The organism is Ornithinimicrobium cavernae (genome assembly GCF_003121625.1).
GTDB classification, from domain to species: Bacteria; Actinomycetota; Actinomycetes; order Actinomycetales; family Dermatophilaceae; genus Ornithinicoccus; species Ornithinicoccus cavernae.
In genome coordinates this window covers 114,194-170,195 of record NZ_QDDJ01000010.1, presented here as the reverse complement: position 1 = coordinate 170,195, position 56,002 = coordinate 114,194, and the positions used below count along the sequence as shown (strand labels likewise).

60 protein-coding genes (2 of these 60 cut by a window edge) are annotated in these 56,002 nt (G+C 71.6%); 41 read left to right on the top strand and 19 right to left on the bottom strand.

Features of this window, described 5'->3' with window-relative positions; translation table 11 throughout:
• The 4 genes from DA085_RS13180 to DA085_RS13165 all read left to right on the top strand — a co-directional run.
• Positions 1-786, top strand: the end of a protein-coding gene (locus DA085_RS13180) for an ATP-dependent Clp protease ATP-binding subunit (RefSeq protein ID WP_109473432.1). It extends 1,761 nt beyond the left edge of the window; only the last 786 of its 2,547 coding nucleotides appear in the window; its start codon lies off the left edge, out of view; it ends in the stop codon at positions 784-786.
• Between the two features lie 128 nt (positions 787-914).
• Complete coding sequence (locus DA085_RS13175; protein ID WP_109473431.1) at positions 915-2,018, top strand: lipid II:glycine glycyltransferase FemX; 1,104 nt, start codon at positions 915-917, stop codon at positions 2,016-2,018.
• Between the two features lie 169 nt (positions 2,019-2,187).
• Entirely contained in the window at positions 2,188-2,802 is a 615-nt protein-coding gene (locus DA085_RS13170) for a winged helix-turn-helix domain-containing protein (RefSeq protein ID WP_161958500.1), read from the top strand.
• 271 nt (positions 2,803-3,073) lie between these two features.
• The gene (locus DA085_RS13165) at positions 3,074-7,396 is read left to right on the top strand and encodes a S8 family serine peptidase (RefSeq protein ID WP_202619227.1); all 4,323 of its coding nucleotides are present in this window, start codon (positions 3,074-3,076) and stop codon (positions 7,394-7,396) included.
• Positions 7,397-7,520: 124 nt separating this feature from the next.
• On the opposite strand, the gene DA085_RS13160 is transcribed toward DA085_RS13165, so the two are convergent.
• Positions 7,521-7,835, bottom strand: coding sequence for a DMT family transporter (locus DA085_RS13160; protein ID WP_109473428.1), 315 nt, complete (start codon positions 7,833-7,835; stop codon positions 7,521-7,523).
• Between the two features lie 320 nt (positions 7,836-8,155).
• On the opposite strand from DA085_RS13160, the gene DA085_RS13155 reads away from it, so the two are divergent.
• Positions 8,156-8,698 carry a winged helix-turn-helix domain-containing protein gene (locus DA085_RS13155; protein WP_109473427.1) on the top strand — a complete coding sequence of 181 codons (543 nt, stop codon included), beginning with the start codon at positions 8,156-8,158 and terminating at the stop codon, positions 8,696-8,698.
• A gap of 11 nt (positions 8,699-8,709) precedes the next feature.
• On the opposite strand, the gene DA085_RS13150 is transcribed toward DA085_RS13155, so the two are convergent.
• The 4 genes from DA085_RS13150 to DA085_RS13135 form a co-directional block, all read right to left on the bottom strand.
• Positions 8,710-9,600, bottom strand: coding sequence for an HhH-GPD family protein (locus tag DA085_RS13150; RefSeq protein WP_202619226.1), 891 nt, complete (start codon positions 9,598-9,600; stop codon positions 8,710-8,712).
• Positions 9,597-10,673, bottom strand: coding sequence for a DNA integrity scanning diadenylate cyclase DisA (disA, locus tag DA085_RS13145; RefSeq protein WP_202619225.1), 1,077 nt, complete (start codon positions 10,671-10,673; stop codon positions 9,597-9,599). The genes DA085_RS13150 and disA overlap by 4 nt, the downstream gene beginning before the upstream one ends.
• A gap of 137 nt (positions 10,674-10,810) precedes the next feature.
• Positions 10,811-12,178 (bottom strand): DNA repair protein RadA, encoded by a 1,368-nt coding sequence (radA, locus tag DA085_RS13140; protein WP_109473425.1) that lies wholly within the window; start codon positions 12,176-12,178, stop codon positions 10,811-10,813.
• A gap of 39 nt (positions 12,179-12,217) precedes the next feature.
• Positions 12,218-13,045 carry a DUF3109 family protein gene (locus DA085_RS13135; RefSeq protein WP_109473462.1) on the bottom strand — a complete coding sequence of 276 codons (828 nt, stop codon included), beginning with the start codon at positions 13,043-13,045 and terminating at the stop codon, positions 12,218-12,220.
• A 59-nt stretch (positions 13,046-13,104) separates the two neighbouring features.
• On the opposite strand from DA085_RS13135, the gene DA085_RS13130 reads away from it, so the two are divergent.
• Both DA085_RS13130 and DA085_RS13125 read left to right on the top strand, forming a co-directional pair.
• Positions 13,105-14,031, top strand: coding sequence for a Ppx/GppA family phosphatase (locus DA085_RS13130; protein WP_109473424.1), 927 nt, complete (start codon positions 13,105-13,107; stop codon positions 14,029-14,031).
• Positions 14,031-14,819, top strand: coding sequence for a sugar phosphate isomerase/epimerase family protein (locus DA085_RS13125; RefSeq protein ID WP_109473461.1), 789 nt, complete (start codon positions 14,031-14,033; stop codon positions 14,817-14,819). Before DA085_RS13130 ends, DA085_RS13125 begins: the two co-directional genes overlap by 1 nt.
• Before the next feature lie 102 nt (positions 14,820-14,921).
• On the opposite strand, the gene DA085_RS13120 is transcribed toward DA085_RS13125, so the two are convergent.
• The gene (locus DA085_RS13120) at positions 14,922-15,311 is read right to left on the bottom strand and encodes a VOC family protein (RefSeq protein ID WP_109473423.1); all 390 of its coding nucleotides are present in this window, start codon (positions 15,309-15,311) and stop codon (positions 14,922-14,924) included.
• A 51-nt stretch (positions 15,312-15,362) separates the two neighbouring features.
• Entirely contained in the window at positions 15,363-16,169 is an 807-nt protein-coding gene (locus DA085_RS13115) for an arsenate reductase/protein-tyrosine-phosphatase family protein (RefSeq protein WP_109473422.1), read from the bottom strand.
• Between the two features lie 116 nt (positions 16,170-16,285).
• On the opposite strand from DA085_RS13115, the gene DA085_RS13110 reads away from it, so the two are divergent.
• The 4 genes from DA085_RS13110 (at position 16,286) to DA085_RS13095 (ending at position 19,040) form a co-directional block, all read left to right on the top strand.
• Complete coding sequence (locus tag DA085_RS13110; protein WP_109473421.1) at positions 16,286-16,591, top strand: hypothetical protein; 306 nt, start codon at positions 16,286-16,288, stop codon at positions 16,589-16,591.
• A 70-nt stretch (positions 16,592-16,661) separates the two neighbouring features.
• Positions 16,662-17,627, top strand: coding sequence for a proline dehydrogenase family protein (locus DA085_RS13105; RefSeq protein WP_109473420.1), 966 nt, complete (start codon positions 16,662-16,664; stop codon positions 17,625-17,627).
• 4 nt (positions 17,628-17,631) lie between these two features.
• Positions 17,632-18,435, top strand: coding sequence for a pyrroline-5-carboxylate reductase (proC, locus tag DA085_RS13100; RefSeq protein WP_109473419.1), 804 nt, complete (start codon positions 17,632-17,634; stop codon positions 18,433-18,435).
• A gap of 71 nt (positions 18,436-18,506) precedes the next feature.
• Positions 18,507-19,040: a GNAT family N-acetyltransferase gene (locus tag DA085_RS13095; RefSeq protein ID WP_109473418.1), complete on the top strand. Its 534-nt coding sequence runs from the start codon at positions 18,507-18,509 to the stop codon at positions 19,038-19,040.
• Between the two features lie 102 nt (positions 19,041-19,142).
• On the opposite strand, the gene DA085_RS13090 is transcribed toward DA085_RS13095, so the two are convergent.
• Positions 19,143-19,820 (bottom strand): potassium channel family protein, encoded by a 678-nt coding sequence (locus tag DA085_RS13090; RefSeq protein WP_202619224.1) that lies wholly within the window; start codon positions 19,818-19,820, stop codon positions 19,143-19,145.
• A 36-nt stretch (positions 19,821-19,856) separates the two neighbouring features.
• On the opposite strand from DA085_RS13090, the gene DA085_RS13085 reads away from it, so the two are divergent.
• The 11 genes from DA085_RS13085 (at position 19,857) to hemB (ending at position 29,846) form a co-directional block, all read left to right on the top strand.
• Positions 19,857-21,044, top strand: a complete 1,188-nt coding sequence (locus DA085_RS13085) for an acetoin utilization protein AcuC (RefSeq protein WP_109473417.1) — start codon at positions 19,857-19,859, stop codon at positions 21,042-21,044.
• 276 nt (positions 21,045-21,320) lie between these two features.
• The gene (locus DA085_RS13080; RefSeq protein ID WP_109473459.1) at positions 21,321-21,521 is read left to right on the top strand and encodes a helix-turn-helix domain-containing protein; all 201 of its coding nucleotides are present in this window, start codon (positions 21,321-21,323) and stop codon (positions 21,519-21,521) included.
• Positions 21,522-21,640: 119 nt separating this feature from the next.
• Positions 21,641-21,739 carry a 30S ribosomal protein bS22 gene (locus tag DA085_RS13075; RefSeq protein WP_003792170.1) on the top strand — a complete coding sequence of 33 codons (99 nt, stop codon included), beginning with the start codon at positions 21,641-21,643 and terminating at the stop codon, positions 21,737-21,739.
• 62 nt (positions 21,740-21,801) lie between these two features.
• The gene (locus DA085_RS13070) at positions 21,802-22,815 is read left to right on the top strand and encodes an NAD-dependent epimerase/dehydratase family protein (RefSeq protein WP_109473416.1); all 1,014 of its coding nucleotides are present in this window, start codon (positions 21,802-21,804) and stop codon (positions 22,813-22,815) included.
• Positions 22,812-23,744, top strand: a complete 933-nt coding sequence (locus DA085_RS13065; RefSeq protein ID WP_237565493.1) for a lysophospholipid acyltransferase family protein — start codon at positions 22,812-22,814, stop codon at positions 23,742-23,744. Before DA085_RS13070 ends, DA085_RS13065 begins: the two co-directional genes overlap by 4 nt.
• A gap of 16 nt (positions 23,745-23,760) precedes the next feature.
• On the top strand, positions 23,761-24,066 hold the full coding sequence (locus DA085_RS13060; protein ID WP_109473415.1) for a glutaredoxin family protein: 306 nt from the start codon (positions 23,761-23,763) through the stop codon (positions 24,064-24,066).
• Between the two features lie 154 nt (positions 24,067-24,220).
• Positions 24,221-24,886: a redox-sensing transcriptional repressor Rex gene (locus DA085_RS13055; RefSeq protein WP_237565492.1), complete on the top strand. Its 666-nt coding sequence runs from the start codon at positions 24,221-24,223 to the stop codon at positions 24,884-24,886.
• Positions 24,883-26,238 carry a glutamyl-tRNA reductase gene (locus DA085_RS13050; protein WP_109473414.1) on the top strand — a complete coding sequence of 452 codons (1,356 nt, stop codon included), beginning with the start codon at positions 24,883-24,885 and terminating at the stop codon, positions 26,236-26,238. Before DA085_RS13055 ends, DA085_RS13050 begins: the two co-directional genes overlap by 4 nt.
• Entirely contained in the window at positions 26,235-27,197 is a 963-nt protein-coding gene (hemC, locus tag DA085_RS13045) for a hydroxymethylbilane synthase (RefSeq protein WP_237565491.1), read from the top strand. The genes DA085_RS13050 and hemC overlap by 4 nt, the downstream gene beginning before the upstream one ends.
• A gap of 4 nt (positions 27,198-27,201) precedes the next feature.
• Positions 27,202-28,839, top strand: a complete 1,638-nt coding sequence (locus DA085_RS13040) for a bifunctional uroporphyrinogen-III C-methyltransferase/uroporphyrinogen-III synthase (protein ID WP_109473413.1) — start codon at positions 27,202-27,204, stop codon at positions 28,837-28,839.
• Positions 28,836-29,846: a porphobilinogen synthase gene (gene hemB / locus DA085_RS13035; protein WP_202619223.1), complete on the top strand. Its 1,011-nt coding sequence runs from the start codon at positions 28,836-28,838 to the stop codon at positions 29,844-29,846. Before DA085_RS13040 ends, hemB begins: the two co-directional genes overlap by 4 nt.
• 96 nt (positions 29,847-29,942) lie before the next feature.
• Here hemB and DA085_RS13030 read toward each other — a convergent pair whose 3' ends face one another.
• A complete protein-coding gene (locus DA085_RS13030; protein WP_109473412.1) occupies positions 29,943-30,494 on the bottom strand; it encodes a YceI family protein in 552 nt (183 codons plus the stop codon).
• A gap of 155 nt (positions 30,495-30,649) precedes the next feature.
• Here DA085_RS13030 and DA085_RS13025 point away from each other — a divergent pair, with 155 nt between their 5' ends.
• The 8 genes from DA085_RS13025 to DA085_RS12990 all read left to right on the top strand — a co-directional run bounded on the left by DA085_RS13025 (position 30,650) and on the right by DA085_RS12990 (position 37,635).
• A complete protein-coding gene (locus DA085_RS13025; RefSeq protein WP_109473411.1) occupies positions 30,650-31,120 on the top strand; it encodes a MarR family winged helix-turn-helix transcriptional regulator in 471 nt (156 codons plus the stop codon).
• Positions 31,117-32,430, top strand: a complete 1,314-nt coding sequence (gene hemL, locus DA085_RS13020) for a glutamate-1-semialdehyde 2,1-aminomutase (RefSeq protein WP_109473410.1) — start codon at positions 31,117-31,119, stop codon at positions 32,428-32,430. Before DA085_RS13025 ends, hemL begins: the two co-directional genes overlap by 4 nt.
• Positions 32,431-32,641: 211 nt before the next feature.
• On the top strand, positions 32,642-33,289 hold the full coding sequence (locus DA085_RS13015; protein WP_109473409.1) for a histidine phosphatase family protein: 648 nt from the start codon (positions 32,642-32,644) through the stop codon (positions 33,287-33,289).
• Positions 33,290-33,366: 77 nt separating this feature from the next.
• Positions 33,367-33,903, top strand: coding sequence for a TlpA family protein disulfide reductase (locus DA085_RS13010; protein ID WP_237565490.1), 537 nt, complete (start codon positions 33,367-33,369; stop codon positions 33,901-33,903).
• A gap of 64 nt (positions 33,904-33,967) precedes the next feature.
• Positions 33,968-34,705, top strand: coding sequence for a cytochrome c biogenesis CcdA family protein (locus DA085_RS13005; RefSeq protein ID WP_109473407.1), 738 nt, complete (start codon positions 33,968-33,970; stop codon positions 34,703-34,705).
• Positions 34,706-34,780: 75 nt separating this feature from the next.
• A complete protein-coding gene (gene resB / locus DA085_RS13000; RefSeq protein ID WP_109473406.1) occupies positions 34,781-36,397 on the top strand; it encodes a cytochrome c biogenesis protein ResB in 1,617 nt (538 codons plus the stop codon).
• Positions 36,394-37,371, top strand: a complete 978-nt coding sequence (gene ccsB / locus DA085_RS12995) for a c-type cytochrome biogenesis protein CcsB (RefSeq protein ID WP_109473405.1) — start codon at positions 36,394-36,396, stop codon at positions 37,369-37,371. Before resB ends, ccsB begins: the two co-directional genes overlap by 4 nt.
• A 3-nt stretch (positions 37,372-37,374) precedes the next feature.
• Entirely contained in the window at positions 37,375-37,635 is a 261-nt protein-coding gene (locus tag DA085_RS12990) for a DUF4229 domain-containing protein (RefSeq protein ID WP_109473404.1), read from the top strand.
• A gap of 59 nt (positions 37,636-37,694) precedes the next feature.
• Here the strand turns inward: DA085_RS12990 and DA085_RS12985 are convergent, their stop codons facing one another.
• From DA085_RS12985 to DA085_RS12960, 6 genes are all read right to left on the bottom strand, one after another.
• A complete protein-coding gene (locus DA085_RS12985; protein ID WP_109473403.1) occupies positions 37,695-38,570 on the bottom strand; it encodes a 1,4-dihydroxy-2-naphthoate polyprenyltransferase in 876 nt (291 codons plus the stop codon).
• Positions 38,571-38,573: 3 nt separating this feature from the next.
• Entirely contained in the window at positions 38,574-38,828 is a 255-nt protein-coding gene (locus DA085_RS12980; protein WP_109473402.1) for a PLDc N-terminal domain-containing protein, read from the bottom strand.
• 21 nt (positions 38,829-38,849) lie between these two features.
• Positions 38,850-40,016, bottom strand: a complete 1,167-nt coding sequence (menE, locus tag DA085_RS12975; protein ID WP_109473401.1) for an o-succinylbenzoate--CoA ligase — start codon at positions 40,014-40,016, stop codon at positions 38,850-38,852.
• Positions 40,017-40,103: 87 nt separating this feature from the next.
• On the bottom strand, positions 40,104-40,745 hold the full coding sequence (locus DA085_RS20985) for a hypothetical protein (RefSeq protein ID WP_154402195.1): 642 nt from the start codon (positions 40,743-40,745) through the stop codon (positions 40,104-40,106).
• A 224-nt stretch (positions 40,746-40,969) separates the two neighbouring features.
• Complete coding sequence (locus tag DA085_RS12965) at positions 40,970-41,899, bottom strand: 1,4-dihydroxy-2-naphthoyl-CoA synthase (protein ID WP_237565489.1); 930 nt, start codon at positions 41,897-41,899, stop codon at positions 40,970-40,972.
• Between the two features lie 34 nt (positions 41,900-41,933).
• Complete coding sequence (locus DA085_RS12960) at positions 41,934-42,347, bottom strand: VOC family protein (RefSeq protein WP_109473399.1); 414 nt, start codon at positions 42,345-42,347, stop codon at positions 41,934-41,936.
• 116 nt (positions 42,348-42,463) lie between these two features.
• Here DA085_RS12960 and DA085_RS12955 point away from each other — a divergent pair, with 116 nt between their 5' ends.
• A complete protein-coding gene (locus DA085_RS12955) occupies positions 42,464-43,408 on the top strand; it encodes an o-succinylbenzoate synthase (RefSeq protein WP_237565498.1) in 945 nt (314 codons plus the stop codon).
• A gap of 147 nt (positions 43,409-43,555) precedes the next feature.
• Positions 43,556-44,842, top strand: coding sequence for an ammonium transporter (locus DA085_RS12950; protein ID WP_109473397.1), 1,287 nt, complete (start codon positions 43,556-43,558; stop codon positions 44,840-44,842).
• A gap of 116 nt (positions 44,843-44,958) precedes the next feature.
• On the opposite strand, the gene DA085_RS12945 is transcribed toward DA085_RS12950, so the two are convergent.
• Positions 44,959-45,474 carry a MarR family winged helix-turn-helix transcriptional regulator gene (locus DA085_RS12945; RefSeq protein WP_237565488.1) on the bottom strand — a complete coding sequence of 172 codons (516 nt, stop codon included), beginning with the start codon at positions 45,472-45,474 and terminating at the stop codon, positions 44,959-44,961.
• Positions 45,475-45,635: 161 nt separating this feature from the next.
• Here DA085_RS12945 and DA085_RS12940 point away from each other — a divergent pair, with 161 nt between their 5' ends.
• From DA085_RS12940 to DA085_RS12925, 4 genes are all read left to right on the top strand, one after another.
• Positions 45,636-47,498, top strand: coding sequence for an ABC transporter ATP-binding protein (locus tag DA085_RS12940; RefSeq protein ID WP_109473396.1), 1,863 nt, complete (start codon positions 45,636-45,638; stop codon positions 47,496-47,498).
• 103 nt (positions 47,499-47,601) lie between these two features.
• A complete protein-coding gene (locus tag DA085_RS12935) occupies positions 47,602-48,033 on the top strand; it encodes an iron chaperone (protein ID WP_202619222.1) in 432 nt (143 codons plus the stop codon).
• Between the two features lie 190 nt (positions 48,034-48,223).
• Positions 48,224-48,625 (top strand): cold-shock protein, encoded by a 402-nt coding sequence (locus DA085_RS12930; RefSeq protein WP_109473394.1) that lies wholly within the window; start codon positions 48,224-48,226, stop codon positions 48,623-48,625.
• Positions 48,625-49,368 (top strand): DUF3027 domain-containing protein, encoded by a 744-nt coding sequence (locus DA085_RS12925; protein WP_109473393.1) that lies wholly within the window; start codon positions 48,625-48,627, stop codon positions 49,366-49,368. Before DA085_RS12930 ends, DA085_RS12925 begins: the two co-directional genes overlap by 1 nt.
• Positions 49,369-49,413: 45 nt before the next feature.
• On the opposite strand, the gene DA085_RS12920 is transcribed toward DA085_RS12925, so the two are convergent.
• Complete coding sequence (locus DA085_RS12920) at positions 49,414-49,671, bottom strand: DUF2530 domain-containing protein (RefSeq protein WP_109473392.1); 258 nt, start codon at positions 49,669-49,671, stop codon at positions 49,414-49,416.
• An 18-nt stretch (positions 49,672-49,689) separates the two neighbouring features.
• Here DA085_RS12920 and DA085_RS12915 point away from each other — a divergent pair, with 18 nt between their 5' ends.
• The 4 genes from DA085_RS12915 (at position 49,690) to DA085_RS12900 (ending at position 54,521) form a co-directional block, all read left to right on the top strand.
• Positions 49,690-51,159 (top strand): NCS2 family permease, encoded by a 1,470-nt coding sequence (locus DA085_RS12915; RefSeq protein ID WP_109473391.1) that lies wholly within the window; start codon positions 49,690-49,692, stop codon positions 51,157-51,159.
• Between the two features lie 188 nt (positions 51,160-51,347).
• Positions 51,348-51,791, top strand: coding sequence for a MarR family winged helix-turn-helix transcriptional regulator (locus tag DA085_RS12910; protein ID WP_337189785.1), 444 nt, complete (start codon positions 51,348-51,350; stop codon positions 51,789-51,791).
• A 5-nt stretch (positions 51,792-51,796) separates the two neighbouring features.
• Positions 51,797-53,071 carry an MFS transporter gene (locus DA085_RS12905; RefSeq protein WP_337189787.1) on the top strand — a complete coding sequence of 425 codons (1,275 nt, stop codon included), beginning with the start codon at positions 51,797-51,799 and terminating at the stop codon, positions 53,069-53,071.
• Positions 53,072-53,150: 79 nt separating this feature from the next.
• Positions 53,151-54,521 (top strand): MFS transporter, encoded by a 1,371-nt coding sequence (locus tag DA085_RS12900; RefSeq protein ID WP_237565487.1) that lies wholly within the window; start codon positions 53,151-53,153, stop codon positions 54,519-54,521.
• Here the strand turns inward: DA085_RS12900 and DA085_RS21640 are convergent.
• Positions 54,490-55,008, bottom strand: a complete 519-nt coding sequence (locus DA085_RS21640) for a hypothetical protein (protein WP_237565486.1) — start codon at positions 55,006-55,008, stop codon at positions 54,490-54,492. The two genes, DA085_RS12900 and DA085_RS21640, sit on opposite strands and share 32 nt — an antisense overlap.
• A gap of 60 nt (positions 55,009-55,068) precedes the next feature.
• On the opposite strand from DA085_RS21640, the gene pdxH reads away from it, so the two are divergent.
• Positions 55,069-55,761, top strand: coding sequence for a pyridoxamine 5'-phosphate oxidase (pdxH, locus tag DA085_RS21635; RefSeq protein WP_237565485.1), 693 nt, complete (start codon positions 55,069-55,071; stop codon positions 55,759-55,761).
• Positions 55,762-55,795: 34 nt separating this feature from the next.
• On the opposite strand, the gene DA085_RS12890 is transcribed toward pdxH, so the two are convergent.
• On the bottom strand, positions 55,796-56,002 hold the 3' end of the coding sequence (locus tag DA085_RS12890) for a DUF305 domain-containing protein (RefSeq protein ID WP_202619221.1). It continues 555 nt past the right edge of the window; only the last 207 of its 762 coding nucleotides appear in the window; the start codon falls outside the window, past its right edge; the stop codon is at positions 55,796-55,798.

Here is a 56,002-nt window from a genome sequence, read left to right as displayed (position 1 = left end):
CACACGGTCTCGCGGATGTTCGGTTCGCCCCCCGGCTACGTCGGTTACGAGGAGGGTGGCCAGCTGACCGAGAAGGTCCGGCGCAAGCCGTTCTCCGTGGTCCTGTTCGACGAGGTCGAGAAGGCGCACCCCGACATCTTCAACAGCCTCTTGCAGATCCTGGAGGACGGTCGCCTGACCGACGCCCAGGGCCGGGTGGTCGACTTCAAGAACACGGTCATCATCATGACGACCAACCTGGGCACCCGGGACATCGCCAAGGGCATCTCGCTCGGCTTCTCCGGTGGCAACGACGGCAGCAGCGACTACGAGCGCATGAAGAACCGGGTCACGGACGAGCTCAAGCAGCACTTCCGCCCCGAGTTCCTCAACCGCGTGGACGACACCATCGTCTTCCCGCAGCTGTCGCAGGAGGAGATCGTCCAGATCGTGGACCTGATGATCGCCAAGCTGGACGAGCGGCTCCACGACAAGGACATGGGCCTCGAGCTCACGCCCACGGCCAAGAAGCTGCTCGCGGTCAAGGGCTACGACCCCGTGCTCGGCGCCCGGCCGCTGCGTCGGGCGATCCAGCGCGAGATCGAGGACGCCCTGTCCGAGAAGATCCTCTACGGCGAGCTGACGCCCGGACAGATCGTCCTGGTCGACGCGACGGCCGAGGACAAGTCCGGCGAGTTCACCTTCTCCGGCGCGGAGAAGTCGCGCACGCCCGACACCGTGCCGGTCGGTGAGGCCTCAGGAGTGGTCCCCGGTGGTGACACCGGCTCGTCCGAGTCCAGCGCCTGACCCGACCAGCTGACAGGCCACCCGCTGTGCTCCGGCACAGCGGGTGGCCTCTCTCGTGCCTCGAACAGCTGCCCCGTGCCGACTACGCCGGGGTCGGACGAGCCGGCACGATGACCTAGGTTTGGGGCGTGCCCCTGCATCTGCATCAGACCGAAGACCCCCACGCGTTCAACGACGCCGTCGCAGCCCTGCCGCTGAGCAGCCCCCTCCAGGGCTGGGCCTACGGCGAGGCCCGGCGCGTCCTCGGGCAGCAGCCGCTGCGCTATCTCATCAGGAACGACCAGGGCAGCACCGTCGGCGCCGTGCAGCTCCTCCGCAAACCCCTGGTGCCCGGCGTCAGCGTCCTCTACGCACCGCGCGGTCCCGCCCTGGAGTCACTCGACCAGCTTCCCGACCTCGCCGGGCCGCTGCGCAGGCTCGCCCGCCGCACCGACGCCTACCTGAAGGTCGAGCCGCCGAGCCCGGTCCCCGTGGGTCGCCCGGACGACCTGATCACGGTGGACTACGAGGCCGACCAGGCCACGATCCCGGGGGCTATCGGCCCGTTCCAGCGCTCGCAGACCGAGCAGCCCGAGCACACCATCCTCGCCGACCTCACGGCCAGCGAGGACGAGATGTTCGCCGGCCTGCACAAGATGGCCCGACGCAACGTGCGCACCGCCGAGCGGATGGGTGTCGAGGCCGGGCGGGACGACGACTTCGAGGCCTTCTGGGAGATCTTCCACGCCACCAACGAGCGCGCGACCCTGGGCTCGTTCCCGCGCGTGTACTACGAGACGCTCCGCGCCGCGGGCAACGAGTTCGGCGGAGAGGCCTACACAGTGCTGTCCCGGCACGAGGGCAAGGCGCTGGCTGGCGGTTTCTTCCTCGGGCTGGGCGACACCACCGCCTACCTGTACGGCGGGAGCATCCGGGACGAGCGTCCCCCGAGCACCGGCGACAAGCGCAAGGACGCCAAGGCACCCGACGCGTTCTACTGGAACGCGATGCTGGACGCCAAGGAGCACGGCTACCAGACGTTCGACTTCTGGGGCATCCCCCGCGTGCTCGATGAGTCCAAGCACTCCTTCGGCGTCTTCAAGATGAAGCTCAAGTTCAGCACCCAGCGGGTGTGGTTCCCCGCCTACGACCTGCGCCTGTCACCCCTGGCGCCGCCGTTGGTCAAGGCGCTGCGGCTGCGTCGCGACCTGCTCAACAAGCGCAGCCGGGGCACCGTGGACGACATCCTCTGACCTCACACTCCCGACCCTGAAGGGTCGGACGTCTGGCCAGGAGTGCTCAACCTTTCGCCACGGTTGGGTCATTTCTGGGTCAAGACCCTTGCCTCCTCGGGCCAGGTCGTGGATAAAGGGGTCACGCACCCGGGCAGGGCGGGTGTGCGGGCACGGGGAGGTGTTGCGCGTGGAGCGGGTCGACCACGTCGCTGCGCCCGGCTCTGCGAGGCAGTCCCTCGTCCTCATCGTCGCCGCCACCGTCGAGGAGCGCATCGCCCTCACGGCCGGGCTGGGGGCCGCCGCGCCGATCCTCGTCGCCAGCGACCTCACCCAGGCGCGTCAGGTGCTGGCGAGGCTCCCCGGGGCCTCCGGTCGGTCACCGGGCCACGGGCCCCGGCGGGAACCGTCCCGCGGGGCCCGGGTCACCGGCCAACCACCCGGGTCTCCCCGCGCCTCCGAGCGCGGCGCCGCCCGTCTTCCGGCCACGCTGCGGCTCCGTGAGGACCGGCTCTCCCTCGCGCTGGCGGACCGGGAGGTGCAGCTCACGAGCCTCGAGTTCGCGCTGCTGGCCCACCTGCTCCCGCGTGTCGGCGAGGTCGTCACGTTCGAGAAACTGTCCCAGGTCGGTTGGCGCACCACCTACCTCGGCAACGGCGCCCACATGCATGCGGCGATCGGCCGGCTGCGCATCAAGCTGGCCGACCTGGGGGCGCCGGTGGCTCTCGAGGCGGTGCGGGGCCTGGGCTTCCGGCTCGTGCAGCGCCCCACGGTGAATGCCCTACGGGAGGCGGTCGGCAACTGACCGAGGGTCTCCAACACCGTCCTCACCAGGGCGGTGATGTCGTGATGGCATCTCGGATCAGGTTGTCCGACAGTTGTTTACGTTGTCCATGTGTTGCCCATGTGAAGTCGTTGTCCCACTCTCAGGCTTTTCCTAGGTTCGGTTGCTAACCGGGGGATCTCCCCGGCATCACCCACCGTATGGAGGAGGAGTCGTGGCCGTACACGGACACCGTGCGCGCCGATGGCTGGCATCAGTAGCCGGCGCATCGCTCATCGCATCGGGGTTAGGTATGACCGGCGCGAGCGCCGAGCCTGCGCTGCCGCAGGCAGAGGTCGGCGCCAACAAGGTCAAGGAGGAGGTGACCGCCCAGCTGGAGGAGAAGGGCGCCACCGACTTCTGGGTGCGTTTCGACGCGCGCCCCGATATGTCGCAGTTCACCACGATCGACGACTGGGACGCGCGCGGGAAGGCGGTCTACTCCGCCCTCACCGACACCGCGGAAGCGAGCCAGAAGGAGATCCGTGCCCAGCTCGACGCCGACGGCGTCGAGTACAAGGCCTACTGGGCCACGAACGCGATCCGTATCCAGGGTGGTGACCAGGACCTGGTGCTGTCGCTCGCCTCGGACACCGGCGTCGAGGGGATCTACCCGACCACGACCTATGACGCGCCCGAGCTCGAGAAAGGGGAGCCCGAGATGGCCCCCTCCGCGGTGGAGTGGGGTGTCGCCGACATCAACGCCGACGACGTCTGGAGCACGTACGGCGTGCACGGCGAGGGCATCGTGGTGGGCAACATCGACACCGGTGTCCAGTACGACCACCCGGCGCTGGTGAACCAGTACCGCGGGAACAACGGCGACGGGACCTTCACCCACGACTACAACTGGTTCGACGCGGCCGGCAGCTCGCCGGACCGGCCGGCCGACAACAACGGCCACGGCACCCACACGATGGGCACCATGGTCGGTGACGACGGTGGCGAGAACAAGGTGGGCGTCGCTCCCGGAGCGACCTGGATCGCAGCCAACGGGTGCTGCCCCACCGACCAGGCCCTCATCGACTCGGCCCAGTGGATGCTGGCACCGACCGATCTCAACGGGGAGAACCCCGACACGTCCAAGCGACCCCACATCATCAACAACTCCTGGGGCACCACGCTGCCGAGCAACGACCCCTTCATGGAGGACCTGATCGAGGACTGGGATGCGATGGGCATCTTCAGCCTGTGGGCGAACGGCAACAGCGGACCCGCCTGCAACACGTCGGGTGCTCCGGGAAGCCGGATCATCACCTACTCGGTCGGCAACTACAACTCGAGCCACACCATCTCGAACACCTCGGGCAAGGGCTATGGCCAGGACGGTGAGATCAAGCCGAACATCGCCGCACCGGGCTCCAACGTCCGCTCCACGGTTCCGGGCAACGGCTACGCCAACTACAGCGGGACGTCGATGGCTGCTCCGCACGCTGCGGGCGCCGTCGCGCTCCTGTGGTCGGCGGCCCCCGGACTGGTCGGTGACATCGCGGGCACGCGCGCGCTGCTCGACGGCACCGCGATCGACACCGAGAACCTCATCTGCGGTGGGACCGCAGCCGACAACAACGTCTTCGGTGAGGGCCGTCTGGATGCCCTGGCCCTGATCGAGGCAGCACCGACCGGTGACACCGGCACCCTGAACGGTGCCGTGACCGACGCCGGGACGGGTGACGCCCTGGCGGGCGCCTCCGTCGAGGTCGTCGGCCCGATCAACCGCTCGCTGGTCACCGGCGACGCGGGTGACTACTCCGTCCTCCTGGTCGCCGGCGACTACACGGTCACGGCCTCCAAGTTCGGCTACGGCACCGAGACCGTCAACGCCACCGTCACCGCTGACGGCACGGTGACCGTCGACTTCGCCCTGGACGCCTCGCCGAGCGCGACCGTCTCCGGCACGGTCACGGACGGCTCCGGACACGGCTGGCCCCTCTACACCAAGGTGACGGCGGCCGGCACCGGCGTGAACGCCTACACCGACCCGGCGACGGGCGAGTACTCGCTCAACCTGCCGACAGGTGCGACGTACACCCTGGAGTTCGTGGCCCAGTACCCGGGCTACACCACCACCACGACCGAGGTCACGGTCGACGGCGCGATGACCCACGACGAGCAGATCCTGGTCGACGTGGAGACCTGCACCGCCCCCGGCTACTCCTACGTCGTGGAGGGGGTCACCGAGTCCTTCGACGGCACGGAGGTCCCCGCGGGTTGGCAGGTCATCGACCACGCCGACACGGGCGACGTGTGGGCGTTCAACAACCCCAAGAACCGCGACAACCTCACCGGTGGTGAGGGCAACTTCGCGATCCTCGACTCCGACTACTACGGCAGCAGCGGGGCGCAGGACACCTCGCTGGTCAGCCCGTCGATCGACATGTCGGCGCTGACCGCACCCGCGGTCGGCTTCAAGCAGGACTGGCGTGGCCTCGGCGACGACCTGGCCGACGTGGACGTGTCCATCGACGGTGGTCAGACCTGGACGACCGTCCTGTCGCAGGACCTGTCGGTCCGCGGCCCGAACGAGCAGTTCCTGCAGCTGCCCATGGCGGCAGGTCAGTCGGACGTGCAGGTCCGGTTCCACGGTCACCTGATGGAGTACGACTGGTGGTGGGAGGTCGACGACGTCTTTGTCGGCAACCGCGACTGTATGCCGACCGTCGCCGGCGGCTACGTCGTCGGCACCGTCTCGGGTGCGGACACCGGTGAGGGCATCGTCGGTGCGACGGTGACCAGCGTCGGGGCCCCGGAGGAGACCGGCACCACGGTCGCCACCCCGGACAACGACAACCTGGACGACGGCTTCTACTGGATCTTCTCGACGCTGACCGGTGCGCACGACTTCGAGGCCACCGCCCGCAACCACGAGAGCCAGACCCAGAGCATCGACGTCGCTGCAGACGGTGCCGTCCGGGCGGACTTCACCCTCGGCTCCGGGTTCGTGGAGATCGACCCCACGGCGATCACCACCTACCTGGAGCTCGGCGACTCCGTCGGGGACACCCTCACTCTCACCAACACCGGCTCCGGCGCTGCCGAGGTGCAGCTGTCCGAGGTCGGTGGTGACTTCGAGATCCTGCGTGCCGACGGCACCAAGGAGCTCATGAGTGAGATGCACGAGACCGAGGGCGCTCCGCTGCAGGAGATCAAGGCCGAGGTCTCGTTCGCTCAGCAGTCGACGTCGAGCATGTCGACCGCTGACGAGTCCGACCGCGGGGCCGCGGAGGCGCCGTGGACGGACCTGCCTCAGCTGGGTTCGACCAACATGGACGGTCGGGCCGTCAGCCTGGACGGCACCTGGTACCTCATCGGTGGTGGCTCCGGCTCGGCGTCGTACGACACCGTGCAGCGCTACGACGCGGAGGCCATGGCGTGGACACCGGTGGCGTCGCTGCCCAGTGCACGCAACGCGGTGACCGCTGGTGTCGTCAACGGTCAGATCGTCGTCTCCGGCGGTTGGGTGTCGAGCGGCACCACCGCTCAGACCCTGGTCTACGACGACGGCGCGGACAGCTGGACTCCGGTGGCGGACAACCCCTCTGCGGTCTCCGCCGCGGGCCAGGCTGTCGCCGACGGCCGGCTGTACTCGGTCGGTGGGTGCACCACCTCCTCCTGCACGCCGATGTCGAACGCCGTTACGGCCTACGACCCGGCGAGCGACACCTGGGAGACCCTCGCCGACTACCCGGTGGCCGTGGCCTTCGCGTCCTGCGCCGGGATCGACGGTGAGGTCTACTGCACCGGTGGCAACAGCGGTGCCGGCGGCGTGGCCGACAGCTACGTCTACAGCCCGGACGCCAACAGCTGGACGGCGATCGCGGACGCTCCGGTGGACACCTGGGCGAGCCAGTACGCCGGGGCCAACGGGATGCTCATCGTCAACGGCGGTGTGCAGGGTGGCACGATCACCAACGCCACCTTCGCCTACGACCCGAGCCAGGACGCCTGGGTCGACCTGCCCAACTCCAACACCGCGGTCTACCGTGGTGCGGCGGCGTGCGGGCTCGGCAAGTTCGGTGGCTCCTCGGGCAACTTCAACGCCACGCGCGACGCCGAGCACCTGCCCGGCTTCGACGAGTGTGGTGCTGGTGGTGCGGACATCACGTGGCTCTCCCTGAGCGCCACGGAGCTCACCATCCCCGCCGGTGAGAGCGTCACGGTTGACGTCACCACCGACGGCAACGTCGCCCAGCCGGGTGTCTACACGGCCGGCATCCGGGTCAGCACCAACACCCCGCAGTCGTTCGACGCCATCCCGGTGACGATGAACGTCTCGCCTCCCCGTGCGTGGGGCAAGGTGATGGGCAACGTCTCCGGTGCGGACTGTGACGGTGCGACGGTCGCGATCGACGGAGCCACCGTCGACATCACGCCGAAGCGCGGTGGCCACGCCGGTTGGGTGCTCGCCACCGACAGCGAGGGTGGCTATGCCACCTGGGTGAACACCCAGAACACCAAGGGTGGCGTGCAGATCATCGCCGCAAAGGACGGGTGGCGCCCGCAGTTCGCCGACACCAACCCCATGCGTGGCGGGGTCCGCACGGTGAACTTCACGCTGCCGAAGGTGGGGTGCTGACCCTCACCTGAGAGACCGTAGGACGGGACGGCCCGTCCGGAGCAACAGCTCCGGGCGGGCTGTGCCGTGTCGGACGACGGTCAGGAGACCGGATTCAGGCCGATCACCCCGTGTCGGACGACGGTCAGGAGACCAGCTTCAGGCCGATCACCCCGGAGACGATGAGCACCAGGCAGAGGATGCGCGCCAGCGAGGCCGGCTCTCCCAGGGCGATCATGCCGTAGACCGCAGTGGTGACGGCACCGACCGCGACCCACACGGCATACCCGGTGCCGACCGGGATCTCGCGCAGCCCGTAGGCCAGGCCGCCCATCGACACCACGAGCGCGCCGCCGAACAGCAGACTCGGTCCGAGACGGGTGAAACCCTCGGTCTTGGCCAGCGCAACGGCCCACACGGCCTCGAGCAACCCGGACACGATGAGGACGAACCAGTACATGAGCACTCCAGTGCAGCCGTCGTCAGGACCGGGTACGTGCTGCGCCTCGTCCGGGGTCAGCCTGGATCCGCCGACCAGTCTTTTTTGTAGCACGGGGGGCCGCTCCCGCAAAGCCGGCGCGGGGGCCGAGGTGGCGGGAACGCCGGGTCCGGCCGAACGATGTCCGGTGCCGCCCGGTCCGCACCGAAAGGTCGACCGGACGGTGCTGATCACACCGCTATTACTTTTGGTTAAAGGCTTGCCCAAGTCTGTTGCCTTACCGTCGGGTACACGGAAAGTTGGGGGGCGGCCGCGAGGGGCGCGGGGCAGGGAGCGGGTGGATGACTCAGGTCGTGGCGTCGGAGCCGGTACGCGAGCCAGACGAGGCGCCACGACCGGCTGCGCTGGTCGTCCTGGTGGCCCCGACCGCCGAGGAGCGAAGCGCCCTGCTGGCCCAGCTGGACCCCGGGGCCGCCGTGCTGATCGTCACCTCCCTCGAGATGGCCCAGGACCTGATGGGTCCCGCCCAGCCCCGGGGCGTGGCGCCGGCGGAGCGGGGGCAGGTGGGGGACCGGCAGCCGGGTCAGGGTGTGCGCATCCACGAGGACCGGCGCACCGTCGGCTTCGGCACCGTCGAGGTGACGCTGACTCCCCTGGAGTTCGCGCTGCTGCGCCGTCTGATCGCCGAGCCCGGCAGGGTCTGGCGCTTCGACGAGCTGGTTCGCGAGGTGTGGGGGACCGATCACCTCGGGGACGCCAGCCAGGTGCACGCGGTCGTCAAACGGCTCCGCGCCAAGCTGGCGCGCGAGCGCGCACCGGTCATCATCGAGGCCGTGCGCGGCGTCGGCTTCCGTGCCGTGCGGCCCAGGACGCGGTGCTCCTAGCCCGGAGACCCTCAGCCGGTGGGTAGCCGGACGCGGTCGTCCCCGTCCCACTCGGCCAGCCCGTCACTGAGCAGCCCGTCCAGTGACCGGGCGAACTGCGCGGCATCCGGCCAGGCCGCGCGCAGGTCGGCCACCGGCACGGCGTCGGCCGACTCCCGCAGCCGCCCCACGATCACCCCGCGGCACTGCCGGTCGGTGCCCGCCCAGGCCTGCACCCGGCGGGGCGGGCCGTCATACGGCGGCGACCCGGCAGCGACCCAGGCACAGCGGTCCCGCAACGGACAGTCCGCACAACCGGGGGACCGTGCCGTGCAGACCAGCGCCCCCAGCTCCATCACCGCGACGCTCCACCGGGCCGCGGTGGCGGGGTCCGCCGGCAGCAGCTGCTCCGCCAGGCGCAGCTCTGCGGCAGTCAGGGTGGGCGCCGGCAGGGCGACGCCGCTGACCGCCCGGGCCTGGACGCGCCGCACGTTGGTGTCGACGACGGCCGCGCGGAGACCGAAGGCGAACGCGCCCACGGCCGCGGCGGTGTACTGCCCGATGCCGGGGAGGGCCAGCAGGGCCCCGAGGTCGTCCGGCACCTGGCCGCCGTGCTCCGCGGTCAGCGCGACCGCGCAGGCGTGCAGCCGCAGCGCACGGCGCGGGTAACCCAGGCGCCCCCAGGCCCGCACCGCCTCACCCGGAGCCTCTGCGGCCAGGTCGGCCGGCTCCGGCCAGCGCGCCAGCCACTCGCGCCAGACCGGCTCGACGCGGGCGACGGGCGTCTGCTGCAGCATGACCTCCGAGACGAGCACGCCCCAGGGCGTCGCACCGGGCTGGCGCCACGGAAGGTCGCGGGCGTGCGCGGCATACCAGTCCAGCAGGGGAGAGAGTATGCGGGAGGGCTGGGTCGCGGTGCTCACACGTAGCGTTCGAGGATGCTCGACTCGGCCAGGCGGGACAGTCCCTCACGCACGGCCCGGGCGCGGCCCTCACCGACGCCCTCGACCGTCATCAGGTCCTCGAGGCTGGCCGACAGCAGCGCCTGGAGGCTGCCGAAGCGCTCGACCAGCCGGTCGATCACCACCGCCGGCAGGCGCGGGATGCGGGAGAGGAGCCGGTAGCCGCGGGGGCTCACGCTGGCATCCAGGCCGTCCCCGACGACGGTGAAGCCGAGGCACCGGGCGGCCGAGGTCAGGTCCAGCAGGTCGCTGCCGCTGACCGACGACAGGCAGTCCAGCACGGTCTGGACGGAGGCGCCGTCGGTGACGTGGCCGGCGTAGTCCCGGATCACCAGCTCGCGGTCGTTGCCGAGCCCGCCGGTGAACTCATCCAGCTGGAGGTTCATCAGCCGCCCGTCGGTGCCGAGCTCCAGGGCGTACTGCGCGATCTCCTCGCTGATCCTGCGCACCATCTCGAGGCGCTGGAGCACGGCGGTGACGTCACGGATCGTGACGAGGTCCTCGATCTCCAGCGCCGACAGGTTGCTGCTGACCTCGTCGAGCCGAGACTTGTAGCGCTCGAGGGTCTGCAGGGCCTGGTTGGCGCGCGACAGGATCGCGGTGGAGGCCTCGAGGACGTGACGCAGGTTGCCGACGTAGATCGCCACGATCGCCATCGACTGGCTGACCGAGACCACGGGATGGCCGGTCTGTTTGGCGACCCGCTCGGCCGTGCGGTGCCGGGTGCCGCTCTCCTTGGTCTCGATCGAGGGGTCGGGCACCAGCTGCGTCGCGGCCCGCACGATGCGGGAGCCGTCGCGCTCGAGCACGATGGCGCCGTCCATCTTGGCCAGCTCGCGCAGCCGCGTGCTGGAGAACTCGATGTCGAGCTCGAAGCCGCCGGAGCAGATGGCCTCGACCGACCGGTCGTAGCCCAGCACCACCAGGGCGCCGGTCCGTCCCCTCAGGACCCGCTCGAGGCCGTCCCGCAGCTCGGTGCCGGGTGCGACCGCGGCCAGCGTCGAGCGCAGGGAGTCCTCATCACTGCGCTCCACCACTGTGCTCCGTCCGTGCCCTGGTCTGACGTGCGGGAGTCTATCGACGGCACACGCGGGAAACGCCCGATGAGCGCAACCTTTACCGTACCGAGATGAACCGCGTGCCGTCGCCGGAGCAAAACCGTGAACGAGGGTCAGGCCTGCCAGCCGAGCGCGAGCTCGACGGCGTCCTGGAGCGTGCTCACCTCGCGCACGCGCACGCCCGCCGGCGGGGGTCCCTCGGTGAGGGAGCCGGCCGGGACGACGGCGCGGGTGAAGCCGATGCGGGCGGCCTCGCTGAGCCGCCTCGGGAGCCCGGTGACGGGTCGGATGTCACCGGCCAGCCCGACCTCACCGACCGCGACCAGCCCCTGCGGCAGCGGCGCGTCCCGGTGCGCGCCGGCGACCGCAAGGGCGAGCGCGAGGTCGGCCGACGGCTCGGCGAGGCGGACCCCGCCCACGGTCGAGGCGTAGCAGTCGTGGGCGCTCACGGTGACCCCGGCCCGGCGGGTGAGGACCGCGAGCACCATGGCCAGGCGGGAGGAGTCGAGCCCGCTGGTGGTGCGCCGGGGTGAGCCCCCGGAGCTCTCGGTCACCAGCGCCTGCACCTCGGTCACGAGGGGGCGACGGCCCTCCAGGGTCACGGTCACGCAGGTGCCCGGCACCGGTCGGTCCCGGCTGGTGAGGAACAGCCCGCTGGGGTCGGGTAGCCCGACGATGCCGGCGTCGCCGAGGTCGAAGCAGCCCACCTCGTCGGTGGGGCCGAAGCGGTTCTTCACGGCCCGGACCAGCCGCAGCCGCGAGTGGCGCTCGCCCTCGAACTGCACAACGACGTCGACCAGGTGCTCCAGGACCCGGGGGCCGGCGATGGCGCCGTCCTTGGTGACGTGCCCGATGAGGATCGCGGCGATGTTGGCGGCCTTGGCCGCCTGGATCAGGGCGGAGGCGACCTCCCGGACCTGCCCCACGTTGCCGGGGGCCCCGTCGACCTCGGCGCTGGCGATGGTCTGTACCGAGTCGACGACGACCAGCGCCGGCTCGGTGCGCTGGAGGTGTCCGAGCACGGCAGAGAGATCGGTCTCGGCGGCGAGGTACAGCGTGTCGGCGAGGGCACCGATCCGCGCGCCACGCAGCCGCACCTGGGCAGCGGACTCCTCACCGGAGACGTAGAGCACCCGGCGGCCCTCGCGGGCGGCGCGGGCCGCCACGTCGAGGGCCAGGGTCGACTTGCCGATGCCCGGCTCGCCCGCCATGAGCACGACACCGCCGGGCACCAGACCACCACCCAGGACGCGGTCGAACTCGCCGACCCCGGTGCTGCCCGCCTGCGCCAGGGTCGCGTCGACCTGCGCGATCGGGACGGCAGGGCGGCTGGGTGCCGCGGCGGACGTGCGCACGGCGGTCTGCCCGGCCTCGCTCAGGGTGCCCCAGGCCTGGCACTCGCCGCAGCGGCCCACCCACTTGACGGCCCCCCAGCCGCACTCGGTGCACCGGTAGGTCGGGGCCTTGCTCTTGGTCGCCACGCGAGGGACTCTAGGGGGCGCGACCGACAGGGCCGTCCCTCAGGGCGCCGAGAGCGTCGCCGGGTGGACGTACAGCGGCAGCAGGCGGCGCCCGGCGGGGTCCCGCCGCAGGCCGGCCACGGTCCTCAGGTGAGCCGCGCAGTAGGCCGCCAGCTCGGCATACGCCTCGACCCCCAGCAGCTCGGTGAGCTCGGCGGCCAGGCCCAGATAGACCGGCTCGGGGGCGGTGTGCGCCTCGGGCCGGCCGGAGCAGTACCAGTCCAGGTCGTGACCGCCCGGTCCCCAGCCACGGCGGTCGTACTCGGTCAGGGTGATCTCCAGGTATGACGTGTCGTCCGGCAGGTGGACGGTGCGGTAGGTGCGTCGGACGGGGAGCTGCCAGCACACGTCCGGCTTGGCCCGGTGGGGCTGCTCGCCCTCCAGCACGGCGTGCTGGTGCAGGGCGCAGCCGGCGCCGGCGGGGTGTCCGGGGCGGTTCAGGAAGATGCAGGCGCCGTCGACGCGGCGGGTGGTGACCGTCGCGCCGTCCTCGTCGAGGTCCTGCCAGCCGGGGCGACCGTCGACCAGTTCGCGGCCCGCGTCGTGGAACTGCCACTCGTCCGGCCCCAGCGACGCGGCGACGGCGCCGACCCGGGCCAGGTCGTCGTCATCGGTGAAGTGCGCCCCGAGCGTGCAGCACCCGTCGTCGGGGCGGTCGGCGTAGATGCCCGCGCAGCCGGACCCGAAGATGCAGTGCCAGGAGGAGGTGAGCCAGGTGAGGTCGGCGCGCACGCGCTGGGCGGGCTCGGCCGGGTCGGTGAACTCCGCCCAGATCCGCGGTGCGTCCAGCGGGGTCTCGCCCGCCCTGTCCACCGATCGACCTGTCACCTCCACCACTCTACGAGCCTGGACGGGGCGGTCCCTCGGCAAGGGTCTAGCCTGAGGGAATGCGTCTCGGTGTGATCGATGTCGGCTCCAACACCGTCCACCTCCTCGTGATCGACGCACACCCCGGGGCCCACCCGCTGCCCGACTACTCGCACAAGGTCGAGCTGCGCCTGGCCGAGCAGCTCACTCCCGACGGAGCGATCTCCGAGGAGGGCGCCGGTCGGCTGGCCACGTTCGTCCGGGACTGCACCGAGGTCGCCGAGACGCGCGGTGTGTCCGAGCTGCTCGGCTTCGCGACCAGCGCGATCCGCGACGCCAGCAACACTGACGAGGTCCTGGAGCAGGTGCGCCGGGCCTCCGGCGTCCAGCTGCAGGTGCTGAGCGGAGAGAACGAGGCCCGGCTCACCTTCCTCGCCGCCCGCCGCTGGTTCGGCTGGTCCTCCGGGCGGCTGTTCCTGATCGACATCGGTGGCGGGTCCCTGGAACTGGGCGCGGGCATGGACGAGGAGGCCGATGCCGTGGCCACCCTGCCGCTCGGCGCCGGGCGGCTGACACGGGAGCTGCAGCTGGCGGGGGCCAACCCGTCGGAGGGCGACCTCAGGGCGCTGCGCAAGCGCATCCGCTCCGAGATCGCGGCCGTGCACCGCCCACTGGTCAAGGTCGGGACGCCCCACCGGGTGGTCGGGACCAGCAAGACGATCCGCTCCCTCGGCCGGTTGTGCGGCGCCGCGCCGTCCTCGGAGGGGCCCCACGTGCCGCGCACGCTCGCCCGGGACGACCTCGCTGCCTGGGTGCCCAGGCTCGCGGCGATGCCTCCCGAGGAGCGCGCCTCGCTCCAGGGCATCTCGGAGGCCCGGGCGCCGCAGATGCTGGCCGGTGCGATGGTCGTCGAGGCCGCCATGGAGCTGTTCGACGTCGACCAGCTCGACATCTGCCCGTGGGCCCTGCGCGAGGGCTTCATCCTGCGCCGGATGGACAGCCTGTGATGGCCCACACCCCGGTCCTGCTGTCGACCTCCTCCGTCTATCCGGAGAACTGCGCCTACGCCTTCGACCTGGCCGAGCGGCTCGGCTACGACGGCGTAGAGATCATGGTCTGGACGGATCCGCTGACGCAGGAGCCCGGTGCGCTCAAGGCGCTGTCCCAGCTGCACAGCCTGCCGATCGGCGCCATCCACGCGCCGACGCTGCTGCTGGCGCAGCGTCTCTGGGGGTGGGAGCCCTGGGCCAAGGTTGACCGCTCCGTGCGGCTCGCCGAAGAGGTCGGTGCCGAGGTCGTCGTCATCCACCCGCCGTTCCGCTGGCAGCGGGACTACGCCGAGGGTTTCGTCCAGGGGATCGCCGACCGGCAGTCGGACACCGGCGTCAGTCTGGCGGTGGAGAACATGTTCCCGTGGCGGGCGGGAGCCTCCGAGATGCAGGTCTACAGCCCGCACTGGGACCCGGTGGAGCAGACCTATCCGCACGTCACCCTCGACGTCTCGCACGCCTCGACGGGAGCGGTCGACTGCGTCGACCTGCTGCACCGGCTCGGGGACCGGGTCAGCCACATCCACCTCGGCGACGGCACGGGCTCCTTCAAGGACGAGCACCTCGTGCCGGGCCGGGGCACGCAGCCGGCGGACCGGCTGCTGCGGGAGCTGACCGACCGGGGGTATGCGGGTGCTGTCAGTCTCGAGGTCGGCACCCGTAAGCGGTCGGTCGAGGAGCGCGAGGCGGACCTCGCCGAGTCCCTGGAGTTCGCGCGGACCCACCTGGGGCAGCGCGTGCCCTGAGCGGGCTCAGCCGCCTGCGGGCTGGAACAGCTCGACGAGCCGCACCGAGCAGGCTCAGCCCCTGCGGGCTGGAACAGCTCGACGATGGCGCGGCGCGCAGGCTCAGCCGCCTGCGGGCTGGAACAGCTCGACGAGGTTGCCGGCCGGGTCCGCGAGGAGGACCTGTTGCCCGCCCGGACCCGTGACCGTCTCGCTGCGGAGCCGCACCCCGCTGCCTGTGAGCCGCTCGATCTCTGCGGCCAGGTCCTCGACGACGAGGTGGATGCGGTTGCGACCCGGCTGGGCGGCGTCCTGCGGGGTCGCTCTGGCTCCCGAGCTGGCGGGGCCCGACAGCAGCAGGCGCAGCCGTCCGCGGGTCACCTCCGCGAACGCCGGTGCGGCGTCGGTGCCGAGGGTGAACCCCAGGTGGCTCGTGTAGAAGCGGACGGCGGCGGCGACGTCGTCGACCAGGTAGCGGACGCTGACCTGCTGGTCAGTGGTGTGTTCACTCATGGTGCGTGACCTCCTGTGGTGATGACCCGACGCGTCGGTGCCCCGGGTCGGTCAGGGTGTGCCGGTGCGCGAGGCGCCGGGAACGGTCAGAGCGGGCACCAGGTGCCCGACGCGGGTGTCGATCTCCGCGGCGGTTGCCCGGAACGTGCTGTAGGTGGGCCGTGGGGTGGAGTGGGCGGGGTCGGGGATGCTCCAGTGGCTCAGCCGCGGGTGCTCGCGCAGCTCCGGGAGGGCCTCGCGGGCGCGGTCGCACACGGTCACGACCAGGTCGAAGGTGCGGTCGGCGACCGCCTGGATCGCGCGAGGGTCCCGTGGGCCGAGGTCGAGGCCGTAGTCCTTCCGGAGGACCGCGAGGGTGAGCGGGTGGATCTCACGCCTCGGGTGGGTGCCGGCGCTGGTCACGTCCACGGCACCGCCGCTGCGGTGGCGCAGCAGGGCCTCGGCGATGAGGGACCGCGAGCTGTTGCCGGTGCACACGAAGAGCACGGCGGGCGTCCTCGCGAGCGGGTGGCCGGACGCGGCGGGCGGCACGGACTGTCGTGCGTCGTCGCCCGGCACGCTGACCAGCGCCGGGTGCAGAGCGGCCGCGATCTCCGCGAGCGCCCCGGCGCACCGGGTCAGATCTAGGTGGTAGTAGGTGTCGCGGGCGTCGTGGGTGCTGCGGCGGGTGGTGACCAGGCCGCCACGGCGCAGCAGTCCGAGGTGGTAGGACACGAGGTTCTGGGACTCGCCCGTGCCGGCCATCAGCTCACGGACGCGTGCGTCCCCCGCTGCCAGCGCACTCAGGAGGCGCCAGCGCAGGGGGTGGGCAGCGAGCCGGAGGAACTCCGGCGGCGCGTCGCCTGCCACGGGTGGCATGCCTCTGAGATTACATCAAATCGATTTGATGCAAAAGCCCGGACCAGCCTGCGCGAGCCCGTCCGCCGCGCGCTGTCCGCGGTGCGCGACCGGCCTGTCGTGCGACGCTGACAGGCATGGACTGGGCAGACCTCGACCTGATGGCCACCTCGTTCGAGGGGGTGCGCCGCCGACCCGGCGTGCCGGCCCAGTGGCGCTACCGCGGCAGGTTGGTGGCCCGGCAGCTCGACGACGAGCACGTCGTGATCCGGTGCGCCTTCCCCACCCGGGAGGACCTCGTCCGGGAGCATCCGGACACCTTCTCGGTGCCAGGCCGGTTCCGCAGGCACATGATGGTCGTCGCCGACCTGCGGGCGGGTGACCCTGAGGCCATCGAGGACGCTCTCGCGGCGGCCGCGCACCTCCAGTCGCACGACGGCTGACCGGCGCCGTGCGGGCGCCGCCTGATCGCGGTTTAGCCTTGACCTGCCCAGGACGACGAAGGAGAACGCCATGGACGCCGCAGACCTCGACCCGAGCGTGTGGATGAAGCAGGGGCTGCTCCTGATGAGCCGCAACCACGCGCTGCGCGACGTCATCGAGAAGGCACCGATCAGCCGCTCCGTCGTCAAGCGGTTCGTGGCCGGCGACTCCACCGGGCAGGCTGTCGCCGTCGGTCGCGAGCTCCACGCCTCGGGGCGGATGGCCACGATCGACTTCCTCGGCGAGGACACCCTGGACCCTGCCCAGGCGACCTACACCCGCGACGCCTACCTGGCACTCCTGGAGGGGCTGTCCGCGGAGGGGCTGACCGAGGGGGGTCAGGTCGAGGTGAGCCTCAAGCTCAGTGCCCTCGGCCAGGCGCTGGGCGGTGACGGCGAGAAGATCGCCCTGGACAACGCGCGCACCATCTGCCAGGTCGCCGCCAACACCGGCACCACCGTGACCCTCGACATGGAGGACCACACCACGACCGACTCGACCCTCGGCATACTCAGGGAGCTGCGGCAGGACTGGCCCTGGGTCGGTGCGGTCCTGCAGTCCTACCTCTACCGGACCGAGCAGGACTGCCGGGACCTCGCCCACGAGGGCAGCCGGGTCCGGTTGTGCAAGGGCACCTACAAGGAGCCGGAGTCGGTCGCCTACCAGGACAAGGCCGAGGTCGACAAGAGCTATGTCCGCTGCCTGAAGATCCTCATGGCCGGCGACGGCTACCCGATGGTCGCCAGCCACGACCCGCGGCTGGTCGAGATCGCGGGGGTCCTCGCGGCCGCCAACGGGCGCGGACCCGAGAGCTTCGAGTACCAGATGCTGCTCGGCATCCGTCCCGACGAGCAGGTCCGCCTGGCGGCCCAGGGCGACCAGGTGCGGGTCTACGTGCCCTACGGCGACGAGTGGTACGGCTACCTCATGCGGCGCATGGCCGAGCGCCCGTCCAACCTGTTCTTCTTCCTGCGCTCGCTCGCGACGAAGGGCTGAGGGCATGACGCGCATCGCGATCCTCGGCGCCGGCGTGATGGGCGGGTCCCTGCTGTCGGCGCTGCTGCGCTCGGGTCACGACCCGGCGGACCTGGTGCTCAGCGAGCGGATGGTCGCCACGACCCGGGAGCTGGCCGAGAAGTATGCCGTGCGGTCGGCTCCCGTGGGCGAGGCCGCCCGGGGAGCGGACATCGTGGTGCTCGCCGTCAAGCCCCAGGACATGCCGGGCCTCCTGGCCGAGATCCACGAGACCATCGGCTCCGACACCCTGGTCATCTCGGTCGCCGCGGGGATCAGCACCGAGTACCTCGAGAACCGGCTGCCCGCCAACACCGGCGTGGTCCGGGTCATGCCGAACACGCCGGCCCAGGTCGACCAGGGCATGTCCGTCCTCAGCGGCGGCAGGCACTGCACCACCGAGCACCTCGCGGAGGCCGAGCAGCTGCTCAGCACCTTCGGCCGGGTGCTGGTCCTGGACGAGAAGCACCAGAACGCCGCCACGGCCATCAGCGGCAGCGGCCCGGCCTACATCTTCTATGTGACCGAGGCGATGATCGAGGCCGGCGTGCTGCTCGGTCTGCCGCGGTCGACGGCCTCCGAGCTGGTCGTCCAGACCCTCTTCGGTGCGGCCACCATGATCCGCGAGACCGGGGAGCACCCGAGCATCCTGCGCGAGCAGGTCTCCAGCCCGGGCGGCACGAGTGTCGCGGCGCTCCGGGCCCTGGAGGACCACCGCGTGCGTGCTGCCTTCCTGACCGCCATCGAGGCCGCGGCCCGCCGCGCGGAGGAGCTCTCCGAGGGCGAGTGAGGGGCCGTACCCCCACTGTTCACCCTGGCCCCCGTGGAGTCCCGGGCCGGGCTTGTGCCAGAGTTAGGGCCATGAGTGAGATCAGCGTGCGCGTGCTGGATGAAGAGAACTGGGCCGAGTACCGCGATGTTCGGCTGCGTGCGCTGAAGGAGTCACCGGAAGCCTTCGTCGCCTCCGCCGAGGAGGAGGAGACCTACGACGAGAGCCGCTGGCGCGACCGGATGCTCCGCTCCCGCCGCCTCCTCGCCGAGGAGGAGGGGACGGTCCTGGGGGTGGTGAGCGTGGGCAGCCACCAGATCGAGGAGGACGGGGTCGGGGAGCTGTTCGGCCTCTGGGTGGACCCCGCGCGGCGTGGCTCCGGCGTGGCCCGCAAGCTCCTCGAGGCCGCCGCCGCCCAGGCGCGCGCCGACGAGCTCAAGCACCTCATCTACTGGGTCGGCACGGACAACGGCCGCGCGGTCGCGTTCGCGAGCAGCTTCGGCTTCCGCCCGACCGACAGCCGCCGGCCGATGGAGATCCACGGCGTCGACGACGCCGAGGACGCCGAGGAGCTGGCGATGATCCTGCCGCTCAGCAACTCTGCCGGGGTCCCCACCTCTCTCTGACCAGAGGCGTCAGACGCACCTCGCACGGACCCCGCAGGGGTGCCGCTGGATCGACCCGGCGTCAGGCTCAGGGGCGGGCGGCCAGCTGCTCGATCGCCAGGCTCAGGGGCGGGCGGCCAGCTGCTCGATGAGCTTGCTGGGCCCGGACACGATCATGATGTGGTGCCGGCCCACCTTGGTCTCGGGCACCGCGTGCGTGAAGTCCTCGCCCGGTGCCTTGACGCCCACCACGGTCACGCCATAGCGCTTGCGGATGTCCGTCTCGGCCAGCGTGAAGCCGATCATCTCCTGCGGCGGGGCCATCTTGACGATCGCGTAGCCGTCCTCGAACTCGATGTAGCCCTGCATGCGGTCGTTGACCAGGTGCGCCACGCGGCTGCCCGACTCGGCCTCGGGGAAGATGACGTGGTGCACCCCGATGCGCTCCAGCAGGCGCGCGTGCTCGGCGGAGACGGCCTTGGCCCAGATGGATGGGACGCCCGCATCCACGAGGTTGCCGGCCGTCAGCAGTGACCCCTCGATCGAGGACCCGATGCCGACGACGGCGATCCTGAAGTCCTGCGGCTTGGCCTCCGCGAGCTGGGTCGGGTCGGCCGCGTCGACCGCGATGACGCGCGTCAGCTTGCGGGAGAAGCGCTCGGCGAGGGCCCCGTTGCTCTCGATGGCGTGCACGCGGTAGCCGAGCCGGTCCATCTCGAGGGCCGCTGCGGCGCCGAACCGCCCGAGGCCGATGACGAGGACGTCCTCGTCGAACAACCGGTGCCTGTTCAACCCGACCATGCTCGGCTCCTGACGTTCGTGGTCTAGCGTGGCCCCATGATCGGGGCACGCGTCGTCTGGGACCAGCGTTTCATGTCCTACGACTTCGGGCGTGGACATCCGATGCACCCGTCGCGCCTGGACCTCACCCACCGGCTGTGTGAGGCGCTCGATCTGCTCACCCTGCCCGGTGTCTCCGTGGTCGGCGCGACGGAGGCCACCGAGGAGCAGATCCGCACGGTCCACACGGAGGGGCTCGTCGAGGCGGTCAAGGCGGTCTCGGCGGACCCGACGGCCGTGGTGCACGGTCACGGCCTCGGCGGCGACGACACGCCCAGCTTTGCCGGCATGCACACCGCCACCGCCCTCGCCGTCGGCGCCACCATCGACTCCTGCCGTGCCGTGTGGACGGGAGAGGCGGAGCACGCCGTCAACATCGCGGGCGGGCTGCACCACGGCATGCCCGACAGCGTGGCGGGCTTCTGCGTCTACAACGACGCGGCGGTGGGGATCCAGTGGCTGCTGGACAACGGGGCGGAGCGGGTCGCCTACGTCGACATCGACGTGCACCACGGCGACGGTGTCGAGCGGGCCTTCTGGGACGACCCGCGCGTGCTGACCGTCTCGGTCCACGAGACCGGCACGGCCCTGTATCCCGGCACCGGCTTCCCCGGCGACACCGGTGGTCCCTCGGCGCCGGACAGCGCGGTCAACGTCGCCCTGCCCGCGGGCACCGGGGACGGCGGCTGGCTGCGCGCCATCCACGCGGTGGTGCCGCAGGTGCTGCGCGCCTTCCGCCCCCAGGTCCTGGTGACCCAGCAGGGCTGCGACGCCCACTACTCCGACCCCCTCAGCCACCTGGCGGTCTCCCTCGACGCCATGCACGCGGCATACGGCCTGCTCCACGAGCTGTCCCACGAGCTCACCGGGGGCAGGTGGGTCGCCCTCGGTGGCGGCGGCTACGAGCTGATCGAGGTCGTCCCGCGCGCCTGGAGCCACCTGGTCGCCATCGCCGCCCACCACCCGCTGTCCCTGACCCAGGACGTGCCCGAGTCCTGGCGCGAGCACGTGGCCCGCCGCTACGGCCAGATCGCCCCTCGCCGGATGGGGGACCTGGGCGGGCGGCCCATCCAGTTCGGTGAGTGGGGCACCGGCTACGAGCCGGAGAGCCCGGTGGACGCCGCGATCATGGCCACGCGGCGGGCCGTGTTCCCCGGCTGGGGGCTCGACCCCTGGTTCGACTGAACCGCGCCCACCGCCGAGCGGGACGCCGCCCCGGAAGCGGACACCTGTCGACACTTCTCGGGCGGGGGCCGTGGTCGTCGATCACGCCCGCGGAGCCGGCTCACGGAAAACTGTCAGTCAGGTCACAGTTTGATTACAACGGCGTGTCTACTGGACTTTTCACGCGCCACGACTTTCGCAATTGCCCCATCTGCCCCTAAGGTGCATGGTTGACAGATGGGCAGCCACCGGAGAACCCGTTGGCCGCCGGAGTGCGGACAGGACGGGATGACGTCGATGGCTGAAGAGCACCGGCTCGGTGAGATGAGCTTCATGACAGTGGCCGAGGTGGCCGCGGTGATGCGCGTCTCCAAGATGACCGTCTATCGTCTGGTGCACTCCGGGGAACTGCCCTCGGTGCGCGTCGGGCGCTCCTTCCGGGTGCCCGAGAAGGCCGTTCAGGACTACCTCGAGGACTCGTTCCACGGGACGGCCTGAGCCGACTGCGTTTGGGAGCCACTGAGCACGGGCGGTAGGCTGTCCCGACTGTCCGGTGGCGCCCCACGGGTGCGACCAGGTCGACCAGACATCCAACAGACGAAGGACACGTTCAGCCAATGGGCTCTGTGATCAAGAAGCGCCGCAAGCGTATGGCGAAGAAGAAGCACCGCAAGCTGCTGCGCAAGACGCGTCACCAGCGTCGCAACAAGAAGTGACCTGACGCGACGGCGCCGACTCCCCCTGGTGGAGGTCGGCGCCGTCGCGGCATCCTGGGAGAATGGAGCCCGTGGACGAGGCAGCGCACCCCCGCGTGGTGCTGGTCACCGGTGTGGCGCGTGACCTGGCTGGCCGGGTCGTGCGGCGCCTCGCCGAGGACCCCTCGATCGAGCGGGTCATCGGAGTCGACCTGGTGCCACCGAAGCACCCCATGGGGCGCGGTGAGTATGTCCGGGCCGACGTCCGCAGCCCCCTGCTCGCCCGGCTGATCACGCAGGCCGGTGTCGACACGGTCGTGCACATGGGCGTCATCGCCACCCCGCGCGACGCGGGCGGGCGCGTGGTCCAGAAGGACATCAACGTCCTCGGCACGATGCAGCTCATGGCGGCCTGCCAGAAGTCCGCCAGCGTGCGGCGGGTCGTCGTGAAGTCGACGGCCGGCGTCTATGGTTCCTCGCCCAGGGACCCGGCGGTGTTCACCGAGGAGATGACGGCCAAGCAGCTGCCGCGCTCGGGCTTCCCGCACGACTCGATGGAGGCGGAGAGCTACGTCCGCGGCCTGTCCCGGCGCCGCCCCGACATCGACATCACGATGCTGCGGATGGCCAACGTGATCGGGCCGAGCATCCGCACGGTGCTGACCGACTACTTCCGCATGCCCGTCCTCCCCGTGCCGTTCGGGCAGCAGGGCCGGCTGCAGTTCCTCCACGAGGACGACGCGGTCGCCGCCGTCGTGCACGCCACGAGCGGCCCCGTCGTCGGCACCGTCAACGTCGCGGGGGACGGTGTCCTCTCGCTCGGGCAGGCGATCGCACTGAGCCGGCGTCCCTGGCTGCCGGTGGTGACCGGCGCCGGCGGGCTGTCCCTGTGGGCCACCCGGCGGCTCGGCTGGGCGGCCCTGCCGGCCGACCACCTGGCGTTCCTCTCCTACGGCCGTGTGATCGACACGCAACGCATGCGCAAGGAGCTGGGCTTCGCGCCCGCCTACACCACGCGGGGGGCCTTCGAGTCGTTCCTCGCCGCACGCCGGGCCGGCGACCGGCCCGAGCAGCAGCCCGTCGAGGAGGGGCAGTGAGTGGCGTGCGCGAGAGCGACCTCGAGCAGGCGGTGATGGTGCTCATCAAGGGCCTGCGGGCGGCCGGGGCGGCCACCGGTCTGGTCGGTGACGAGCTCGACGAGTCGGTCGCGCAGACGCTGGCCTTCCTGCGGCGCCGCCTCACCGGTGACTACACCGTCGACGAGTTCGGCTACGACGCCGACTTCACCGAGCACGTGGCCCTGCCGCTCCTGCGCCCGCTCTACCGCTCGTGGTTCCGGGTCGAGGTCCGCGGCATCGAGAACCTGCCCGCCGAGGGCGGCGGGCTGGTCGTGGCCAACCACTCCGGCACGATCGCGATCGACTCGCTGATGACCCAGCTGGCGGTCCACGACGAGACCCCCGGCCACCGCAGCCTGCGCATGCTGGGGGCTGACCTGGTCTTCGCCAGCCCGATGGTCGGTCCGGTCGCCCGCAAGACGGGCAGCACCCTGGCCACGAGCGCGGACGCGCAGCGGCTCCTGGACGAGGGCCACCTGGTGGGCGTGTGGCCCGAGGGCTTCAAGGGTGTGGGCAAGCTCTACAAGGACCGTTACCGCCTGCAGCGCTTCGGGCGGGGCGGCTTCGTGGCGGCGGCCCTGCGGGCGGAGGTGCCGATCATCCCGTGCTCGATCGTGGGGGCCGAGGAGGTCGCCCCGATGCTGGCCAACGCCGCGCCCCTGGCCCGGCTGCTCGGCCTCCCGTACTTCCCGGTCACCCCCACCTTCCCGTGGCTCGGGCCGCTCGGTCTGCTCCCGCTGCCCAGCAAGTGGCTCATCGAGTTCGGTGCCCCGATCCGCACCGACGACCGCGGGGAGGGTGCCTCCGAGGACCCTGCGGTCGTCTTCGAGATCTCCGACCGCGTGCGCGAGACGATCCAGCACACTCTCTACAACCTGCTCCGTGACCGACGCTCGGTGTTCTTCTGATGCCCGGGGTGGCCCCGTGAGGCGGTGGTTCGCGCGGCCCGCCCCGGAGCCCGCCGGCCCCCGGATCACCCTGGTCGACCGGGTGGGCTGTCACCTGTGCGACGTGGCTGCGGGCGTCGTGGAGCGCGTGGCCGAGCGCACCGGAACAGCGTGGGAGAGAGTCGATGTGGACTCCTCACCGGAGCTCGTGGAGCAGTACGACGAGCTGGTCCCGGTCGTCCTGGTCGACGGCCGTCAGATAGCACACTGGTCGGTGACCGAGGAGACCCTCGCCCGGGCCCTGCGCCGACGCCGACGGGACCGACGGCATACCCGTCAGTAGCCTGAGCGCCGCCGAGCGCGACTTTGTGCAAGCGTTCACAAAGTCATAAGGTGGGGGGGTCCCCGAATCTCCCTGACCGGTTCTGGTATAGGACCCGTCGCGGCCGAGAGGAGCCTGTGTCGAGGTGGTGCCCGAGTCCATCCGCCGTGCTGGTGTGCCAGAGGCCACCGTCGGTCGGCTCCCCCTGTACCTCCGCGCACTGACGACCCTCCACGACCAGGGCATCACCAGCATCGCCTCCGAGGAGCTGGCCTCCCGCTCGGGCGTCCGCTCCACCCAGCTGCGCAAGGACCTGTCCCACCTCGGCTCCTACGGCGTCCGTGGCGTCGGCTACGACGTCGAGCTGCTCGCCGCGCAGATCGCCCAGGAGCTCGGGCTCACCCAGGAGTGGCCGGTCGTCATCGTCGGGATGGGCAACCTGGGCCGCGCCCTGGCTGCCTACGGCGGCTTCTCCGGTCGGGGTTTCCGGATCGTGGCGCTCGTCGACGACGACCCGGAGGTCGTGGGCACGCTGGTCGAGGGGCTGCGGGTGATGACCCTGGCCGACCTGGCGGCCAAGGGCCCGACCGTGGCGATCGGTGTCATCACGACCCCCGCCCCGGCGGCGCAGACCGTCGCCCAGAACCTCGTGCGGATGGGTGTCCGCTCCATCCTCAACTTCGCGCCGGGCCACCTCAACGTGCCCGACGGTGTCGATGTGCGCGGGGTCGACCTGGCCACCGAGCTGCAGATCCTCGCCTTCCACGAGCAGCGTCGCCTGCTGGCCGTCTCGACCCACGACCCGCTCCAGGAGGGCACGGACTCGGAGGCGATGGGATGAGCCTCCTCGTCGTCGGCCTCTCGCACCGCAGTGCTCCCCTGGAGCTGCTGGAGCGCGTCTCACTCGATGAGACCCGCTCACGGGCGCTCGCCTCGGGGGTGACGGGGCTCGACGACGTCAGCGAGTCCCTCGTCCTGACGACCTGCAACCGCACCGAGGTGTATGCCGAGGCGCTGAGTTTCCACGGAGCCGTCGCCCAGGTGGGTGCGGCCCTGGCGGAGGAGACCGGGGTCGACCTGCAGGAGCTGACCCCCCACCTGTACGTGCACTACGAGGACCGCGCGGTCAACCACCTGTTCTCGCTCGCCTGTGGGCTGGAGTCGATGGCACTGGGTGAGAGCGAGATCCTCGGCCAGCTGCGCGAGGCGCTCCGCGCCGGGCAGCGGGACGCACACCTCGGGGCCGCCCTCAACCCGCTGTTCCAGCAGGCGCTGCGCGTCGGCAAGCGGGCTCACACGGAGACCGGGCTGGACCGGGTCGCGCGCTCGCTCGTCGGCACCGGGATCGAGCGGGCCGTGGGGGTGCTGGGCCCCCTCGACGGGGTCCGTGCCCTGGTCGTGGGCGCGGGTGCGATGTCCGGGCTGGCCGCCGCCTCCCTGGCGCGGGCGGGGGTCCGCTCCCTCGCCGTCGTCAACCGCACGCCCGAACGGGCCGAGCGGCTCGCACAGGCGCACGGCGGGACCGCGCACGACTGGGCCGACCTGGCTCCACAGCTGCAGGCCGCCGACCTCGTGCTCACCTGCACCGGTGCGACCGACCAGGTCATCACCGGCGAGCTGCTGGAGGGTGCCGACCGGCGGGAGCAGCCACTGGTCCTGGTGGACCTCGCCATGCCGCGCGACGTGGCACCGGAGGTGGCTGAGCGCCCCGGCGTCACCGTGTGGGGCCTGGCCGAGCTCGGCGAGCCGGCTCCCGGGGCCCCCGGCGCCGGGCTCCCCGCCGCCGACGACACCTCTGACCAGTCCACCACGGCCGAGACCGAGCAGGTCCTCGACGCGGTGCGTGAGCTGGTCACCGGGGAGGTCGCGGCCTACCTCGCCACCCGCCGCTCCGCGCAGGTCGGGCCGACCCTGGCCGTGCTGCGCTCCAGGGCGGCGGCCGTGGCCGACAGCGAGCTCGCCCGGCTCGACCAGAGACTTCCCGGCCTGCCCGACGAGCAGCGGGCCGAGGTGCACCAGAGCGTGCGGCGGATCCTCGACAAGATCCTGCACACGCCGACGGTGCGCGCCAAGGAGCTCGCGGCCCAGGACTCGGACGGGTCCTACGTCGCCCTGCTGCGCGAGCTCTTCGACCTGGACGCGCGGGACACCGCAGCCGTCGACAGCCCGCCCCAAGTGAGTGGATTGCCATGAGTGAGAACGCAACTGGTGTGAACGCGATGACCCGGCCGCTGCGGCTGGGGACCCGGGCGAGTGAGCTGGCCACCTCCCAGTCCGGGTGGGTCGCCGACCGGTTGCGCGCGCTCGGCCACGAGGTCGAGCTCGTCCACGTGCAGACGGAGGGCGACCAGTCCTCCGCCCCGCTCACCCAGATCGGCGGCACCGGGGTCTTTGTCTCCGCGCTGCGTGAGGCGCTGCAGGAGGGCCGGATCGACTTCGCCGTCCACTCCCTCAAGGACCTGCCCGTCGGTGAGGAGGCTGGCCTCGTGGTGGCGGCCGTGCCCGAGCGCGAGGACCCCCGCGACGTCGTCATCTCCCGCGACGGGCTGCGTCTGGGCGACCTGCCCGAGGGAGCCGTGATCGGCACCGGCTCCCCGCGCCGCGCCGTCCAGCTGGCCGCTGCGGCACCGCAGGCCACCGTGACGGGGCTGCGGGGCAACGTGGGGCGGCGCATCGGCAAGGTCACCGACGGCACCCTGGACGCCATCATCCTCGCGGCCGCCGGGCTGCGGCGCATCGGGCGGATCGGGGAGGCCAGTGAGGTGCTGGAGACCGACGTCATGCTCCCCGCGCCCGGTCAGGGGGCGCTGGCGGTCGAGTGCCGCTACGACGACCGGGAGATGGTCCGCCTGCTGGCGGTGCTGGAGGACCCGGCCACCCGCACCTGCGTGACCGCCGAGCGGGCCCTGCTGGGCGCGCTCGAGGCGGGCTGCAGCGCCCCGGTGGGCGCGCTGGCCACCCGTCAGGGGGACGAGATCATCCTGGAGGCCGTCGTCGGGACCGGCACCGACGGCATACTCCGCCACACCCTTCGCGGCACGAGTGCGGTGGACCTGGGCCACGAGATGGCCCACCACTTCCTCGGCCAGCTGGCTCCGAACGGCGAGCGGAGCCCCTTCCAGACCCCCGCAGCACAACACCCTGGAGCGTGATCACGTGAGCACGAGCACAGCAGCACCCCCCAGCGCGCCCCCGGTGACGTCGGCCCGCGTCGCCTTCGTCGGCGCCGGCCCCGGTGACCCCGGACTGCTCACGGTGCGAGCCCGGGAGTATCTCGCCGCGGCCGACACCGTCGTCGTCGACGACCCCGACACCGCGACCTGGCTGAGCGGCCTCGTGCGCGAGGACGTGCAGATCGTGGAGACCGGCGCGGTCGGTGGCCCCCGGCGCTCGCCCGCCGCACGCGCCAAGCTCGTCGTGCGCTCCGCCCGCGCGCTCAAGGAGCCGGAGGCGCTGGTGGTCCGCATCATGGCCGGTGACCCCGGTGCCTTCACCACGCTGAGCCAGGAGGCCCTGGCCTGCCGCGGCGCGGGGGTGCCGTTCGAGGTCGTGCCGGGTGTCTCGATCGCCTGGTCCGTGCCGACCTACGCCGGGGTGCCGTTGACCTCCGGCACCGGTGAGGTGCACATCATCGACGCTGCCGACAGCCGCACCGACTGGGCGACGTCGGTGGCCGACGACGTGACGGTCGTGCTGCTGGGCGCCCCGGACACGCTGCGCAAGGCCCTCGGCGGGCTGCGCCGGGCCGGCCGTGACCCGCAGACCCCCGTCTGTGTGACCGAGCAGGGCACGACGGTCGCCCAGCAGACCTACGTCAGTGTCCTGGACCGTGTGGAGGACGACCTGGAGACCCGCACGTTCGGCGAGGGCGTCGTCGTCGTGGGCCGGGCCGTCGACCTGCGCTCCGAGCTGAGCTGGTTCGAGACCAAGCCGCTGTTCGGCTGGAACGTGCTGGTGCCGCGCACCAAGGACCAGGCCACCGAGATGACCGAGCGGATCGCCTCGCACGGTGCGACGTCCAAGGTCGTGCCCACCATCAGCGTCGAGCCGCCACGGACGCCGCAGCAGATGGACCGGGCGATCAAGGGCCTGGTGACCGGCCGCTACGAGTGGGTCGGCTTCACCTCGGTCAACGCCGTCCGCGCGGTGCGCGAGAAGTTCACCGAGATCGGGCTGGACGCCCGCGCGTTCGCCGGTCTCAAGATCGCTGCCGTCGGCGGGGTCACTGCGGACGCGCTGCGGCAGTGGGGGATCGAGCCGGACCTGATCCCCTCGACCGAGCAGTCCGCGCGCGGTCTGCTGGCCGACTGGCCCGCCTACGACGACGTCCTCGACCCGATCAACCGGGTGTTCCTGCCCCGGGCCGACATCGCCACCGACACCCTCGTGGCGGGCCTGCTCGACATGGGCTGGGAGGTCGACGACGTCACGGCCTACCGCACGGTCCGCGCGGCCCCGCCGCCCGCGCCGGTGCGCGACGCGATCAAGGGAGGCGCCTTCGACGCGGTCTGCTTCACGTCCTCCTCGACGGTGCGCAACCTGGTGGGCATCGCGGGCAAGCCGCACCCCGGCACGGTCGTGGCCTGCATCGGCCCGGCGACGGCCCGGACCGCCGAGGAGCACGGGCTGCGGGTCGACGTGATCGCACCCGAGCCGCGGGGTGTCGCGCTGGTGGACGCCCTCGCCCAGCACGCCGCCATGCTGGCGCTGGCCGTGCAGGAGACGGGCGAGCCGGTGCGGCCCAGCCTGCGCCGCACCACGGGCCGGCGCGGCGCAGCCCGGGCCCGCGCGTGAGCCCGGACAGCCACCCGGCACCGGTCCAGGCGCCGATCGAGCGTCCGCGTCGGCTCCGGACCACACCGGCCCTGCGCCGGCTCGTGGCCCAGACCCGGCTGTCGGCCGCCGACCTGGTGCTGCCGGTGTTCGTCCGGGAGGACCTCACCGAGCCGGCGCCGATCGGGTCGATGCCCGGGGTCGTGCAGCACACCCGTGACTCGTTGCGCGCGGCGGCGCACGAGGCGGTGGAGGCCGGCGTCGGCGGTCTGATGCTCTTCGGGGTGCCCTCACCCGAGCACAAGGACGCCGAGGGGACCTGGGGAACCCGGCCCGACGGCATACTCAACCTGGCCCTGGAGGACCTCCGGGCCGACCTGGGCGACGCCACCGTCCTCATGGCCGACCTGTGCCTGGACGAGTTCACCGACCACGGACACTGCGGGGTGCTCGACGAGCGGGGCCGGGTGGACAACGACGCCACCCTGCAGCGCTATGCCGAGATGGCGCTGGCCCAGGCCCGCGCCGGCGCCCACGTCGTCGGCCCCTCGGGCATGATGGACGGTCAGGTCGCGGTGGTCCGGGCGGCCCTGGACGGTGAGGGGTTCACCGACGTCTCGGTGCTCGCCTACACCGCCAAGTACGCCTCCGCCTACTACGGTCCGTTCCGCGAGGCCGTGGGCTCCAGCCTGCAGGGTGACCGGGCGACCTACCAGCAGGACCCGGCCAACGCGACCGAGTCCCTGCGCGAGCTGCGGCTGGACCTGGCCGAGGGTGCGGACCTGGTGATGGTCAAGCCGGCGCTGCCCTACCTGGACGTGCTGCGCCAGGTCGCCGACCTCTCTGACGTCCCCGTCGCCGCCTACCAGGTCTCGGGCGAGTACGCCCAGATCGAGGCCGCCGCCGAGCGCGGCTGGCTGGACCGTGACCGCACCGTGCTGGAGTCCCTCACGGCCGTCCGGCGGGCCGGGGCGCAGGTGGTGCTCACCTACTACGCCGTCCACGCCGCGGCACTGCTCGCCCGCTGAGGTCCCGCGCCCTCGCGGACACGCCGGGCGTGGAACAGCACAGAACCCCCTCGCCGTGCGGCGAGGGGGTTCTGCGTGGGTCAGGGGAGCCGTGGCTCAGGCCTGGGCGTCCTCGGCGGTCGGGGCGACCAGCTCGACGTCCAGGTGCAGCTTGACCTTCTCGGACACGAGCACGCCACCGCCCTCGACGGCGACGTTCCAGGTCAGGTCCCAGTCCTTGCGGTTGACCTCGGTCGTGGCCTCGAAGCCGGCGCGGGTGCCGCCCCACGGGTCGGCCGAGACACCGTTGAACTCCAGGTCGAAGGTCACCGGACGGGTGGTGCCCTTGATGGTCAGGTCACCGGTCATCGAGCTCTCGGTGATCTCGGTGGAGCGGAAGGTCATCGTCGGGTGGTTCTCGACATCGAAGAAGTCAGAGGTGCGCAGGTGGTTGTCGCGGTCCTCGTTGCGCGTGTCGACGGAGTTGAGCTGGACCTCGGCGCTGACGGAGCTGTCGGCCAGCGTCTCGCCGACGACGACCTCGGCCGTGAACTCGCGGAAGGTGCCGCGGACCTTGGCGACCATCATGTGGCGCGCGGTGAAACCGATCTCGGTGTGCGTCGGGTCGACGGTGTAGGTGCCCGGGGCGAGGCTGTTGAAGACTGTCATGGGGGGTGCTCCTAGGGGTCTCGGAGTGATCACGCTGTCAGGGGGAGTAACGGTTGACTATTCAACCATATTCCTAGTCGGTACGATTCCATGTCATACCGACCCAAGCCCAGCACATCCGCAGGCATCTGGCGAGCGCAGGAAGGCGATCGAGCATGGAGGACGAGGTCCGCTGGCTCAGCACCCAGGAGCAGGCCTCCTGGCGTGCCTACCTGCGCGGGACCCGGTTGATCGCGACGGCGCTGGATGAGGGACTGACCAAGCACGGCACGCGGCTCACCGAGTACGAGATCCTCTCGATGCTCTCCGAGGCGCCGGGGGGCCGTCTGCGCATGTCCGCCCTGGCGCAGCTGGTCGTGCAGTCGCGCAGCCGGCTGACCCACACGGCGACTCGGTTGGAGCGCCTCGGCTGGGTCCAGCGGCACGCCGTGCGCGAGGACCGGCGCGGGGTCGAGCTCAGCCTCACCCCGCAGGGTCGGGCGGTGCTGGAGGAGCTGGCCACCGTGCACGTGTCCGACGTGCGCCGGATCCTGCTCGACCGCCTCACCCCGGAGGAGTTCGCGGCCCTGGGCCACGCCATGACACGCGTCGTCGACTCGATCGACGTCACGGAAGGAGACTGTTGAGCACCCACTACCCGGACCAGGCACCCGCGTCCGAGGAGCTGTTGGCACGAGCCCGGCGCGTCATCCCGGGGGGTGTGAACTCGCCCGTCCGGGCGTTCCGCTCCGTCGGGGGCACCCCGAGGTTCATGCGCTCGGCGAGCGGCCCGTGGCTGACCGACGCCGACGGTCGGCGCTATGTCGACCTCGTCGGCAGCTGGGGGCCGATGATCCTGGGCCACGCCCACCCCGAGGTCCTGGAGGCGGTGCGGTCCACCGCGGCGGACGGCTTCAGCTTCGGCACGCCCAGCGAGCACGAGGTCGCCCTGGCCGAGGAGATCGTGTCCCGGGTCGACCCGGTCGAGCAGGTGCGGCTGGTCAACTCCGGCACCGAGGCCACGATGAGCGCGATCCGCCTGGCCCGTGGGTTCACGGGTCGCAGCGTCATCGTGAAGTTCGCCGGCTGCTACCACGGCCACGTCGACTCCCTGCTGGCCTCGGCCGGCTCGGGCCTGGCCACCTTCGCGCTGCCGGACTCCGCCGGGGTGCCGGCGAGCAGCGCGGCCGAGACCATCGTGCTCCCCTACAACGACGTCGTGGCGCTGGAGGCCGCGTTCGCCGACCGGGGCGGCGAGATCGCTGCCGTCATCACCGAGGCGTGTCCCGGCAACATGGGCGTGGTCCCTCCGCGGCCGGGCTACACCGAGGCGCTGCGCCGGGTGACCCGCGAGCACGGTGCACTGCTGATCTCCGACGAGGTGATGACCGGGTTCCGGTGCAGCCGCGCGGGCTGGTTCGGGCTCGAGGGGCCGCCTGCAGGTGGCGCACCCGACCTGTTCACCTTCGGCAAGGTGATGGGCGGGGGGTTCCCGGCCGCGGCCTTCGGTGGCCGCGCGGACGTCATGGCGCTGCTCGCGCCCGAGGGGCCGGTCTACCAGGCGGGCACCCTCTCGGGGAACCCGGTCGCCAGCGCGGCGGGCCTGGCCACCCTGCGACTGTGCACCCCCGAGGTCTACCAGCGCCTCGACGAGGTGGCCCACATCATCGCCGACGCGGTCGCGACCGAGCTCGCCAGAGCCGGTGTCGCGCACCGCATCCAGTGGGCCGGGTCGATGTTCAGCGTCTTCCTGCGCGACGGCGAGGTGCGTGACTACACCGACGCGCAGGACCAGGACACCGCGGCGTTCGGTCGCTTCTTCCACGGCATGCTGCGTCGCGGCGTGCACCTGCCGCCGAGTGCGTTCGAGACCTGGTTCGTCTCGGCGGCGCTGGACGACGAGGCGGTCGGGACGGTCCTGGCCGCGCTCCCCGGTGCCGTGGCCGACATCGGCTGACCACCGAGCGCGTGGTCGCCTGTTCTACCGCCCGACCGAGCGCGTGGGCGCCCGTGATGACCCGATCGAACGCGTGGTGACGGTGACTGCCACGCGCTCGGTGGGGGTGAGTGTCAGGTTTCGGCGCGCCCGGTGGGATGGGAAGTCAGGTCCCGGTGCGCTCGGTCGGGGACTGAGGATCCGCTCAGGCTCGCATGGGACAATCGGGGGCATGACCGCAGGTAGCCGCACCCTCGTCCACGTGGTCCGCCACGGCGAGGTCGACAACCCGGGCCGCGTCCTCTACGGGCGGCTCCCGGGCTACCGGCTCTCCCCTCTCGGGCAGCAGATGGCTGAGCGGGTCGCCGACTTCATGGACGGCCGCGATGTCGTGCACCTGGTCGCCTCACCGCTGGAGCGGGCTCAGCAGACCGCCGCTCCCACCGCACGGGTGCTGGGCCTGGAGGTCGGCGCCGACGAGCGCCTGATCGAGGCGGGCAACACCTTCGAGGGCACGACGGTCGGCGCGAACCCCCGGCAGCTCCTGCGCTGGCAGCACCTGCGACGCCTCGGCAACCCCACGACCCCCTCCTGGGGCGAGCCCTACCGCGACATCGCCGTGCGCATGCTCGAGGCGGTCGAGGACGCACGCCGCACCGCACGGGGGCACGAGGCGGTGCTGGTGAGTCACCAGCTGCCGATCGAGACCCTGCGCCGCTCCATCGAGGGGCGCCGGCTCTGGCACAACCCGCGCCAGCGTCAGTGCACGCTCGCCTCGGTCACGACGATCACCTACCTCGATGACGACCCGGTCGAGCTCGCCTATGCCGAACCCGCCCGGGACCTGCTCGCCACCGCCGCGCCGGGGGCGGGGACGTGAGGCGGCGCAGGTGGGTCGCCGGAGTTCTTCTCACGCTCGCCCTGGTGCTCTCCGGGTGCGGAGGCGGCGGCAATACCGTGAGCGACCAGGCCCGTGACGGCAGCCAGAAGGGCTACGTCTCCGGAGACGGCACCGTCGAGCAGCTCGCCCCCGAGGACCGCACGATGACGATCGAGCTGGAGGGTGAGGTGCTCGCGGGCACCGACCCCGAGACCGGCGAGGTCGTGCTGGAGCCCTGGTCCTCCACGCAGGCGCGGGGCGAGGTGCTGGTGATCAACGTGTGGGGCTCCTGGTGCGGGCCCTGCGTGGAGGAGGTCCCGGACCTCAAGGCCGCCCACGCCCACTTCGAGGAGACGGGCGACCCCGTGCAGTTCATCGGCGTCAACGACCGGGACTCGGCCACGGCCGCCCTGGCCTTCGAGGAGCGGCACGAGATGCCCTACCCGTCGCTGGCCGACGACGGTGGCAAGACACTGCTCGCGCTCCAGGGGATGGCCACGCCCCGACCCAGCACCCTGGTCCTGGACCGCGAGGGCCGGCTGGCCGCGCGGGTGGCCGGCCAGGTCGACGACGCCACGTTGCAGGGGCTGGTCGAGGACGTGCTCACCTCATGAGGTCAGTGCGCACCCACGACCTCCGTTGCCCGGGCCTCGTCGCAGGACGCAGTGGGGAGACCCGGTGAGTGAGCTCGTGCTCAGCGGCCCGCTCCTGGCGGCGCTCGGTGTCGCTGCCCTCGCGGGGCTGGTCAGTTTTGCCTCGCCCTGCGTGCTGCCTCTGGTGCCCGGTTTCCTGGGTTACCTCGGGGGGATGACCCCCGAGGCGCCGGAGGGTGGTCGCGGTCGGCTGCTGGCCGGCACCGCCCTGTTCGTCGCGGGGTTCAGCGCCGTCTTCATCACCATGAGTGTGGTGATCTCGGGCCTGGCGCTCAGCCTGCAGGCGCACCAGGACCTGCTGCTGCGCGTCGGCGGAGCGGTGGTGGTCCTGCTCGGCCTGGTCATGGTGCTGAACCCCGGCACCAGCCTGGGCCCCCGCTGGCGGCCGGCCGCCGGACTCGCCGGCGCACCCCTGCTCGGGGTGGTCTTCGGTCTGGGGTTCACCGCCTGCACCGGGCCCGCGCTGGCCGCGATCCAGACCCTCGGGGCCTCGATGTCGCCCGACGCGGCCACGCTGGCCCGCGGGACGGTCCTGGCGGTCGCGTACTGCCTCGGGCTGGGGCTGCCGTTCCTGCTGGTCGCGGCCGGCTTCGGCTGGGTCAGCAGGCTGTCCCGCTGGCTGCGGGATCGGCACCGGCTCGTCTCGGTGACCGGCGGGGTCCTCCTGGTGGTCCTCGGCCTGCTCATGGTGACCGGCGTCTGGGACGGTGTCACCACCTGGGTCCAGACCCGACTCGTCAGCGGTTTCGAGACGGTCCTGTGACCGCGCGGACCAGGACGACGCCACCGGACGGCCCGATGACGGCGGCGACCGTGACGACACCACCGGGTGGGGCCGATGACTGACACCAGGAAGGCGCCCACCAGGTCGCCGGACCCCATCATCCAGCCGAGGCTCGGCGTGGTGGGCTGGCTGCGCTGGATGTGGCGACAGCTGACCAGCATGCGCACCGCGCTGATGCTCCTCATGCTGCTCGCTGTCGCCGCCGTCCCCGGCTCGATCTGGCCCCAGCGAAGTGTCGACCCGCCCCGGGTCAACCAGTTCGTGCGCGACAACCCGACCCTGGGGGAGTGGCTGGACCGCTTCGGCTTCTTCGACGTCTACTCCTCACCGTGGTTCGCCGCGATCTATCTGCTCCTGATGATCTCCCTGATCGGCTGCATCGTGCCGCGGGCCGGCGTGCACTGGCGTGCGATGCGCGCCCAGCCGCCGCGGGCACCCCGCAACCTGACGCGGCTGGAGTCGCACGCCACGACCGAGCTGGCCGCAGACCCCGAGGTGGTGCTCGAGGCCGCCCGGACGGCCCTAGGCAGGCGGCGCCTCCGCCTGCGCAGGGTCGAGGACGGGCGCGAGCACGAGGTGGCCGCCGAGGGCGGCTACCTCCGGGAGACCGGCAACCTGGTCTTCCACATCTCCCTGCTCGCGGTGATCGTCTCTGTGGCGGTGGGACACCTGTGGGGATGGCGGGCCGAGGTGATCATCTCCGAGGGGGAGACGTTCATCAGCCAGGCGGGGCGCTACGACACCCTCCAGACCGGGCCCTGGGTCGACGAGAGCTCGATCGACCCGTTCTCGCTGCACCTCGACCGGCTGGACGTCGAGTTCGAGACGGACGCCGGCGGTGCACAGTTCGGTGCCCCACGGCTGTTCGAGGCCACCGTGACGACCACTGACGAGCCCGGCGCGCCCGAGGAGCAGCAGGTCCTGGGGGTCAACAACCCGCTGCACTTCGGCGGGACCTCGGTGTTCCTGCTCGGCAACGGCTATGCCACCGTCACCTCCGTCACCGATGGTGACGGCAACCCGCTCGGCACCTTCACCACGCCGTTCCTGCCGCAGGACGACAACTACTACTCGACCGGCGCCATCAAGGTCCCGGCCGCGGAGCCCCAGCTCGGCTTCTACGGCGCCTTCCTGCCGACGCTCCGGTTCGACGAGACGGCGGGTCCGGTCTCGGACTTCCCGGGCCTGGTGGACCCGGGCCTCGTCCTGGGGCTCTTCGAGGGCACCCTGTTCCCGGGCGGCCGACCCCAGTCGGTCTACACCCTGGACACGGCCGAGATGGAGCAGATCAGGACCAGTGACGGGACCACCTCCGGGCTGCTCCTGCGTCCGGGCGAGTCCACCGAGCTGCCGGGCGACCGGGGCACCCTCGTCTTCGAGGATGTGGTGCGCTGGGGTGGTCTCGTGGTGCGCCACGACCCGGGGCGGATCCCGGTGCTGATCAGCTCGATCGTCCTCCTGGGCGGGCTGGTCACCATGCTCACCGTCAAGCGGCGGCGGGTCTTTGTCCGGGTCACCGACCCGGGTGAGGCGGGCGCGGAGCCGGGTGCGCGGCATACTGGACTGATGGTTGCGGGCCTGACCAAGGGCACCGACCCCAACCTGCAGGGCTACCTCGACGCACTGGTCGAGGACATCTCTGCAGCAGTAGCGACGAAGGACAGCGAATGACCAACCAGACCCTGGCCCAGGCCTCCGACATCGCCGTGTGGGCCACGATGGTGCTCACGACGCTGGCGATGCTCGCGTTCGCCGGCCACCTGGCCGTCACCGGCACCCGCACCCGTGAGCGCACCTCGGCGACCGCCCGGACGGAGCACCGGACAGCAGCCGGTTCCGCGGCACCGTCCGGGTCCTCGGTGGCCGTGCTGGCCACCGAGGAGCCGGCACCGCCGCCACCCTCCCGCCGGTGGGGTGTCATCGGGCTGCAGCTCACGCTGCTGGCCACGTTCGGACTGGTCGCCGGCGTGGCACTGCGGGGGCTCTCGGTCGGGAGGGCGCCGCTGGGCAACATGTACGAGTTCGCGCTCGTCGCCATGATGTTCACGCTGGTCGTCTACTCGGCGTGGGCGCTGCGCAGGGACCGGTTGTGGCTCGGGCTGTTCGTCACGCTGCCGGTGACGCTGGTCCTCGCGGCCGCCAAGCTGTCCTGGTACACCGAGGCCTCCCAGCTCATGCCGTCGCTGAACTCGATCTGGCTGGTCATCCACGTGACCGTGGCGACCCTGTCCGTCGCCCTGTTCACGATCGGCTGCGTGCTGGCGCTGCTCTACCTCGCCAAGGACCGCGCCGAGGCCAAGGGACAGGTGCCCGGCTGGTTGGCGGCGCTGCCCGGCACGTCCTCCCTGGAGCGCATCACCTACGGGCTGCACATCGTGGCGTTCCCGCTGTGGACGTTCACCCTGATCGCGGGCGCGATCTGGGCCGAGCAGGCCTGGGGCCGCTACTGGGGCTGGGACCCCAAGGAGGTGTGGACCTTCGTGATCTGGGTGGTCTATGCGGCCTACCTGCACGCCCGCGCCACCTCGGGCTGGACCGCCCGCAAGGCGACCTGGCTGGCCGTCGCCGGCGCCGGGTGCATCGTCATCAACTACACGGTCGTCAACACCTTCTTCGTCGGCTGGCACTCCTACTCCGGGATCTGATCGGTGTTCAAGTACTCCGTCTACCGCATCGGGCTGTTCCTCGTCGCGATGCTGGTCCTCGTCCTGGTCGGCCTCGAGCCGCTCTGGGCGGCCGTCATCGCGGCCCTGTTCTCGATGGTGACCTCGTTCTTCCTGCTGGCCGGCCCCCGCGAGGAGGCGGCCCGCACCATCGAGGCCAAGGTCGAGCGCTCCCGCGCCCGCCGTGCCGAGAAGCTGGCCGACCAGCGGACCGACGAGGAAGCCGAGGACGACGACCTCCGCTGATCCGCGCCCGGTGCGTCACGTCCCGGGAGGGACCCAGGCAGGTGCCTGGAGGTGTGCGGTCAGGCCGACAGGACCAGCCCGATCGTGAGCAGGGTCGAGAACCCCAGCTGGTAGAGCCCGGTGCTGCCGATCACGGGCACGAGTCCCCTGCCGCGGGCGCCCCTCAGGACCAGGCGGGTCGTGAGGACGCCCAGTGGGGCCGCACCCAGCGCGAGCAGCGCCCACGGGTGCACGAGGGCGGCCACCACGGAGGCGAGCAACGGGAGGGCGATCAGCGCGACGTACAGCCACCGGGTGCGGGCATCACCGAGCCGCACCGCCAGGGTGCGCTTGCCGGACGTGGTGTCGCCCGGGATGTCGCGCAGGTTGTTGGCCACCAGGATCGCGCAGGTGATCGCGCCGACGCCGGTCGCGCCCGCCCACGAGGCGAGGTCGAGCTCCTTGACCTGGGTCCACGTGGTGCCCAGCACGGCGACCAGGCCGAAGAAGATGAAGACCATCACCTCGCCCAGCCCGCGGTAGCCGTAGGGGTTGGCACCCCCGGTGTAGCGCCAGGCCGCCACGATGGCCAGGCCACCGATGAGCAGCAGCGCCCACGCGCCCGACAGCGCCACGAGCGCCAGGCCCGTCACGGCGGCGAAGCCGAACCAGAGGAAGGCCATCAGCCTGACGTTGGCGGGGTCGGCCAGCCGCTGCCCCACCAGGCGGATCGGACCGACACGGCGCTCGTCGGTGCCGCGGATGCCGTCGGAGTAGTCGTTGGCGTAGTTGACGCCGATCTGCAGCCCGACGGCGACGAGCAGGGCCAGCAAGGCCAGCCCGAGGTCGGAGTGGCCGAGGGCGTGGGCCGAGCCGGTGCCGACGGCGACCGGGGCGACGGCGGCCGGGAGGGTCCGGGGGCGCGCGCCAGCGACCCACTGGGCAGAGGAGGCCACGGGTCAGATGCCCCGGAGGAAGTCGGGGTCGTCGTCCGGACCGCGGGGTCCGCTCGGGCGCGGTCGGGGCTTGAGTATGCCGCGTGGTCGCCCGGCGATCAGCCAGCTGATCCCTCCGGCGAGCGGCACGAGCAGGGTGACGACGAGCCAGACCAGCTTGGGCAGTCCCCGCACCCGCTCCTCCTCCGTCTGCACGACGTCGACGACGCAGTAGACGGTGAAGGCCAGCACGGCCACGGACAGCACCACCCTGAGCACGGGTCTCCCTCCAGATTCAGTTCACGACGCGGATCCGCGGTGACTCCCCATTGTGCCACTCCCACCTGCGCACATCGTCCGTAGCGCGACCCGGTCGGGCTTGCCGGAGGCAAGCAACGGGAGCGCGTCCAGCCACACGACCTGGCGGGGCAGCGCCTGGGCGGGCAGGGCGTCGCGCAGCAGCTCGCGTATGGCGGAGGTGCCGGGCCGCGTGGCCGTCACCTGGTCGTCGGCGGAGGAGGAGGCGCCCGACGGCCCGCGGTCGTCCGTGCGGCCGTGCCCCACGAGCACGGCCGCGACACGCTGGCCCCACTCCGGGTCGGGGACGCCGAGCACGAGCGCCTCCCGCACCCCGGTCAGTCCCAGCAGGGCGTCCTCGACGGGCCGCGGGGCGACCTTGAGCCCGCCGGTGTTGATCACGTCATCCGCCCGGCCCAGCAGGCGCAGTCGCCCGTCGTCGAGCTCACCGATGTCGTCGGTGCGGAACCAGCGTCGGCCGTCGGCGTCCGTGGTGAAGCGCTCAGCGGTCAGGGCAGGGTCGTCGAGGTAACCGCTGGCCAGGACCGGCCCGCCGAGGAGCACCCGGCCCTCGTCGAGCCGGACCTCGACCCCGGTCAGGGGAGTGCCGTCATACACACAGCCACCGGCGGTCTCGGTCATCCCGTAGGTCCGGTGGATGCGGACGCCGGCGGTCTCCGCGCGCCGCAGGAGGGGGGCCGGGAGAGCGGCCCCACCCACGAGGACGGCGTCGAAGTCAGCCAGGGCCGCGAGACCGGCGGGGTCCTCGACGAGCCGGAGCAGCTGGGTCGGGACCAGGGAGACCAGCCGGGGGCCACCGCCGAGCCGGGCCGACGCGGTGGTGAACGCACCGACGGTGAACGGGCCGTCCAGGCGGATCGGCACGGTGCCGGCCAGGGCGGAGCGGACCACCACCTGCCAGCCCGCGACGTGGTCGGTGGGCAGGGCCAGCAACCAGCGGCCATGGCCACCGACCCGTTCAGCCGTCGCTGCGGCCGAGGCGCGCAGGGCGCCCGCGGTGAGGGCCACACGCTTGGGCTGACCCGTCGAGCCGGACGTCGTCAGCACGACCCCCGCGCCGTCCAGCGCCCGCGTGGCGCTGCGCAGGAGGGCGTCGAGGTCGTCGCCGGCCGTGGCGGGCTGGACGGGGGGCTCGGTGGCGGCTGACACCCGATCAGGTTACGCACCGAACAGCAGTGAGCCGGACCCCAGGACGGGGTCCGGCTCACCGGAGGCAGTTGACCGAGGGTCAGCCGCTCAGTTGAAGCTCTCGTTCATGTCGACGTACCACGCGTCGTCGATCTTCTTGAGCGTGATGACCTGGTCACCGATGCCCTCGGCGAACATCGGGGAGAAGTTGTCCTTGTCGACCACGGCCGTCTCGCCCTGGACGTCGGCGCCCTTGATCTCCATGGACTCGATGATGCCCGCCATCTCCGGGCTGAACATGTTGCTGGCCTGCGTCGGGAAGGTGTCGATGCAGATGTCGTACTGCGCCTTGTTGTCCTTCATCGGCGCCTCGCCGTCGAAGTCCAGCATCATGTCGCAGACGGCCTCCTCGGCGTTGACGAAGGCGACCAGCCACTCCTTGGTGCGGTCCGCGGCGGCCTGTCCGTCGGCGCCACCCTCGCCCTCGCCGCCACCGGCGCCGGGCGCCTCGGTGGCCTCGCCACCGTCGGCCGGGGCCTCGGTGGTGGGCTCCTCGTCAGCGGGTGCCTCGGTGGTGGGCTCCTCGGTCGCGGGAGCCTCCTCGGTGACCGCAGCCTCGTCGGTGGGCTCCTCGGTGGCCTCCGCGTCGGTGGTCTCCTCCACGGTCTCCTGGGGCGTCACGTCCTCGACCTCGGGCTCGTCACCGCCGCAGGCGGACAGCAGCAGGACGGGGACCGCCAGAGCAGTCACAAGCGCACGTCGCATTATCGGGTTCCTCCCCTATCGTCACAGTCTGTTCAGCCTGGATTGTCCCACGATCGTGGGTTCCTCGGTTAATCCCGACCGTGCCTACGACGCCCTCACCTGCGATGACGATCCGTGGGCTTGGTCACACACCGGGGCCGCCCCGACGGCAGCGGCGCACCAGGCCCTGGCCGCCCGGGGTCGGCCCCGACCGAGAACGCCGGTGGGCCTCAGAAGTACCAGGGGAACGGGCCCCACTGCGGGTCCCGCCGCTCCAGGAACGCGTCGCGCCCCTCGACCGCCTCGTCGGTCATGTAGGCCAGTCGCGTCGCCTCGCCGGCGAACACCTGCTGGCCCATCAGCCCGTCATCGATCTGGTTGAACGCGAACTTCAGCATCCGCTGTGCGGTCGGCGACTTGCCCATGATCTCCCGCGCCACGACGAGGGACTCGCGCTCCAGGTCGGCGTGGTCCACGACCAGGTTGACCGCACCCATCTGGTGCATCTGCTCGGCGTCGTAGGTCCGCCCCAGGAAGAAGATCTCGCGGGCGAACTTCTGCCCGACCATGCGCGCGAGGTAGGCCGAGCCGTAGCCCGCGTCGAAGCTGCCCACGTCGGCGTCGGTCTGCTTGAAGCGCGCGTGCTCGCGCGAGGCGATGGTCAGGTCACAGACGACGTGCAGGGAGTGCCCGCCACCTGCGGCCCACCCGTTGACGACGGCGATGACGACCTTGGGCATGGTGCGGATCAGCCGCTGTACCTCCAGGATGTGCAGCCGCCCACCGGCAGCCTTGACCCGCGCCTGGTCGACCGTGTCCGCGGTCTCTCCCTCGGCATACTGGTAACCGGACCGGCCACGGATCCGCTGGTCCCCTCCAGAGCAGAACGCATGCCCGCCGTCCTTGGGGCTCGGTCCGTTGCCGGTGAGCAGCACGACGCCGACGTCGGGGGTCATCCGGGCGTGGTCCAGCGCGCGGTAGAGCTCGTCGACCGTGTGCGGCCGGAAGGCGTTGCGCACCTCCGGCCGGTCGAACGCGATCCGCACCGCCCCGACGTCGCGGGCGCGGTGGTAGGTGATGTCGGTGAACTCGAAGCCCTCGACGACCTCCCACTGGCTCGGGTCGAACGCGCTGGCTGCCTGGGTGCTCTGCTCGGTCACGCCCGCCAGAGTAGGCCAGCCCGAAGACCGCCGGTCACTGGTCCCGGCTGGACAGCACGCAGAACTCGTTGCCCTCGGGGTCGGCAAACACCGTCCACGTGGCCCTCGCCGGGTCCTGCCCCACATCGACCTGGGTGGCGCCGAGGTCGAGGAGCCGCTGGATCTCGGCGTCCCGGTCCTGGCTGGAGTGCGGCGCCAGGTCGAGGTGGAGACGGTTCTTGACCGCCTTGCCCTCCGGCACCGGAACGAACACCAGCCCCTGCCCGCGACGCATCCAGGCTCCGAGGTCGGTGACGGGCCCACCCTCCTCCCGGGCGTGCTGGGGCACCAGGACCACCTCGTCCTCGGTCTCGAAGGCGACCATCCAGTCCAGGACCTGCGCCCACCAGCGACCCTGGGCCCGGTGGTCGGCGCAGTCCACCACCGTCGTGTACCACTTGAGTGCCATCCCTCCACTGTGCCGGGGACCACCGACACCCGCGACCGAGGACGCCGTCCTAGGCTGGTCGGGTGACCCCAGACCTGCCCGAGCTGCTCGCCGCCGCGACGCCGGTCGCCCTGCCGATGCGGATCCGGTTCCGTGGCATCGACGTGCGCGAGACCGTCCTGTTCCGCGGACCGAGCGGGTGGGGAGAGTTCGGGCCCTTCCCGGAGTATGCCGACCCGGAGGCCTGCAGGTGGCTCGCCGCAGGCCTGGAGTCGGCCTGGGGGACGTGGCCGGCGCCGGTCCGGGACCGGGTCGAGATCAACGCCACTGTGCCCGCGGTGGGGCCGGGCCACGTGGCGGGCGTCCTGGAGGGCTTTGACGGCTGCCGGACGGTCAAGGTCAAGGTCGCCGAGGCGGGACAGACGCTTCACGACGACCTGGCACGGGTCGCCGAGGTGCGGGCCCTGCTCGGGCCGGGCGGGCAGATCAAGGTGGACGCCAACGGGGCCTGGACCGTGGAGCAGGCGAGGGAGGCGCTGACCCGGCTGTCGGCATACTCCCTGCAGTATGCCGAGCAGCCCTGCGCCGAGGTCGCCGAGCTCGCCGAGCTGCGCCGTCTGCTGGCCCGCGACGGCGTGGACGTGCCGATCGCCGCGGACGAGTCGGTCCGGCGTGCCGAGGACCCGGTGCGGGTGGCGCGCGAGGGGGCGGCCGACCTCGTGGTCGTCAAGGTCGCGCCGCTGGGTGGGGTGGCCTCCGCCCTGCGGATCGTGGCGGAGTGCGGGCTGCCGGCGGTCGTGTCCAGCGCGATCGACACCTCCGTCGGGATCGCCGCCGGGGTGGCGCTGGCCGCGGCGCTGCCCGAGCTGGACCACGCCTGCGGCCTCGGCACCGTGGGCCTGCTCGACGCCGACGTGGCCGAGCGCCCGCTCGTGCCGGCGGCGGGGGTGATCACGGTCGAGGACGCCCTCGCCGTGGTCCGCGCCGACGAGCAGCCGGGCCTGGCCGGGCGCGAGCTGACGGGGGAGCGGCGGGACTGGTGGCTGGACCGCCTCGCCCGCTGCCACGCCCTCCTCACCTGACCCGCCCGAGCGCACGGTGACGTGTTCACGCGACCGTAACGAGCGACATACGGCCGAAACACTCTCGCTCCGCCACGGAAACACCGAGGTCGTTGACTGCCTCCACCGGCGCGGCTCCAGGTCGCGCCCCGGATCTGGAGGCACGACATGGAACTGACGGCGACAGACGTCTGGGTGATGGTGTCCGCGGCCCTCGTGCTGCTGATGACTCCCGGGCTCGCGTTCTTCTACGGCGGCATGGCTCGGGCCAAGGCCGCTCTCAACATGATGATGATGAGCTTCGTCTCGATCGGGCTCGTCGGGGTGGTGTGGGTGCTCTGGGGCTTCGGCATGACCTCCTCCCCGGGGATCCTCGGTGGGCTGGTCGGCGACCCGACGGCCGACCTCGGCCTGTCTGAGCACGTCGGCACGGGCGACCTGACCGGCATCGGGTATGCCGCCACGTTCGCGATCATCACCGTCGCCCTGATCTCGGGCGCGGTGGCGGACCGGACCCGGTTCAGCGCCTGGGTGGCCTTCGTCCCGGTCTGGGTGACGCTGGTCTACTGCCCGCTGGCCTACATGGTGTGGGGAGGCGGCCTGCTGTCGGCGGACGGCGCGATCGGCCGGAGGTTCGGGGAGGCGATCGACTTCGCCGGCGGCACCGTGGTGCACATCAACGCCGGCGTGGCGGCGCTGGTCCTCGTCTACGTGCTCGGACGCCGGGCGGGCTGGGGCCGCGGCTTCCACCGCCCGCACAACGTGCCGCTGGTGATGATCGGTGCCGCGCTGCTCTGGTTCGGCTGGTTCGGTTTCAACGGCGGGGCCGCCGGCTCGACGGAGGAGGCCGCCCTGATCTGGGTCAACACGCTGGTCGCCCCGGCTGCGGCGATGCTCGGCTGGCTGCTGGTGGAGCGCGTCCGCGACGGTCGCCCGACCTCGCTGGGGGCCGCCTCCGGCGTGGTCGCCGGGCTGGTCGCGATCACCCCGGCGTGTGCCTCGCTGAGTCCACTGGGCTCGATCGTCCTGGGTGCTGTCGCGGGGGCGGGTGCGGCGCTCGCCGTGGGGCTGAAGTACCGCTTCGGCTATGACGACGCCCTGGACGTGGTCGGTGTGCACCTGGTCGCCGGACTCATCGGCACGGTCGGGATCGGCTTCCTGGCCATGCCCGTCGACGGCGTCGGTGGTGGGCTGTTCTACGGCGGCGGGGTCGAGCAGCTGACCGCCCAGGTGGTGGCGACCGTGTTCACCGTCGCCTTCACCGGTGTCATGACGCTCCTGATCGCCCTGGCCATCGCCCGGACCATCGGTTTCCGCGTCTCCGCCGAGGACGAGGAGCGCGGGGTCGACCTGTCGGAGCACTCGGAGCTGGCCTACGAGCTCGGCCCGCTCAGCACGCTGGGGCCAGGGGTCACGGTGGTGACCGGAGCGCAGACGGACAAGGTCTCTGTCTGACCCGGCGCTGAGCCACCGCACCGGACGCGGGTTCGTCCCACCGCGGGCACGACATGGTCCGTGCTCGCCAGGGTGAACCCGCGTCCGCTCGGCCTTGCTGGGCGGGCGGACTCGGATCAGCGGGTAGCGGCCTCGAGCAGGGTGAGCAGCGAGGCGCGCAGCTGAGCCCGGTCCTGCGCGCTGAGCTCGTCGAGGAGGGTCTCGCTCTGCGCGCGTCGGGCGGCGCGGATCTCGTGGGAGGCCTCGCGGCCCCGGTCGGTCAGCGTGACCAGCACGGCCCGCCGGTCGGCCGGGTCCGGGGTGCGGGTGACCAGGCCGAGCTCCTCGAGGGCGTCGACGACCTCGGTCGCCGAGCGCGGCGCGATCTGCAGCCAGCCGGCAAGCGCCCCGAGGCGCAGCCCACCGACCTCGTCGCTGTCTCCTCCCGGCCGGCGGTGGTGCCGGGCCTCGCTGCGGGCGATGACACCGAGGGCCCGCGCCTGGTGCGGGGACAGGCCCCACGGGGCGGTCTCGACCGCGGAGCCGCGCCGCAGGTGGCGGGCCAGGTGCTGGATCAGCTCGAGCTCGGAGGCCTCCGCGTCGATCGGGTGCTCACCGTGCGTGCTCGGGTGCCTGTGGTCGTGGTGGGACACGGGACGCCTTCCTCCTGCGGCGTCCACGTCGAGGTGCTCGGTGGCTGGGGGACGGCCGCGCGATGGAGTCTACCAGAGTAGGGAGGCAACCAGACAGTGTGGTAACCTCACTATTAACCGGGCCGCCGCGCCGGCGGTCACCACACGAAAGGAGGGGGCCCATGGAAGCCACGCACGACTTCGCACCCCGCACCGGAGGGGGCCGCCACGGCGGTGCCCGCCGGGACCCCAGGGACACGGCCCAGCTGGCTGCCCACCCGGTGAGTGCCTCACGGGTGCTCGCCCTGTTCCGCCCGCACCGCACCAGGCTGCTCGTCGTGCTCGGGATCATCGTGACCAGCTCCGTGCTCGGCCTGGCCACGCCGTTCCTGGCCAAGGCTCTCGTCGACGACGCGATCCCGCGCCAGGACGTGGGCCTCCTGCTGGCCCTCGTCGGTGCCATGGTCGGCGTCGCCGCGGTCAACGCCGTGCTCGGCGTCGTGCAGACCTGGATGTCCACCACCGTGGGACAGCAGATCATGCACGGCCTGCGCACCGCGGTCTTCACGAACCTCCAGAAGCAGTCGCTGTCCTTCTTCACGCGCACCCGCGGCGGCGAGGTGCAGTCGCGCCTCACCCACGACATCTCCGGTCTGCAGGGCGTGGTCACCTCGACCGCCACGAGTCTGGCGGGCAACGTCGCGACGGTCGTCGGCACACTGGTCGCGATGGTCGCGCTCAGCTGGCAGCTGGCGCTGCTGTCGCTGGTCGTCATCCCGCCGGCGGTGCTCATCAGCCGCTCGGTCGCGCGGTTGCGCCGCGAGGCCACGGACCGGCGGCAGAAGGCCCTGGCCGGTCTGCACAGCCAGGTCGAGGAGTCGCTGTCGGTCAGCGGCGCGCGCCTGAGCAAGACCCTGGGTGCCGGTCCCGCGCTCGCCGAGCGCTTCTTCCGCACCTCGGACGACCTGCTCGAGCTCGAGGTCGCGGCCCAGATCGCCGGCCGTTGGCGCACCGCCACGATGGGCATCATCTTCGGCGTGATCCCCGCCCTGGTCTATCTGCTCGCCGGACTGCCGGTGACGGCCGAGGGCATCACGATCGGCACCCTGGTCGCCTTCATCGCCCTGCAGGCCGGCATCTTCCGCCCGGTCATGGGCCTGCTCACCACCGGGGTGCAGGTGACCGCCTCGATGGCCCTGTTCAGCCGCATCTTCGAGTACCTCGACCTCACCGCTGAGGTCCCCGAGCCGGAGCGCCCGGCCGACCTCGACCCGGAGTATGCCGAGGGGCGGGTCGTGCTCGACAAGGTGACCTTCCGGCATACGGACAGCGGGTCCGACGCCCTGACCGAGGTCGACCTGACCGTCCCGGCCGGCTCCCACGTGGCCATCGTCGGCCCGACGGGGTCCGGCAAGAGCACCCTGGCCGCCCTGGTCAGCAGACTGCACGACCCGACCAGTGGGCGGGTCACGCTCGACGACATCGACCTGCGTGACCTCAGCTCCGCGCAGCGCGCCGCCGTGGTCGGGGTGGTGACCCAGGAGACCTACCTGCTGCACGACACGGTCCGGGAGAACCTGCGCTTTGCCGCCCCGGAGGCGACGGACGCCGAGCTCGAGCACGCCGCCCGCGCCGCGCAGATCCACGAGGTGATCATGGCACTGCCCCGGGGATACGACACGGTCGTCGGTGCCCGAGGCCACCGGTTCTCCGGAGGAGAGCAGCAGCGGCTGGCGCTGGCGCGGACCCTGCTGCGTCACCCGAAGGTGCTCGTGCTCGACGAGGCGACCAGTGCCCTGGACACCCGCACCGAGCTCGCGGTCCAGCACGCGCTCGAGCAGCTGGGGGAGGGGTGCACGGTGATCACGATCGCGCACCGCCTCTCCACGGTCCGGCACGCGGACCAGATCGTCGTCCTGGACGGCGGCCGGATCCGGGAGCGCGGCACCCACGAGGAGCTCGTCGCGGCCGACGGTGCGTACACCGCGCTGGTCAGGGCGAACGAGCGGGCCGACGAGCCCGCGCTCGCGTCCCTGGCGGCCTGAGGCCTTGCGACGCGGACGTCGGTGGTCGATCAGGATCCGAGAAGCAGCAGGTGGCCGTGCCCTCTAGCGTATGGACCACACCCACCAGACGAGAGGATGCATCATGGCCGCCAAGGACGAGGACACCACGAAGCTGTCCGCCCAGGAGCGGGCGGCGCTGCGCGAACGCACCCGGGAGCTCAAGGCCGCCAAGAAGGGCGCCGAGGCCGAGCAGGCGGTGCTCGACGCCATCGCCGCCCTGTCCGACGCCGAGCGGCCCCTGGCGGAGCGGGTGCACGCCCTGATCAAGGAGGCGGCGCCGGAGCTGGCGGCCAGGACCTGGTACGGCATGCCGGCCTATGCCAACAAGGACGGCAAGGTGATCTGCTTCTTCAAGGCCGCCTCGAAGTTCGATGTGCGCTACGCCGAGCTGGGCTTCAACGAACCAGCCAACCTGGACGACGGCAACATGTGGCCGACGGCGTTCGCCCTGGTCGAGCTGACCAGCGCCGAGGAGGAGCGGATCACCGAGCTCGTGAAGCGGGCCGCCAGCTGACCTGAGCCGCGCGTCCGGTGGCCTGAGATCCCGGGTGCCCGTGCGCCCGGTGCCCTGATTTCTCGGGCGACCGTGCGCTCGGTCGAGGGTGCGGGATCGGGGTGCGGGGACGGAATCGAGTCGGGAGTTCGGCGCCCGAGACGTTAACCTGGGATCACGCTTCCCCCACGCAACACACAAGAGGTGCACAGTGCCCACGGGCAAGGTCAGGTTCTACGACGAGGAGAAGGGCTTCGGCTTCCTCTCCAGCGACGAGGGTCAGGACGTCTATGTCCACGCCAGCGTCCTCCCGTCCGGTGTCAAGACGCTCGCGCGCGGTGCCCGGGTCGAGTTCGACATCGCCCAGGGGCGCCGCGGTGACCAGGCGCTGCACGTCCGCCTGCTCGAGCCCACGCCCTCGGTGAGCAAGTCGATGGCGATCCGCGACCGCAAGCCGGCCGAGGAGATGGCGGTCGTCATCGAGGACCTCATCAAGCTGCTCGACGACTCGTCCAACAGCCTGCGCCGGGGGCACTACCCGGACAAGCGACTCTCCGGGGCCCTGGCCAAGAGCCTGCGCGCCGTGGCGGACCAGTTCGAGGCCGGAGCCTGATGGCCGCGCCCAAGCGGGACGCCGTCCTGGCCGCTGCCGAGGAGGCAGCGCGCGAGGCTGCCGTCGCGATCGCCGAGCCCGGCACGGTCGGTGAGCACATCGCGTTCGTCATGGACGAGGACCGCGTGGGCACGCACTACTTCGACTGCACGGCGACGGCCTACCCGGGCTGGCGCTGGGCCATCACGCTGACCCGCCCCCCGCGGGGCCGGACGGCGCTCATCAGCGAGACCCACCTGGTCGCCGGGGACGACGCGCTCCTCTCCCCGGCCTGGGTGCCGTATGCCGAGCGGCTGGCTCCGGGTGATGTGGGCCCGGGCGACGTCACCCCCATGATCGAGGACGACCCCCTGCTGGAGGCCGGCTTCGAGGCGACGGGTGACGAGGACGTCGACCAGGTCGGCTTCGTCGAGCTGGGTCTCGGACGTCCCCGCGTGCTGTCCGCCGAGGGGCGGGACGCGGCCGCCACCCGGTGGTACGACGGCGAGCACGGCCCGGAGGCCGAGATCGCCAAGAAGGCCCCCGCACCGTGCAGCTCGTGCGGCTTCTTCGTCCCGATGGCCGGCGCGCTGCGTGCCGTCTTCGGGGTGTGTGCCAACGAGTGGTCGCCCAGCGACGGCAGCGTCGTGAGCCTCGACCACGGCTGCGGTGCGCACAGCGAGATCGACGTGGAGCGTGCCGAGCCGGAGAGCATCGAGCCGCCCGTCCTCGACGACACCGTGCTGGAGATCGTCGAGCGCTGAGCCCGGTCCGCCCGGCTCACCCACGCCGGACGGGGCGGTGCCGACTCAGGCGTCGGCGGCGTTGCCGCGCCCCCTGGAGAGGTAGACGTGGCCGATCACGCCCAGCGCCAGGCCTGACACGGGGACCCACACCCACCAGCTGCGGTCACCCTCGCGCAGGGCCGGCACCAGCAGGACCACGACCAGCGCCACGGCCCAGAGCGCCATGCCCCAACGCACCACCTCGATGGTGCGGAGTGCCGCCTCGGGCGGGGTGATCGGGGGCAGCGTGTCGCCACCCTCGGTCCCCGTTTCCTGTGGCATGGCCCTAATGTATGCGGCATGTCTGCCACCGCCGAACAGGCGTCGAACGCGTCAACCCTCCAGCGCTACTTCCGGATCGGTGAGCGAGGCTCGACGGTCGGTCGCGAGGTGCGGGGTGGCATCGCCACCTTCTTCACCATGGCCTACATCGTCGTGCTCAACCCGCTCATCCTCACCAGCGTGCCGGACAGCACCGGCAACTTCCTGGGCGGCGGCGACATCGCCATGATCGCTGCCGCCACCGCGCTGGTCGCCGGCCTGCTGACCATCCTGATGGGGGTCGTGGCCAACTACCCGCTCGGGCTGGCGGCCGGACTGGGCCTAAACGCCGTGGTGACCTTCGGGATCGCCGGACTGCCGGGGATGACCTGGGCGGACGCGATGGGTCTGGTGGTCCTGGAGGGGCTGGTCATCCTGCTCCTGGTGCTCACCGGGTTCCGTGAGGCGGTCTTCCACGCCGTGCCCGCCCAGCTCAAGATGGCGATCAGCGTCGGCATCGGGCTGTTCATCACGATCGTGGGCCTGGTCGACGCCGGCATCGTCCGCAAGCCCGCCGGTGCACCCCCGGTCGAGCTGGGCGTCGGCGGGTCCCTGGTCGGCTGGCCGACCCTCGTCTTCGTCCTGGGCCTGATCACCATCACGGTGCTGCACGCCAAGAAGATCCAGGGCGCCATCCTCTACGGCATCATCGGCGCCACCGTCCTGGCTGTCATCCTGGAGTCGGCGATCGGCATCGGGGGACAGACCAACGCCGAGGGAGAGGTGACCAACCCGACGGGTTGGAGCCTCAACGTCCCCGCGCTCCCGGAGCAGCTGGTGAACCTGCCGGACTTCGGGCTCCTGGGGCAGTTCAACCTGCTGGGCTCGATCGACCGGATCGGCATCGTCGCCGTGATCCTCCTCGTCTTCAGCCTCATGCTCGCGGACTTCTTCGACACGATGGGCACCATGGTGGCCGTCGGTGCCGAGGGCGACCTCCTCGACGAGGACGGCAACCCGCCCCACACCCGGCGCATCCTCATCGTCGACTCGATCGCTGCCGCCGCCGGTGGCGCGGCCAGCGTCAGCAGCAACACCTCGTTCATCGAGTCTGCCGCCGGTGTGGGTGAGGGGGCCCGGACCGGGCTGGCGTCCGTCGTGACCGGTGCGCTCTTCCTGGTGGCCACGTTCTTCTCGCCGCTGGTGTCGATGGTCCCCTACGAGGCGGCCACGCCCGCCCTGGTCGTCGTGGGCTACCTGATGATGCGCCAGGTCAAGGAGATCAACTGGGACGACATGGAGATCGCCTTCCCGGCGTTCCTGACCATCGTTCTGATGCCGTTCACCTACTCGATCACCGCTGGCATCGGGGCCGGCTTCCTCGGCTTCGTCCTGCTCAAGGTGGTGCGCGGCCGGGCCGGCGCCGTGCACCCGCTGATGTGGTTCATCGCGGCACTCTTCCTGGTCTACTTCACGCTGGAGCCCATCCGGGACCTGCTCGGCGTCTGACCTCGCCGAGGGAGAGGCGTCGTCCGCGCAGTGTGGTGGCCCGCTCGCGCGGCTGACCGCGAAGTGCACCGCCTGCTCGCCGCCGGCGGGATCGTCACGGTGGGGGCGGCGGGCACCCTCCGGGAATAGTTAGCAGAGGTAATGAGTTAGGCTAAGTACTCTTCTCGCCTGCGACTCCGAGGACCGCCGTGTCTGCTCTGCCCACTGACGACTCGCCGGACGGCATCGCCCGGCTCGCGCACGACCTGCGTATCGCGTGCATGCGTGTCTCGCGCCGCGTGCGCTTCGAGACCACTAGCACGATCGCCCCGCACCAGCTGAGCGTCATCGTCCGACTCGCCCAGTCGTCCTACACCTCGGGCGAGCTGGCCACCATCGAGCGGGTGAGCGCCCCGAGCATGAGCCGCACCGTCGGCGCCCTCGTCGAGCTCGGCCTGGTGGAGCGGGCCACGGACAGTGACGACGGCCGGGTGGTCCGTCTCTCCCTGACCGCTGCCGGGCAGCGCGAGCTCGATGAGCACCGGGCCCGCAGGGACGCCTGGATGACCCAGCGCCTGGCGGGGCTCACGGACGAGGAGCGCGAGCTGCTCGCCCGCGCGAGCGAGCTGCTGAACAGGGTGTTCGATCAGTGAGCGCCATGTTCAGCTCACTGGCCATCAAGAACTACCGCGTCTACGCCGCCGGAGGCATCGTCTCCAACACGGGCACGTGGATGGGCCGCGTCGCCCAGGACTGGCTCGTCCTCACCGAGCTGACCAACAACTCGGCCCAGGCCCTGGGCGTCGTCACCGGCCTGCAGTTCCTGCCGATGCTGCTGCTCGCCCCGGCCGCGGGTGCTGTCAGCGACCGGTTCGCCAAGCGTCAGGTGATGATGGTCACCCAGACGCTGATGGCCCTCACCGCCGTGGCGATGGGACTCCTCGTGGTGACCGGCGTGGTCGAGCTGTGGCACATCTATCTGCTCGCCTTCATCCAGGGCTGTGCCGCGGCCGTCGACGCCCCCGCCCGCCAGGCCTTCGTCTCGGAGATGGTGCCGCCCACCCAGATCACCAACGCCGTCGGTCTCAACAGCGCCTCGTTCCACAGCGGCCGGCTCATCGGCCCCGCGGTGGCCGGTCTGCTCATCGCCTGGGTCGGGACGGGCCCGACGCTGCTCATCAACGCCGGCTCGTTCGTCGCAGTGATCGGTGCACTGCTGCTGATGGACGTGGACGAGCTCACCCCCGCCCCGCGGGCGAGCGGCAAGGGGCGGATCCGCGAGGGCATCGCCTACGTGCGCCACCGCCCCGACCTCATCCTGATCCTGGCGCTGGTGTTCGTGCACGGCACGTTCGGGATGAACTTCCAGCTGACCAACGCGCTCATGTCCACCGAGGCGTTCGGCAAGGGGGTGGAGGAGTATGGCGCGGTCGGCTCGGTCATGGCGATCGGCTCCCTCGGTGGTGCCCTCCTGGCCGCCCGCCGGGAGAAGCCCCGGCTGCGTTACCTCCTGGGGGCGATGGGGATGTTCTCGCTGTGCACCCTGTTCGTGGGCCTGGCGCCGTCCTTCACCGTCTACACCCTCCTGCTCATCCCCACGGGGCTGACCGCCCTCACCGTGATGGTGACCGCCAACTCGATGATCCAGCTCAGCGTCGCGCCGGAGGTGCGGGGCCGGGTAATGGCGCTCTACATGGCGGTGTTCATGGGCGGCACCCCGCTCGGCTCGCCGTTCATCGGGTGGATCGGGGAGACCCTCGGGGCCCGCTGGACGGTGCTGATCGCGACCGTGACGTGTGGGATCGCGGTGAGTGTTGCGACCATCTACGTCATGCGCACCAACGACATCCGCATCCGACTGCAGCGCGAGCGCGGCAACTGGCTCAGCGTCCAGTACGGTCCGACCGAGCCGCTCCCGGAGAAGGTCGCCTGATGACGCCCCGCTCCCGCCGGGTGATCGTCCTGGTGGCCCTCGCCCTGTTCTTCGTGGCCGCCGCCGTCGCGGCGGTCCTGTGACCAGCACCGCAGCCCCCGCGACGCGCCCGGCACGCTACGCCGTCGGCATGTTCGGCACGTCGATCCCGATCAGCATGATCAAGGGGTCGCTGATCCTCTTCTACGTCGACATGCTCGGGCTGGACGGCCGGCTCTACGGGATCGTGATGGTCGCCTACGCGATCATCGACGCGGTCGACAACCCGGTCCTGGGCTACCTGTCGGACCGCACGCGCACCCGGTGGGGGCGGCGCCGCCCGTGGCTGCTCGTCGGCGCCCCGGTCCTGGCGCTGGGCACGATCGCGCTGTTCGCCGTGCCGGACTCGCTGGAGGGCCCCGGCCTGGTGGTGTGGTTCGCCACCTTCGCGATCCTCTGCGAGGCGGCCGACTCGCTGATCAACGCCAACTACGGCGCGCTGCTGCCCGAGCTGTTCCCCCGCGAGCGGGAGCGGGCCACCGCCAACGCCCTGCGGCAGGGCTTCCAGCTGCTCGCGCTCGTCGTCTCCCTGGCGCTCACACCGTGGCTGACCACCGAGGTGTTCGGCACCGAGGAGACGACGACGGGCTTCACGGTCACCGCGGTCCTCTACGGTGCGCTGGCCTGCGCGGTCATCGTCTACATGACCCTGGGTGTCCGGGAGGACCCGGGCGCGCTGCGCGGACCGCGCCCACCGCTGCTGGCCACGGTGCGGGTGATCCTGGCCAACCCCCGCTTCTGGCAGATCGGCACGGTCAGCGCCTGCTATCTGAGCGCGATGGGACTGGTGCTCACCGGCGTCCAGCTCTACGTGCGCTACTCGCTCGGCCTGCCCGTCGCCTACGCGCTCTACCTGCAGGGCGTGGTCATCCTCGCCACGGTCGGTTTCCTCGCCGTGTGGGCGCGTGTCGTCCGGGTCAAGGGGGCGCCGTTCACGTGGCGGCTGGCGCTCGTGCTGCTGGCGCTGGGCTTCGTGCCGCTCTACCTGGCCCAGGACCTGCTGACGGCCATCCTGGCCGGGCTCTGCGTCGGGGTGGGTTATGCCGGGATGCTGGCCAGCAACGACCTGGTGATCGCCCGCGTCCTGGACGAGGACACCGTGGTGCACGGCGCGCACCGGGAGGGTGTCTTCCTTGCGGCGTTCGGGTTCTTCGGGCGCCTCTCCGGCATCGTCAGCGGCGCGGCGCTGGCCTCGCTCGGCGCCCTGTTCGGCTACTACTCCGGTGACGACCCCGGGAACCAGGCCGATGCCGCCTGGCGGACCTACGTCTGCGTCTACCCGATGGCGCTCGCCGCCCTGGGCGCCGCGCTCAGCCTGCTCATCCGAGTGCCGGACAACCGGCGGGACCTGGGCAGCGGACCGGCTGCGGGTGCCGCGCTCAGCTCGGGTGGCCCTCCGGTCCGGGGCTGATCTCGCCGCGCACCACGGAGCCGGGAGCGACCGGCGACCCGGAGGTATGCGGACCGGGCGCCGGCTCCTCGCGGGTCGCCCGGGCCGTGGCCCCCGTGGGGCGTCGCCCGGGCCGGGGCACGGTGATCGTCACTGTGCGCTCCTGGGGCCGCACCCGCTTGCTCAGGTCGGCCCGGTCCAGCAGCTCCTCGAACGAGGCCTGGGTCGGCGGGTGCACCGCGATCGGGTCCTCCCCGGAGAAGACCACCCAGTGCGCGGCGTTGAGGTGGAACACCTGCAGGACCGAGCCGTCGATGACCGTGGCGGCGTGGGCCATCGCCTTCTTGCGCTGGTTGCCCTTGGCGACCTTGGCCTGGACGAACTTCTCGGCGGGCTCGCGCGGGCTCTTCAGCTGCTCCCAGACGACCGGCCCCCACTTGTGCGCAGCCGCGGCGGCGACCGGCCCGTACTTGATCAGCCGGCCCGCTGCCTTGCCCTTGCCCACCATCGTGCACCTCCTGCGACTGGTCCTTGCCCACCCAGCCTAAGCGCGCGGCATACTCGGTGCGTGACGACAGGTGAGCAGTCAGGGACCGGACGGACGGAGTATGCGGGGGTGGGGCTGGGCGAGGAGGGGCTCGCCGCCACGCCGTTCCGGCAGATCACCCGCTGGGTGGGGGAGGCCCGGGCCCGGCAGCAGGAGCAGGGCGACGTCCCGGAGCCGGACGCCCTGTCGGTGGCGACGGTCGACGACGACGGTCCGGACGTGCGGACGGTCCTGATGCGCTTCCTGGACGCCCGCGGTCCGGGTTTCGTCACCAACCTGCGCTCGACCAAGGGTCGACAGCTGGAGGTGCGCCCACAGATCGCCGCGAGCCTGACCTGGCCGAGCATGTTCCGGGCGATCCGGTTCCGCGGCACGGCCGAGCTGGTCGAGCGGGCGGAGGTGGAGGCGTACTTCCGGCAGCGACCGTGGGGCTCCCGGATCAGCGCGTGGGCCTCCGAGCAGTCGCAGCCCGCCACCGGCCGGGCCCAGCTCGAGGCGGCCTATGCGGAGTATGCCGCCCGGTTCCCTGACCACGGCCGTCCCGACGACGTCCCGGTGCCAGAGCACTGGGGCGCGATCCGGGTGCGGGCGGACCGGGTGGAGTTCTGGGCCGGGCGGATGAACCGGTTGCACGACCGGCTGGTCCTGACCCGGGTGACCCCGGGTGACCTGGACGACGCCGGCGCCTGGCGGCTCACGCGTCTGCAACCCTGAGGGGGCGACGGCGCCGGCTGGCAGGCCGGAGCGGTCAGTGGTCGTGGCCGCCGGTCTCCTCGGCCCCGTCACCCGAGTGGTCCGCGTGGTCGCCGGTGTCGGCCGACCCCGAGCCCGCCACGCCGACGGTGGTGCCGGAGGCCTCCTGGGTCGGTGCGCCGAGCTCCTCGAGCATCCCGTGCATGAGGTCGATCTCCGCCTCCTGACCGTTGACCATCGCCGCGGCCAGGCGCCTGACCTC

Coding starts and splice junctions, on each gene's coding strand:
- DA085_RS13050 (WP_109473414.1), top strand. CDS start 24,883: ATGAGCCTCCTCGTCGTCGGCCTCTCGCACCGCAGTGCTCCCCTGGAG.
- hemC (WP_237565491.1), top strand. CDS start 26,235: ATGAGTGAGAACGCAACTGGTGTGAACGCGATGACCCGGCCGCTGCGG.
- resB (WP_109473406.1), top strand. CDS start 34,781: ATGACTGACACCAGGAAGGCGCCCACCAGGTCGCCGGACCCCATCATC.
- DA085_RS13080 (WP_109473459.1), top strand. CDS start 21,321: ATGGCTGAAGAGCACCGGCTCGGTGAGATGAGCTTCATGACAGTGGCC.
- DA085_RS13160 (WP_109473428.1), bottom strand. CDS start 7,835: ATGTACTGGTTCGTCCTCATCGTGTCCGGGTTGCTCGAGGCCGTGTGG.
- DA085_RS12950 (WP_109473397.1), top strand. CDS start 43,556: ATGGAACTGACGGCGACAGACGTCTGGGTGATGGTGTCCGCGGCCCTC.
- ccsB (WP_109473405.1), top strand. CDS start 36,394: ATGACCAACCAGACCCTGGCCCAGGCCTCCGACATCGCCGTGTGGGCC.
- DA085_RS12915 (WP_109473391.1), top strand. CDS start 49,690: ATGTCTGCCACCGCCGAACAGGCGTCGAACGCGTCAACCCTCCAGCGC.
- DA085_RS13115 (WP_109473422.1), bottom strand. CDS start 16,169: ATGCCACCCGTGGCAGGCGACGCGCCGCCGGAGTTCCTCCGGCTCGCT.
- DA085_RS12960 (WP_109473399.1), bottom strand. CDS start 42,347: ATGGCACTCAAGTGGTACACGACGGTGGTGGACTGCGCCGACCACCGG.
- DA085_RS12920 (WP_109473392.1), bottom strand. CDS start 49,671: ATGCCACAGGAAACGGGGACCGAGGGTGGCGACACGCTGCCCCCGATC.
- DA085_RS12905 (WP_337189787.1), top strand. CDS start 51,797: ATGTTCAGCTCACTGGCCATCAAGAACTACCGCGTCTACGCCGCCGGA.
- DA085_RS12940 (WP_109473396.1), top strand. CDS start 45,636: ATGGAAGCCACGCACGACTTCGCACCCCGCACCGGAGGGGGCCGCCAC.
- DA085_RS13070 (WP_109473416.1), top strand. CDS start 21,802: ATGGAGCCCGTGGACGAGGCAGCGCACCCCCGCGTGGTGCTGGTCACC.
- DA085_RS13015 (WP_109473409.1), top strand. CDS start 32,642: ATGACCGCAGGTAGCCGCACCCTCGTCCACGTGGTCCGCCACGGCGAG.
- DA085_RS13085 (WP_109473417.1), top strand. CDS start 19,857: ATGATCGGGGCACGCGTCGTCTGGGACCAGCGTTTCATGTCCTACGAC.
- DA085_RS13110 (WP_109473421.1), top strand. CDS start 16,286: ATGGACTGGGCAGACCTCGACCTGATGGCCACCTCGTTCGAGGGGGTG.
- DA085_RS12955 (WP_237565498.1), top strand. CDS start 42,464: ATGCGGATCCGGTTCCGTGGCATCGACGTGCGCGAGACCGTCCTGTTC.
- DA085_RS13130 (WP_109473424.1), top strand. CDS start 13,105: ATGCGTCTCGGTGTGATCGATGTCGGCTCCAACACCGTCCACCTCCTC.
- DA085_RS13025 (WP_109473411.1), top strand. CDS start 30,650: ATGGAGGACGAGGTCCGCTGGCTCAGCACCCAGGAGCAGGCCTCCTGG.
- DA085_RS13125 (WP_109473461.1), top strand. CDS start 14,031: ATGGCCCACACCCCGGTCCTGCTGTCGACCTCCTCCGTCTATCCGGAG.
- DA085_RS13105 (WP_109473420.1), top strand. CDS start 16,662: ATGGACGCCGCAGACCTCGACCCGAGCGTGTGGATGAAGCAGGGGCTG.
- DA085_RS13165 (WP_202619227.1), top strand. CDS start 3,074: ATGACCGGCGCGAGCGCCGAGCCTGCGCTGCCGCAGGCAGAGGTCGGC.
- DA085_RS13120 (WP_109473423.1), bottom strand. CDS start 15,311: ATGAGTGAACACACCACTGACCAGCAGGTCAGCGTCCGCTACCTGGTC.
- DA085_RS12925 (WP_109473393.1), top strand. CDS start 48,625: ATGGCCGCGCCCAAGCGGGACGCCGTCCTGGCCGCTGCCGAGGAGGCA.
- DA085_RS13155 (WP_109473427.1), top strand. CDS start 8,156: ATGACTCAGGTCGTGGCGTCGGAGCCGGTACGCGAGCCAGACGAGGCG.
- proC (WP_109473419.1), top strand. CDS start 17,632: ATGACGCGCATCGCGATCCTCGGCGCCGGCGTGATGGGCGGGTCCCTG.
- DA085_RS13075 (WP_003792170.1), top strand. CDS start 21,641: ATGGGCTCTGTGATCAAGAAGCGCCGCAAGCGTATGGCGAAGAAGAAG.
- DA085_RS13095 (WP_109473418.1), top strand. CDS start 18,507: ATGAGTGAGATCAGCGTGCGCGTGCTGGATGAAGAGAACTGGGCCGAG.
- DA085_RS13090 (WP_202619224.1), bottom strand. CDS start 19,820: ATGGTCGGGTTGAACAGGCACCGGTTGTTCGACGAGGACGTCCTCGTC.
- DA085_RS12935 (WP_202619222.1), top strand. CDS start 47,602: ATGGCCGCCAAGGACGAGGACACCACGAAGCTGTCCGCCCAGGAGCGG.
- DA085_RS21640 (WP_237565486.1), bottom strand. CDS start 55,008: ATGGTGGGCAAGGGCAAGGCAGCGGGCCGGCTGATCAAGTACGGGCCG.
- DA085_RS13030 (WP_109473412.1), bottom strand. CDS start 30,494: ATGACAGTCTTCAACAGCCTCGCCCCGGGCACCTACACCGTCGACCCG.